Annotated in this window: 55 protein-coding genes (2 of these 55 only partly in view); 28 read left to right on the top strand and 27 right to left on the bottom strand. The window is 44.2% G+C overall.

The features are described from left to right. The 3 genes in view from GO620_RS04485 to GO620_RS04475 are tightly spaced (at most 39 nt apart) and all read left to right on the top strand, a layout consistent with a single transcriptional unit that may run on beyond the window. On the top strand, positions 1-978 hold the 3' portion of the coding sequence (locus GO620_RS04485) for a type IX secretion system plug protein (protein ID WP_157526771.1). It extends 255 nt beyond the left edge of the window; only the last 978 of its 1,233 coding nucleotides appear in the window; its start codon lies beyond the left edge, outside the window; the stop codon is at positions 976-978. A 39-nt stretch (positions 979-1,017) separates the two neighbouring features. Next, positions 1,018-1,545 (top strand): acyl-CoA thioesterase, encoded by a 528-nt coding sequence (locus GO620_RS04480; protein ID WP_157526772.1) that lies wholly within the window; start codon positions 1,018-1,020, stop codon positions 1,543-1,545. Between the two features lies 1 nt (position 1,546). After that, a complete protein-coding gene (locus tag GO620_RS04475) occupies positions 1,547-2,440 on the top strand; it encodes a cation diffusion facilitator family transporter (RefSeq protein WP_157526773.1) in 894 nt (297 codons plus the stop codon). A gap of 15 nt (positions 2,441-2,455) precedes the next feature. Here the strand turns inward: GO620_RS04475 and pyrF are convergent, their stop codons facing one another. After that, a complete protein-coding gene (gene pyrF / locus GO620_RS04470) occupies positions 2,456-3,286 on the bottom strand; it encodes an orotidine-5'-phosphate decarboxylase (protein ID WP_157526774.1) in 831 nt (276 codons plus the stop codon). Between the two features lie 274 nt (positions 3,287-3,560). On the opposite strand from pyrF, the gene rho reads away from it, so the two are divergent. The 3 genes from rho to purS all read left to right on the top strand — a co-directional run bounded on the left by rho (position 3,561) and on the right by purS (position 6,391). Beyond that, entirely contained in the window at positions 3,561-5,282 is a 1,722-nt protein-coding gene (gene rho / locus GO620_RS04465) for a transcription termination factor Rho (RefSeq protein WP_157526775.1), read from the top strand. A 147-nt stretch (positions 5,283-5,429) separates the two neighbouring features. Further along, complete coding sequence (locus tag GO620_RS04460) at positions 5,430-6,140, top strand: CDP-alcohol phosphatidyltransferase family protein (RefSeq protein ID WP_157526776.1); 711 nt, start codon at positions 5,430-5,432, stop codon at positions 6,138-6,140. Then, complete coding sequence (gene purS, locus GO620_RS04455; RefSeq protein WP_157526777.1) at positions 6,137-6,391, top strand: phosphoribosylformylglycinamidine synthase subunit PurS; 255 nt, start codon at positions 6,137-6,139, stop codon at positions 6,389-6,391. The genes GO620_RS04460 and purS overlap by 4 nt, the downstream gene beginning before the upstream one ends. Before the next feature lie 14 nt (positions 6,392-6,405). Here the strand turns inward: purS and GO620_RS04450 are convergent, their stop codons facing one another. Together GO620_RS04450 and folK are read right to left on the bottom strand one after the other, a co-directional pair. Beyond that, positions 6,406-6,774 carry an Hpt domain-containing protein gene (locus tag GO620_RS04450; protein ID WP_157526778.1) on the bottom strand — a complete coding sequence of 123 codons (369 nt, stop codon included), beginning with the start codon at positions 6,772-6,774 and terminating at the stop codon, positions 6,406-6,408. 24 nt (positions 6,775-6,798) lie between these two features. After that, positions 6,799-7,278 carry a 2-amino-4-hydroxy-6-hydroxymethyldihydropteridine diphosphokinase gene (gene folK, locus GO620_RS04445; protein WP_157526779.1) on the bottom strand — a complete coding sequence of 160 codons (480 nt, stop codon included), beginning with the start codon at positions 7,276-7,278 and terminating at the stop codon, positions 6,799-6,801. A gap of 83 nt (positions 7,279-7,361) precedes the next feature. Here folK and sppA point away from each other — a divergent pair, with 83 nt between their 5' ends. From sppA to GO620_RS04410, 7 genes are all read left to right on the top strand, one after another. Continuing rightward, positions 7,362-9,125: a signal peptide peptidase SppA gene (sppA, locus tag GO620_RS04440; protein WP_157526780.1), complete on the top strand. Its 1,764-nt coding sequence runs from the start codon at positions 7,362-7,364 to the stop codon at positions 9,123-9,125. Between the two features lie 122 nt (positions 9,126-9,247). Next, a complete protein-coding gene (locus tag GO620_RS04435) occupies positions 9,248-10,915 on the top strand; it encodes a DNA polymerase/3'-5' exonuclease PolX (protein WP_157526781.1) in 1,668 nt (555 codons plus the stop codon). A 7-nt stretch (positions 10,916-10,922) separates the two neighbouring features. Further along, the gene (rfaE1, locus tag GO620_RS04430; protein ID WP_157526782.1) at positions 10,923-11,900 is read left to right on the top strand and encodes a D-glycero-beta-D-manno-heptose-7-phosphate kinase; all 978 of its coding nucleotides are present in this window, start codon (positions 10,923-10,925) and stop codon (positions 11,898-11,900) included. Between the two features lies 1 nt (position 11,901). Further along, positions 11,902-12,402 carry a D-glycero-beta-D-manno-heptose 1-phosphate adenylyltransferase gene (gene rfaE2, locus GO620_RS04425; protein ID WP_157526783.1) on the top strand — a complete coding sequence of 167 codons (501 nt, stop codon included), beginning with the start codon at positions 11,902-11,904 and terminating at the stop codon, positions 12,400-12,402. Beyond that, a complete protein-coding gene (locus GO620_RS04420) occupies positions 12,402-13,373 on the top strand; it encodes a glycosyltransferase family 9 protein (RefSeq protein WP_157526784.1) in 972 nt (323 codons plus the stop codon). The genes rfaE2 and GO620_RS04420 overlap by 1 nt, the downstream gene beginning before the upstream one ends. 79 nt (positions 13,374-13,452) lie before the next feature. Then, complete coding sequence (locus GO620_RS04415; RefSeq protein ID WP_244139486.1) at positions 13,453-14,004, top strand: outer membrane beta-barrel protein; 552 nt, start codon at positions 13,453-13,455, stop codon at positions 14,002-14,004. A gap of 5 nt (positions 14,005-14,009) precedes the next feature. Next, entirely contained in the window at positions 14,010-14,480 is a 471-nt protein-coding gene (locus GO620_RS04410) for a SixA phosphatase family protein (RefSeq protein WP_157526786.1), read from the top strand. Here the strand turns inward: GO620_RS04410 and dprA are convergent. The 4 genes from dprA to GO620_RS04390 form a co-directional block, all read right to left on the bottom strand. Next, positions 14,477-15,523: a DNA-processing protein DprA gene (gene dprA, locus GO620_RS04405; RefSeq protein ID WP_244139459.1), complete on the bottom strand. Its 1,047-nt coding sequence runs from the start codon at positions 15,521-15,523 to the stop codon at positions 14,477-14,479. The genes GO620_RS04410 and dprA overlap by 4 nt on opposite strands. Positions 15,524-15,609: 86 nt before the next feature. Beyond that, positions 15,610-16,236 (bottom strand): 16S rRNA (guanine(527)-N(7))-methyltransferase RsmG, encoded by a 627-nt coding sequence (rsmG, locus tag GO620_RS04400; RefSeq protein ID WP_157526788.1) that lies wholly within the window; start codon positions 16,234-16,236, stop codon positions 15,610-15,612. Continuing rightward, positions 16,226-16,831: an RNA polymerase sigma factor gene (locus GO620_RS04395; RefSeq protein ID WP_157526789.1), complete on the bottom strand. Its 606-nt coding sequence runs from the start codon at positions 16,829-16,831 to the stop codon at positions 16,226-16,228. Before GO620_RS04395 ends, rsmG begins: the two co-directional genes overlap by 11 nt. After that, positions 16,822-17,943: a glycosyltransferase gene (locus GO620_RS04390; RefSeq protein ID WP_244139458.1), complete on the bottom strand. Its 1,122-nt coding sequence runs from the start codon at positions 17,941-17,943 to the stop codon at positions 16,822-16,824. The genes GO620_RS04395 and GO620_RS04390 overlap by 10 nt, the downstream gene beginning before the upstream one ends. A gap of 105 nt (positions 17,944-18,048) precedes the next feature. Between GO620_RS04390 and tgt the strand changes: the two genes are divergently transcribed. The 4 genes from tgt (at position 18,049) to GO620_RS04370 (ending at position 22,142) form a co-directional block, all read left to right on the top strand. Then, on the top strand, positions 18,049-19,179 hold the full coding sequence (gene tgt / locus GO620_RS04385; protein ID WP_157526790.1) for a tRNA guanosine(34) transglycosylase Tgt: 1,131 nt from the start codon (positions 18,049-18,051) through the stop codon (positions 19,177-19,179). A gap of 2 nt (positions 19,180-19,181) precedes the next feature. Continuing rightward, the gene (locus GO620_RS04380; RefSeq protein ID WP_157526791.1) at positions 19,182-20,279 is read left to right on the top strand and encodes an LptF/LptG family permease; all 1,098 of its coding nucleotides are present in this window, start codon (positions 19,182-19,184) and stop codon (positions 20,277-20,279) included. Continuing rightward, positions 20,280-21,188: a DMT family transporter gene (locus GO620_RS04375; protein ID WP_157526792.1), complete on the top strand. Its 909-nt coding sequence runs from the start codon at positions 20,280-20,282 to the stop codon at positions 21,186-21,188. Positions 21,189-21,860: 672 nt separating this feature from the next. Further along, positions 21,861-22,142, top strand: coding sequence for a LapA family protein (locus GO620_RS04370; protein WP_157526793.1), 282 nt, complete (start codon positions 21,861-21,863; stop codon positions 22,140-22,142). 9 nt (positions 22,143-22,151) lie between these two features. On the opposite strand, the gene ispE is transcribed toward GO620_RS04370, so the two are convergent. Next, entirely contained in the window at positions 22,152-22,955 is an 804-nt protein-coding gene (ispE, locus tag GO620_RS04365) for a 4-(cytidine 5'-diphospho)-2-C-methyl-D-erythritol kinase (RefSeq protein ID WP_157526794.1), read from the bottom strand. A gap of 158 nt (positions 22,956-23,113) precedes the next feature. On the opposite strand from ispE, the gene GO620_RS04360 reads away from it, so the two are divergent. From GO620_RS04360 to GO620_RS04340, 5 genes are all read left to right on the top strand, one after another. Further along, positions 23,114-23,908: a thymidylate synthase gene (locus tag GO620_RS04360; RefSeq protein ID WP_157526795.1), complete on the top strand. Its 795-nt coding sequence runs from the start codon at positions 23,114-23,116 to the stop codon at positions 23,906-23,908. Between the two features lie 207 nt (positions 23,909-24,115). Then, on the top strand, positions 24,116-24,484 hold the full coding sequence (locus GO620_RS04355) for a type II toxin-antitoxin system death-on-curing family toxin (RefSeq protein ID WP_198173618.1): 369 nt from the start codon (positions 24,116-24,118) through the stop codon (positions 24,482-24,484). Further along, a complete protein-coding gene (locus tag GO620_RS04350; protein WP_157526798.1) occupies positions 24,481-24,963 on the top strand; it encodes a dihydrofolate reductase in 483 nt (160 codons plus the stop codon). The genes GO620_RS04355 and GO620_RS04350 overlap by 4 nt, the downstream gene beginning before the upstream one ends. Positions 24,964-25,077: 114 nt before the next feature. After that, positions 25,078-28,071 carry a protein translocase subunit SecDF gene (gene secDF / locus GO620_RS04345; protein WP_157526799.1) on the top strand — a complete coding sequence of 998 codons (2,994 nt, stop codon included), beginning with the start codon at positions 25,078-25,080 and terminating at the stop codon, positions 28,069-28,071. Positions 28,072-28,155: 84 nt separating this feature from the next. Next, entirely contained in the window at positions 28,156-29,478 is a 1,323-nt protein-coding gene (locus GO620_RS04340; protein WP_157526800.1) for an NAD(P)/FAD-dependent oxidoreductase, read from the top strand. 324 nt (positions 29,479-29,802) lie between these two features. Here the strand turns inward: GO620_RS04340 and GO620_RS04335 are convergent, their stop codons facing one another. The 15 genes from GO620_RS04335 to GO620_RS04265 form a co-directional block, all read right to left on the bottom strand. Next, positions 29,803-30,675 (bottom strand): IS3 family transposase, encoded by an 873-nt coding sequence (locus GO620_RS04335; protein ID WP_157527017.1) that lies wholly within the window; start codon positions 30,673-30,675, stop codon positions 29,803-29,805. A 2-nt stretch (positions 30,676-30,677) separates the two neighbouring features. After that, complete coding sequence (locus tag GO620_RS04330) at positions 30,678-30,986, bottom strand: helix-turn-helix domain-containing protein (protein ID WP_200229806.1); 309 nt, start codon at positions 30,984-30,986, stop codon at positions 30,678-30,680. Between the two features lie 195 nt (positions 30,987-31,181). Further along, complete coding sequence (locus GO620_RS04325; protein WP_157526578.1) at positions 31,182-31,994, bottom strand: 3-keto-disaccharide hydrolase; 813 nt, start codon at positions 31,992-31,994, stop codon at positions 31,182-31,184. A 12-nt stretch (positions 31,995-32,006) separates the two neighbouring features. Beyond that, the gene (locus GO620_RS04320) at positions 32,007-32,873 is read right to left on the bottom strand and encodes a sugar phosphate isomerase/epimerase family protein (RefSeq protein WP_157526577.1); all 867 of its coding nucleotides are present in this window, start codon (positions 32,871-32,873) and stop codon (positions 32,007-32,009) included. Positions 32,874-33,010: 137 nt separating this feature from the next. Continuing rightward, positions 33,011-33,895, bottom strand: coding sequence for a hydroxypyruvate isomerase family protein (locus tag GO620_RS04315; RefSeq protein WP_157526576.1), 885 nt, complete (start codon positions 33,893-33,895; stop codon positions 33,011-33,013). Positions 33,896-33,904: 9 nt separating this feature from the next. Beyond that, complete coding sequence (locus GO620_RS04310) at positions 33,905-35,155, bottom strand: nucleoside permease (RefSeq protein ID WP_157526575.1); 1,251 nt, start codon at positions 35,153-35,155, stop codon at positions 33,905-33,907. Position 35,156: 1 nt separating this feature from the next. Beyond that, a complete protein-coding gene (locus GO620_RS04305) occupies positions 35,157-35,597 on the bottom strand; it encodes a c-type cytochrome (RefSeq protein ID WP_157526574.1) in 441 nt (146 codons plus the stop codon). 227 nt (positions 35,598-35,824) lie between these two features. Next, positions 35,825-36,877 carry a sugar phosphate isomerase/epimerase family protein gene (locus GO620_RS04300; RefSeq protein ID WP_157526573.1) on the bottom strand — a complete coding sequence of 351 codons (1,053 nt, stop codon included), beginning with the start codon at positions 36,875-36,877 and terminating at the stop codon, positions 35,825-35,827. A 134-nt stretch (positions 36,878-37,011) separates the two neighbouring features. Beyond that, a complete protein-coding gene (locus GO620_RS04295) occupies positions 37,012-37,584 on the bottom strand; it encodes a gluconate 2-dehydrogenase subunit 3 family protein (RefSeq protein ID WP_157526572.1) in 573 nt (190 codons plus the stop codon). Between the two features lie 38 nt (positions 37,585-37,622). Next, entirely contained in the window at positions 37,623-39,086 is a 1,464-nt protein-coding gene (locus tag GO620_RS04290; RefSeq protein ID WP_157526571.1) for a Gfo/Idh/MocA family protein, read from the bottom strand. A gap of 19 nt (positions 39,087-39,105) precedes the next feature. Beyond that, positions 39,106-40,791 (bottom strand): GMC oxidoreductase, encoded by a 1,686-nt coding sequence (locus GO620_RS04285; RefSeq protein ID WP_157526570.1) that lies wholly within the window; start codon positions 40,789-40,791, stop codon positions 39,106-39,108. A gap of 822 nt (positions 40,792-41,613) precedes the next feature. After that, positions 41,614-43,329 carry a GMC oxidoreductase gene (locus tag GO620_RS04280; RefSeq protein ID WP_157526569.1) on the bottom strand — a complete coding sequence of 572 codons (1,716 nt, stop codon included), beginning with the start codon at positions 43,327-43,329 and terminating at the stop codon, positions 41,614-41,616. Beyond that, positions 43,329-43,931, bottom strand: a complete 603-nt coding sequence (locus GO620_RS04275) for a gluconate 2-dehydrogenase subunit 3 family protein (protein ID WP_157526568.1) — start codon at positions 43,929-43,931, stop codon at positions 43,329-43,331. Before GO620_RS04275 ends, GO620_RS04280 begins: the two co-directional genes overlap by 1 nt. Positions 43,932-44,121: 190 nt before the next feature. Next, the gene (locus tag GO620_RS04270; protein ID WP_157526567.1) at positions 44,122-45,033 is read right to left on the bottom strand and encodes a sugar phosphate isomerase/epimerase family protein; all 912 of its coding nucleotides are present in this window, start codon (positions 45,031-45,033) and stop codon (positions 44,122-44,124) included. A gap of 1 nt (position 45,034) precedes the next feature. After that, a complete protein-coding gene (locus GO620_RS04265) occupies positions 45,035-46,564 on the bottom strand; it encodes a TolB family protein (protein WP_157526566.1) in 1,530 nt (509 codons plus the stop codon). 102 nt (positions 46,565-46,666) lie between these two features. Between GO620_RS04265 and glgX the strand changes: the two genes are divergently transcribed. Continuing rightward, positions 46,667-48,784 carry a glycogen debranching protein GlgX gene (gene glgX / locus GO620_RS04260; RefSeq protein ID WP_157526565.1) on the top strand — a complete coding sequence of 706 codons (2,118 nt, stop codon included), beginning with the start codon at positions 46,667-46,669 and terminating at the stop codon, positions 48,782-48,784. 80 nt (positions 48,785-48,864) lie between these two features. On the opposite strand, the gene GO620_RS17190 is transcribed toward glgX, so the two are convergent. After that, positions 48,865-49,071 (bottom strand): hypothetical protein, encoded by a 207-nt coding sequence (locus GO620_RS17190; protein WP_157526564.1) that lies wholly within the window; start codon positions 49,069-49,071, stop codon positions 48,865-48,867. Positions 49,072-49,135: 64 nt separating this feature from the next. Next, a complete protein-coding gene (locus GO620_RS04255; protein ID WP_157526563.1) occupies positions 49,136-50,176 on the bottom strand; it encodes a fatty acid desaturase in 1,041 nt (346 codons plus the stop codon). A gap of 445 nt (positions 50,177-50,621) precedes the next feature. Between GO620_RS04255 and GO620_RS04250 the strand changes: the two genes are divergently transcribed. Together GO620_RS04250 and GO620_RS04245 are read left to right on the top strand one after the other, a co-directional pair. Continuing rightward, positions 50,622-50,900: a PH domain-containing protein gene (locus GO620_RS04250; protein ID WP_200230654.1), complete on the top strand. Its 279-nt coding sequence runs from the start codon at positions 50,622-50,624 to the stop codon at positions 50,898-50,900. A 126-nt stretch (positions 50,901-51,026) separates the two neighbouring features. Beyond that, a complete protein-coding gene (locus tag GO620_RS04245; protein ID WP_157526561.1) occupies positions 51,027-51,626 on the top strand; it encodes a hypothetical protein in 600 nt (199 codons plus the stop codon). A 41-nt stretch (positions 51,627-51,667) separates the two neighbouring features. Here the strand turns inward: GO620_RS04245 and GO620_RS04240 are convergent, their stop codons facing one another. Together GO620_RS04240 and GO620_RS04235 are read right to left on the bottom strand one after the other, a co-directional pair. Next, positions 51,668-52,165 carry an FKBP-type peptidyl-prolyl cis-trans isomerase gene (locus tag GO620_RS04240; protein WP_157526560.1) on the bottom strand — a complete coding sequence of 166 codons (498 nt, stop codon included), beginning with the start codon at positions 52,163-52,165 and terminating at the stop codon, positions 51,668-51,670. 31 nt (positions 52,166-52,196) lie between these two features. Continuing rightward, on the bottom strand, positions 52,197-54,194 hold the full coding sequence (locus GO620_RS04235; protein ID WP_157526559.1) for a thioredoxin domain-containing protein: 1,998 nt from the start codon (positions 54,192-54,194) through the stop codon (positions 52,197-52,199). 387 nt (positions 54,195-54,581) lie between these two features. On the opposite strand from GO620_RS04235, the gene GO620_RS04230 reads away from it, so the two are divergent. The 3 genes from GO620_RS04230 to GO620_RS04220 form a co-directional block, all read left to right on the top strand. Further along, positions 54,582-56,855 carry an ATP-dependent helicase gene (locus GO620_RS04230; RefSeq protein WP_157526558.1) on the top strand — a complete coding sequence of 758 codons (2,274 nt, stop codon included), beginning with the start codon at positions 54,582-54,584 and terminating at the stop codon, positions 56,853-56,855. A 164-nt stretch (positions 56,856-57,019) separates the two neighbouring features. Next, complete coding sequence (locus tag GO620_RS04225) at positions 57,020-57,385, top strand: helix-turn-helix domain-containing protein (protein WP_157526557.1); 366 nt, start codon at positions 57,020-57,022, stop codon at positions 57,383-57,385. Positions 57,386-57,635: 250 nt separating this feature from the next. After that, positions 57,636-57,671, top strand: the start of a protein-coding gene (locus GO620_RS04220; RefSeq protein ID WP_157526556.1) for a hypothetical protein. The gene runs 267 nt beyond the window's last position; the window shows 36 of its 303 coding nt (coding positions 1-36); it begins with the start codon at positions 57,636-57,638; the stop codon falls past the right edge of the window.

The raw sequence follows: 57,671 nt of genomic DNA, 5'->3' as shown, positions 1-57,671 counted from the left end.
TTCACTGAGGATCGCATCCTCGATTACCGCAACTCTATAAGCACCATCCAAAAATACGTGCATTATCAGCTGGCACTGCCAAACGGCACTATAGCGCCTAAGATATCAGGCAATTATCTGTTAAAAGTTTATGAGGACGGCGATCAGAACAAACCGGTAATTACCCGGCGGTTTTATGTGATAAATCCGCATGCCAACTTGTTTCCGCAACTGATGGTATCACCAAACGTTGCGAATAGAACCACACATCAAAAGATCAACTTCCAGATAGATGTAAACGGTGTTAGTGTGCAAAACCCTTATAGCGACATTCGCACGGTGATCATGCAAAACGGCCGCCCAGAGACCGCGACAATAAACAGTCGCCCTACTTTTATCAATGGCCTATCGTTGATGTATAATGATGTTGCTATCAATGATTTTCCCGGCGGGAATGAATTTCGTCACATCGACACCCGTTCGCTACGATTAAATTCAGAGCGGGTGCAGCGTATTTTCAGGGATACTGCAAATACTGTACTTCTTCTTACAGATCAGAACCGTGACCAAATTTCTTATGTGTTTGGGTATGATCTGAATGGAGGCTTCAGAATAATAAACCAAGAAGGCCGCGATCCGCGTTACGACGGGGATTACGCGCAGACATATTTCAATCTGGCAGCATCGGGCGCTACTAACCACCAATCTGTATACATAGTGGGTAAATTCAACGACTGGCAAGTGAATGACGCCGGCAAGATGGATTTTGACGCACAACGAGGGAGGTATTATTTCAATACGTTGTTGAAACAAGGTGTTTATGATTATCAATACGTTTTAGTTGATGCAAGCGGCAAGCCTAACTATTCGTTCTTTGAAGGCGACCATTTCGAAACAGAGAATAACTACCAGTTTTTAGTTTACTATCGTCCGCCCGGCGCCCGCTGGGAAGAGTTGATAGGTTTTAGAGAGATCAATACTACCGGCACCCGCAAATAAGAGAAGAGGTTTTACGGCATTAACCCTATCTTCGCAGATATGATCGTTAAAAAGAAATCTGCAGAAAGTTACACGGTAATGAACGAATTGGTGCTGCCCAATGACACCAATACGCTTGGCAATTTGATGGGCGGCCGCTTGATGTACTGGATGGATATCTGCGCAGGTATGGCAGCTCAAAAACATTGCAACCGCATTGTGGTTACTGCATCTGTGGATAACGTTTCTTTTAAGCAACCTATTAAATTGGGTGATAGCGTAATGATCGAGGGCAAAGTCACTCGGGCCTTCAACACATCTGTAGAAGTACGGCTCGACGTTTGGGCGCAAAACCTGCCCGCCGGAACTAAGATAAAAAGTAACGAAGCATACTTTACTTTTGTGGCCCTGGAATCAAACGGTCAACCGGTGCCGGTTCCTGAATTGGTACCCGAATCTGAAAAGGAAGTTGCATTATATGATGGAGCGCTTCGCCGCAGGCAATTGCGTTTGATACTTGGTGGCAAGATGGAACCTGCAGATGCCCACGAATTGAAAGCACTGTTTATGGCAAGCCAGGAAGATTAATATGGCAGCATCAAAAACACCAATTTACACAGCCCTCGGGGCAAATTTGCTTATCGCGCTGACTAAACTGGCTGCAGCTTTCTTTACAGGCAGCTCTGCAATGGTGTCCGAAGGGATACACTCACTTGTTGATACAAGCAATGAAATATTGTTATTATTCGGCATAAGCCGAAGCCAAAAGCCTGCCGACGAAGAACGCCCGTTTGGTTATGGCCGCGAGTTATACTTCTGGTCGTTTGTAGTATCGCTGATGTTTTTTGCGTTGGGCGGCGGTTTTTCGATCTATGAAGGCATCGAACACCTCATTCATCCCGAAGAAGTGAAAAGTCCGGTTTGGAATTACGCGGTTTTAGGTATTGCATTCGTTTTTGATGGAATTTCATTCATCACCGCGATAAAAGAATTCAATAACCAGCGTGGCAAAACGCCGTTTTGGGAAGCAGTGCGGCAAAGTAAAGACCCATCGACCTTCGTTATCTTATTTGAAGATGCTGCTGATGTGATTGGTATCGTGATCGCCTTTGTGGGTATATTTTTAGGTCAATTGTTGAATAATCCTTACTGCGACGGCATCGCGTCGATCATGATTGGCGTATTGCTAACCTCTGTCGCCATATTGCTTGTGCGCGAAAGCCGAAGCCTTTTGATGGGTGAAACTCCACCGAAGGCGGAGTTAATTGATGTTGTTGCATTGACTGAAAGCCACTCAGGCGTACAAAAAGTGGTTCATTATTTGTCAACTTACCTGGCCCCGGAAGAAGTGATCCTGGTTTTAAAAATTAATTTTAAGAACGAACTTTCAAGCACCGAAATGGCTAATGTTATCAAAGAATTGCGTGATAATGTGCAATCCAAATATGGGCATTACAAGCAGGTATTTGTTGAACCGGTATAAGAGATATTCTATTTTTCAGATAATTCCCACCTTCTCTAATTCTGCCCGCATTTCTGATTGTAGCGTTTGGGCTTCAGCGCGAGCCGCGTCTGCAAAGTCTTTTCTGTTAGACGCGTAAATAATAGACCTTGAGGCGTTGACCAGCAACCCACAGTCTTTCGTCATTCCATATTTGCAAACATCTGCAAGGCTGCCACCTTGTGCGCCAACACCGGGAACTAACAAGAAATTATCTGGCGCGTGTTTGCGGATGGCTGTAAACTCTTCGCTTTTAGTTGCGCCTACAACAAACATCAGGTTGTTAGCATTGCCCCATGTATTTGCCTTTTGTATCACTTGCTCATATAAAGTGCCCTCTGCAACTTCCAGGTATTGAAAATCCCTACTACCGACCGATGACGTTAAAGCAAGCAGTATGACCCATTTACCATGCCCTAAAAAAGGCTTTACACTATCGTTACCCATATATGGTGCAACGGTTATCGCGTCGAAACTCATACCTGTAACCGCTTCGTCGAAAAATGCCCTGGCATATTGGTCAGATGTATTGCCTATGTCGCCACGTTTAGCGTCAATGATGCTTAACGTATCTTTTGGCAGATATTTCCACGTGTCAATGAGGCTTTGCCATCCCGCCACACCCCTGCATTCATAGAACGCCGAGTTAGGTTTATAAGCCACGCAAAGATCCCGGGTGGCATCAATGATCTGCTTGTTAAACTCCAGGACAGGGTCGGTTTTGTCTAATAAAAATTCGGGGATCTTTGTAATATCTGTATCGAGCCCAACACATAGAAAAGATTTTTTCTGTTTTATCTTATCAATTAGTTGTTGGCGCGAAAGCATAGTTTTATAGATTGATTTTGCTGCCAAAAAAACTAAAAATAAACCAAAACGTTAAGCCCAATAATTATTTTCCGAATTTTTGGATTATATAAATTTTATAATTACCATTGTGCTGTTTTCCCGACGAATAAAGTTTTCTTGCATCTGAGAAACAATTGCAAATCCCGGTTTACAGAGTGATTTTGATACAAATACTTAGTTTTTGTTGCTGAGCATTTATTACGGGCGAAACTTCCTTATAACATATTTTCTTTTTTGAATTATAATTCCTCGCATGTCTGAAACAATTGAATTGAATGACAAACTCGTGTCAGAGTTACGCCAAATGGCAAAAAGTATGGGTATTGAAGGGGCCGATGAACTGCGTAAACCGCAATTGATCAGCCGCATAAATGAACAAAATACCTTGATAGAACAGGCAAGACAACAACAAGATATATTGGCAAATAACTACGCCGAAACAAATACCAAAGCAGACAACAGCGCTATAGAAGCAACTGAAGAGTCTGCAACAGATAAACCTCGCGGTAAAAGATCACGTACGCTCAAAGGTAAAAAAGACGACGTACAGGATGCACCTGTAAAGTCTACTCTTTTTGACACGGAAGACAACGGCGAACAACCTTCGCAAGGCTATGACCAGTCGTCGCAAAGTAATGAGCAGCCTTCACAAGGTTACGAGCAGCAGCCGCAAGCGGCCGCAGAATCTCAACAAGCACCGGCACAGGCAGACCAGCCGGTAGTTGAAAGACCGATACAACAACAGCAAAATAATGAGAACCGACAGCAGCGTTTTGAAAAACGCAATCAAAATCAAAATAATGGTAATGGCAATCAAAACCGTCAACAGCAACAACAGCAGCCCGACATTAACCTCGATTTTGATAATGTGATTATTAACGAGGGCGTTTTAGAGATCATGCCGGATGGTTACGGTTTCCTGCGCTCATCTGACTATAATTATTTAACCTCTCCCGATGATATTTATGTATCGCAATCGCAGATCAAGTTATTTGGTTTAAAGACCGGCGATACGGTTCGTGGCAGCATACGCCCGCCAAAAGAAGGCGAAAAATACTTCCCATTGGTGCGCGTGGAGGCTATTAACGGCCGTATACCTGCAGAGGTGCGCGACCGTGTGCCGTTTGATCACCTGACACCTTTATTTCCACAAGAACGTTTAAACTTGTTTACAGATCCGGGTAATAATTCAACCCGTATTATGGACCTGTTCTCTCCTATTGGTAAGGGCCAGCGTGGGTTAATTGTGGCGCAACCAAAAACGGGTAAAACCATGTTATTAAAGGATGTGGCCAACGCCATCGCTAAAAACCATCCTGAAGTTTACCTGATCATCTTGTTAATAGACGAACGCCCGGAAGAGGTAACCGATATGGCCCGCAGCGTGCGCGCAGAAGTAGTATCATCTACTTTCGATGAACCTGCAGAGCGCCACGTAAAAATCGCTAATATAGTATTAGAAAAAGCAAAACGCATGGTAGAGTGCGGCCATGATGTAGTTATCCTGCTGGATTCTATTACCCGTTTGGCGCGTGCTTATAATACAGTGGCACCGGCATCTGGTAAAATATTATCAGGCGGTGTAGATGCCAATGCTTTACACAAACCAAAACGTTTCTTCGGCGCGGCGCGTAATATAGAAGACGGCGGCTCACTTACTATCATCGCAACCGCCCTTACAGAAACCGGCTCTAAAATGGATGAGGTGATATTTGAAGAGTTTAAAGGTACGGGTAACATGGAGTTACAGTTAGACCGTAAACTGTCTAACAAACGTATTTTCCCTGCTATTGACCTCACGGCATCTAGCACTCGCCGCGACGACTTGTTACTGGAACGCGACACCCTGCAACGCATCTGGATCTTGCGCAACCACCTAGCAGACATGAACTCGCAAGAGAGCATGGAATTCTTACAAGCCCAAATGCGCGGCACCAAAACCAACGAGGAGTTTTTGATTTCGATGAATTCGTAAAATAGATTGTCAGCGTACTTTTTAAGCCTCCGGATTTTCCGGGGGCTTTTTTTTATTGATGATGTCGAATGATATTAAGTCGTTAGTCATTATATTCTTTATTTCATAAATCCTTAATCTATACGTGCTATATTTACCACGCGTTTGATGAAGAAGCCTGTTAAATACCACGTTCCTAATGCTATAACCTGTGCTAACCTGTTTAGCGGCTGCGTGGGTATCGTTTTTGCTTTTCAAGAAAACCTAATTTTTGCGGCATACTGCATTTTTTTAGCGGCCATCTTCGATTTCTTTGATGGTTTGGCATCGCGTGTATTAAAGTCATTCTCCGGCATTGGTAAAGACCTTGATTCGCTTGCCGATATGGTAAGTTTTGGCGTGTTGCCCTCGGTTATGCTATACGAGTTATTTTTACAGGCACCTCAAATTTCGCATGTTAGCAATTATTTAAACTTTGTGGCTTTCTTGCTGCCCGTGTTCTCGGCGTTAAGGCTAGCTAAGTTCAATACAGACGAGCGCCAGTCAGAAAATTTCATCGGCTTGCCTACCCCGGCCAATGCTATACTGATAGCTTCGTTACCTATTATCCTTCACGATCATTATTCGCTGGTGGGCACATTTATTCTTAACCCTTATGTGCTTACTATTTTTACGCTAATCATGTGCGCGCTGCTTGTTGCAGAACTGCCGCTGATGTCATTAAAATTTAAAAGCCGCGACTTGGATAAAAATGTTTTTCGCTATGTGCTGCTTTTGTTTTCGGCCATACTCATACTATTTTTTAAATTTGCTGCTGTACCGGCGGTGATACTGATATACATCGCACTTTCTGTAATTCAATTTAAGATCGCAAAATGACCAGATTTAAGGCCGAGATAGACGTAATGCCAAAAAAAGAAATTCTTGACCCTCAAGGTAAAGCAGTTACCGGCAGCATGAAAAACTTGGGCCTGCAAGCGATAGAGAACGTACGCATTGGCAAGCACATAACTCTTGAACTGGAAGCAACAGATGAAACTGCTGCGCAGGAACAGGTAGAAAAAGCGTGCAAAAGCTTATTAGCCAACCTTATTATGGAAAGCTATAGCTTTGAAGTAAGCGCTATCTAATTACCCTCGAAATTTTAAAGATTTGCCTCAGCCTCGGCTTTTATACGGGCAAGCTCTGTCAAATTACCTTCAATAACAGACTTTACGGCATTAAACTTACTGGTAAGTAAGGCTACATCCGGCATGCCGCTTTTACCCATATGCTCAACTTCCTGCATTGCTGCCTGGCTGGCCGTCATTCCAAAAAAACCAAGGTTTGGTTTTATTTTGTGCGCGGTAGCGCCAACAATTGCCCAATCCTGAACGCTGATAGCAAAGTCGATCTCATTCAACATCTGCGGTGACTGCTGTAAAAACATATCGATAGATTCCACGATAAATTCATTACTGCCATCGGCTATTTCGTACAGGAAGGTTAGGTCAAGGTCTTGGTTACCAGACATAAGGGCGTTTTTTGAAACCCAAAGTTATAATTTTTTTATATTCAACGTATCTGCAAGGTCGTTTTTCAAATCCGTTACGGTCTTATTCAGCACCGGATGATGAAGGCGAGGTGCAATCTCAGCCAACGGTTCTAAAGTAAAACCCCGCTTGTGCAAATGAGGATGGGGTACAGTAAGGTCAGCTTCACAGATGATGTCATCGCCATAAAACAAAATGTCGATATCTATCGTGCGCGAGCCCCACTTTTCCAGTCTTTCGCGACCGAGTGCTTTTTCTATCGCTAGTATATCCGCCAATATTTTTTGTGCAGGCTTGTCTGTCGAAAGCATGATTACCTGGTTCAGATAATCGGGCTGATCACTTCTCCCCCATGATTGCGTTTTATAAACCGACGACTTCAAGATTACAGGAGCAATGTCCCGCTCGATATGATCTATCGCTTTACTCAAATAAGTTTGCCGGTCGCCAAGGTTACTGCCCAGCAGTAAAAAAACATTAATCATGTTGTAACAAATATCGGTGTTATTGCTCTTAACAATAGTTACCTTGTGTTAAGTTTGTTGTGCTTAAAGTTTTACACGTTTAAATGAAACAATTTTTCAAGTTTGTTTTGGCCACTATCGTTGGCTTGATCATCACTTCTGTAATATTATTTTTTGTATTGATAGGCATTATTGTATCTGCCGCTACTTCAAAACCGGCTAGTGTTGCTTCAAACTCCATCTTAACTATCACTATAGATCATCCTATATCAGAACGCACGCCAAAAAATCCTTTCGCCGGCATAAACTTCTGGGGCTTTAATAATAAATCTATCGGCCTCGATGATATTCTTGAAAACATAAAACGGGCAAAAACAGACAATAATATTCGCGGCATATTTCTCAACCAAAGCTATATGCTATCGGGCCAGGCAACTACGGAAGAAATTCGGAAGGCCCTGATAGATTTCAAGAAGTCGGGCAAGTTTGTGGTGGCTTATGGCGAGATCTACACACAAAGCTTTTACTATTTAGCCAGCGTTGCCGATAAAGTTTATCTGAACCCAAAAGGCATTTTTGATTTCGGCGGATTTGATTCACAGATCACTTTCCTGAAAGGCACGCTTGATAAACTAGGAGTGGAAGCACAGATCATTAAAGTAGGGACGTACAAAAGCGCGGTAGAGCCTTTCGTGCTTACAAAAATGAGCGATGCCAATCGCGAGCAGGTAACATCTTACCTCGGTTCGTTGTACGACTATTTTATAAACAACATCAGCATTAGCCGAAATATACCTACTGATACACTTCGCGATGTTGCTAACAACCTGCGCGTACAATATCCCGAAGATGCATTGAAATATCGCTTGGTAGACGGATTAAAATACAAGGACGAGGTATTGGATCTCTTAAAAGATCGCATCGGCGTTCAACATAAGAAAGATCTGAGCAGCGTTGACATAGAAGATTATACTAAAGGTGATGATGACAGGGCCGATAAAACATCAGGTTTGCAGAATATTGCAGTGATATACGCCTCGGGCGATATTGGCGGCGGTGATGGCGACGACAACGCTATAGGTTCTGAGAAGCTATCTGCCGCTTTGCGCAAAGTGCGTATGGACGATAAAGTTAAAGCGGTTGTATTAAGGGTAAATTCTCCGGGAGGAAGTTCGCTGGCATCAGCCGTTATATGGCGCGAAGTTGTGCTTACCAAAAAGGTGAAGCCGGTTATTGTTTCTATGGGCGATTATGCCGCATCGGGAGGTTACTACATCTCATGTGCAGCAGACTCTATCATTGCAGAGCCTAATACCATCACGGGGTCTATTGGCATATTTGCTATCCTTCCCAACATGCAAAAATTGTTCAATGATAAATTGGGTGTAACATTCGATGGTGTAAAAACAGGCAAGTTTTCTGATTTAGGCAACATAAGCCGCCCGCTTACGCCGGAAGAGCGGACAATTTTGCAAACACAAGTTAACCGGGGTTACGACGAATTTACTCAGGCAGTTGCGGAAGGGCGTCACAAAACCCAGGTGTACGTCAACAGCATTGGCCAAGGCCGTGTTTGGACAGGCACGCAAGCTTTAAAGATTGGCCTTGTTGATCGTTTGGGTAACATCAATGACGCCATTGAGTCGGCGGCGAAGAAAGCTAATCTGAAGGACTATAAACTTGTGTCCTACCCCGAGCAAAAAGGCATCTTTAGCAAATTGGGCAGCAGCATGTCAGAAGATGTGAAAGCAAATATGATAAAAAAAGAGCTTGGCGAAAACTACAGCTACTATGAACAAATTAAGTCGCTGCAAAGCATGATGCGCACGCCGCAAGCACGTTTAGCATATCAGGTGAACATTAAGTAGGCATCAGGGTACGTAACTCCGGCCTGCGGTTAATGTTAAAACAAATAACCTGGTTTTAAATTATAACAAAGCCATCTGCAAACTAACAGGTGGCTTTTGTACTTTTACGGTGCCGGTTATATATGGAGAATAAAAAAATTGCACGTACCCTTAGGTTGCTTTCGCACCTTATGGAGCTTCATGAAGAAAATCCCTTCAAGATAAAATCTATTGCTAACGCGGCTTTCAAAATTGATAAGCTGCCTTTTAAGATTGCCGGCAAGCCGGCTGGTGAAATAGAAAAAATTGAAGGTATTGGTAAAAGTACCGCTGCAAAGATTGAAGAACTAATAAAGACTGACTCCATTACAGACCTGGAAGCTCTGCTGCAATCCACGCCGGAAGGCGTTGTCGAGATGCTAGGCATTAAAGGACTCGGACCTAAAAAGATCGCCATCATTTGGCGGGATCTGCATATCGAAAATATTGGTGAACTCTTATATGCCTGTAACGAGAACCGTTTGGTCGAAGCAAAAGGTTTTGGTTTAAAAACTCAGGAAGAGATCAAAAAAATGATCGAATTCCGCATGGCGAGTAACGGCAGTTTCCTGTATGCGCAAGTAGAACCGGAAGCTGCTAAACTGTTTGATTCATTAAAGGCTGTCCTCCCCGATTCGCTGATGGATTTTAGTGGACAGTACCGTCGCAATTGCGAGATCATTAATGAACTGTCGATAGTAATCGGCACCCGTGATCCGTCGATAGGCATCAGCGCGATAACCGATGCTGAATTGCTAATGAATTTTAAAATTGATGAGTGCCATTTGACAGGTGAGTTGGAAAACGGCTTAATGGTGGAACTGATCTGTGTTGAAAAACGCTATTATTTTAAAGAATTGTTTAAACAAACCGGGTCGGAAGAACACGTTGACGAAGTGCTTAAGCGCATTGCCGACCAGGATATTGACCAACCGGAAAGCGAACAGCTCATTTATCTAAAGGCCGGCCTTCTATGGATACATCCTGAACTTCGCGAAGGCACGGATATACTGAACTCAGCAATCCCTACAGAACTCATCACCCCGGGCGACCTGGTTGGCACCCTGCATAACCACAGTGATTGGAGCGATGGTGTAAATAGCATCAAAGACATGGCGCTTTACTGCCGCAACGAACTTAAGCTGCAATATCTGGGTATTTGCGACCACAGTAAAAGTGCTATCTATGCCAAGGGTTTAAGTATAGAGCGGGTTTACGCTCAGCATAAAGAGATAGATGCATTAAATAAAGAGCTAGACAACTTTCATATTTTTAAAGGCACAGAGGCAGATATCTTAAATGACGGCTCGCTTGATTACCCTGACGAAGTATTAAAGACGTTCGACTTTGTAGTTGCATCGGTGCACTCCAATCTACGCATGGAGAAAAGCAAAGCTACTGCCAGGCTAATAAAAGCAATCGAGAATCCATACACTACTATCTTGGGCCACCCCACCGGGCGTCTTTTATTAACCCGTAAAGGATACGAAATTAATTACGAGAAGGTGATAGATGCCTGCGCTGCAAATAATGTGGTCATAGAGATAAATGCCAACCCGCTGAGACTGGATCTCGACTGGCGCTGGCAGGGATATGCCTTAACCAAAGGTGTGATGTTATCCATTAACCCCGATGCGCACCGGGTTGAAAGTTTTCACGACATGAAATATGGTGTATTGGTTGCAAGGAAAGCCGGCCTCACTAGAGAGCATTGTTTGAACGCACACGATCTTGCAGCTATCACAGAAATATTTAAAAAGAAAAAGCCGTAAGCCAATCATGTTAGCAGATAAACTACGCAAGTTAGATAAGACCAAACAACCAAATATTTTAGTGGTTGGCGACCTTATGCTCGACCGTTATGTTTGGGGATCGGCCAGCAGGATATCGCCGGAGGCACCTGTCCCAATTGTTCACGTAAATAAAGAGACTGCCACTGTTGGCGGCGCCGCAAACGTTGCGCAAAACTTAGTGTCCCTGGGGGCAAAGGTTACTTTGGTAGGAATCACTGGCAATGATGCTGCCTCAGACGAATTAAAGGTTCTTCTCGAAGCAAAAGGTATATCGGCACGAAATTTAAGCACAGATATTTCCCGCCCCACTACAGTTAAAACACGCTATCTATCGGGCAATTACCAAATGTTGCGCGTAGATGTTGAAAGTAACAAGCCATTGATTGCGGAAATAGAAAAAGACTTACTAATAAAACTTGATAGGTTGATAGCACAGGCAGACATTATATTGCTGTCAGATTACAACAAGGGCTTATTTACGCCAACGCTTACTCAGTATATTATCAATGCTGCAAACGAAGCAGGTAAAAAAGTTATCATAGATCCAAAGGGGCCAGATTACAGTAAATACGCCGGCGCGTTCATTATAAAGCCTAACAGGAAGGAATTGGCAGAGGCTGCAAAAATCACCGGGATCGGGGATGTAGCATCACTGCAAAAAGCGGGCGATATTATTCTTTCACAAACTGGCATTAAATATCTGGTGGTAACGCTCTCTGAAGAAGGAATGGCAATCATAAGCCTTGGTGGCACCACTATGCTGCCTGTAAAAGCCACGGAAGTGTTTGATGTTACCGGCGCGGGGGACACTGTACTGGCAGCAATAGCCTATTTTGTTGCCAGCGGATTTTCAGTTGAGGAGGCATGCGTATTGGCTAACCATGCGGCCGCCATTGTGATCAAACACGTTGGTAACGCGGTCACTACCGTAGATGATATCTTGAAACACATAACTAACAACTGATATGGCCGCCATCATCGATACCATTTCTAAGAAGATCAAACCCTTTGCTAAGGCAAAAGAACAGATTATCTTATGGCAAAATGACGGTGAAAAGGTTGTATTTACAAACGGGGTATTTGATTTAGTACACCCGGGGCATATCACTTACCTGGCTAAAGCCAAAGAACTGGGCGATAAATTAGTCATCGGCCTTAACGCTGATGTATCCGTAAAAAGAATTAAAGGTCCCGAGCGCCCGGTGAATCCTGAGGAAGCCCGCGCTTTATTATTAGCCGCTTTTTCGTTTATAGACCTTGTCGTTATGTTTGATGAAGACACCCCTGTCCGTCTTATCAGTGAATTGCTGCCCGATATCTTAGTAAAAGGAAGCGACTACGCCATCAATAACATTGTTGGTGCCAAAGAAGTGCTGGCAAACGGCGGTGAAGTTAAAACTATAGATTTCGTAGACGGATTTTCATCCACATCCATCATCGAGAGGATAAAAGCTGCCAACCGCTGATGAAGATATTGATTATGCGCTTTAGTGCCATGGGCGACATCATCTATACCACACCGGTAGTGAGATGTTTAAAACAACAATTGCCGGGCGCCGAAGTTCATTTTTTAACCAAACCGGCATTCAGGTATATTTATGATGGCAATCCGCATTTAGATAAGCTGCTATTATTAAAGCAAACCCTTAGCGAGACTATCGCTGATGTAAAAGCAGAGAATTATGATTACATTATAGACCTGCACAATAACCTGCGTACGTCAATCATAAAGCTCAGGACGGGAGTAAAATCTTCGACTTACAAAAAACAACGTTTGCGCAAATGGCTCAGCCTTAAATTCAACTTAAAATTGGTGCCATCAACGCATCTCGTTGACAGATACCTAAAAACCTTGAAATTTCTCGGTATAACCAATGATGGCAAACCGATAGATTACTATATAAAGCAGAATTACGACTTAAAAGATCTCCTTCCTTTAACTCATCATGGTGGATATGTTGCGTTTATAATCGGTGCCACGCATTTTACCAAGCGGATGCCCAATAGTAAGATCATTGATGTTTGCAGAGGAATAAACAAACCTATACTATTGCTTGGTGGCGAAGACGTTAAAGCCAATGGCGATAAAATCGCCGCCGCTGTGGGCGACAACATTTATAACGCTTGCGGCAGGACAACGCTTGACCAGTCAGTGTTTCTCGTTGCTAATGCTGTAAACGTTATTGGTTTTGATACCGGACTTACTCACATTGCAGAAGCTTTTAACCGTCCCATCGCTTCTATCTGGGGAGGCACCATTCCGGAGTTGTTAGGCGTACAGCCCTATCACGTTGAAAACGCCGAGGTTATTGGTATAGATCTCCCCTGCCGGCCATGTTCTAAATTTGGATTGCCTAAATGCCCCCTTGGTCATTTTAAATGCATGTATGACATTCCCGAAGAAACTATCATTAATTTTGCGAATCATGTTTCTTAATCGCTTAAGACTCGTCTTTCTTTTTTTAAGTTTTTGCGCCACCAGTCTTACTGTTCATGCACAGAAGATTAATTTGGCAGTGAAACTTGGCGGTGGTTTGGCTTATCAGCAAATTGACAATCCCGATGTTGTAGGTGTAAATACCGTTGGCTCATTTAGTTTTGGCGGTTTAGCCACTTATGCGTTACCGCAACATCTTGAGTTACAAGGTGGCGTGACGGTATCCCGTAAAGGGGCGATTATTGTGGAAGACGCGGTTACAACAACGCAACGCGTTACGTCGGTGGATCTTCCGTTGACCATTGTGCGAAACATAGATGCAGGTCGTTTAGGGTATGTCTATATTGGCCCCGGAATATACTACTCGAGGCATATTGGCGGAAACGTTTATTATCAAACCCCCAGCAGCGCCACATCAGACAAATTAGAATTTGGCCCGGACCTGGACCTTCGCCGCGACGATTTTGGTTTGGATTTCACCACCGGTATCAGGCTTAGAAACAATCTTCTTTTTGATGTAAGCTACCAATTTGGATTAAGAAATATCGCATCTACCCGTTTTACAGATACCGGTACAGACGCTATTAAAAGCCGCATGTTCACCGTTAGCCTGGGTTATTTTATCAGATAACGCCTATGAAACAGTTGCTGCTAGTAAGACATGGAAAGGCAGCGGACGATAGTCCGCAAGGCGATTTTGGCCGCGAATTAAAAAAGTCTGGCGTTGCAGATGTTGAGCAAGTAAGCACGCAACTCAAAGCTAAGAACCTAAACATAGAGACTATTATTACCAGCGATGCTGCGCGTGCAAAAGCAACAGCGCGTATCATTGCCGATCATCTGAATATTTCAAACACTGCGGAAGACCACCGCATTTATGAGGCTGGCGATAACACGCTTCTAAAAATCATAACATCAATTGACGAACAATATCATTCGGTGATGCTTGCCGGACACAATCCTGGCTTTAGTTCGATAGCCACTTACTTAAGTGGCCAGTTTATTAATCTGCATACTTCCGGAGCCGTGCTTCTGCAATTTGATTTCGATAGCTGGCAAGAAGTTTCCGCGAGTACAGGCCGTATCGTTTGGGAAAGCGAAAGCTAATTTATCGCGTAAGTTTTTCCTGGCATAGAGCGGATAAATCCCTGCATTTCGAGGTTCAAAATATTCATAGCCAGCAAGCTCATCGGCATACCGGTTTTGATGGTCAGGTCATCTATAGCTATACCTGCGTTCTGCCCCAATATTTCCATGATGAAGCGCTCATCAGTAGTTAGGTCCATTGCCAGCATTAACTGATTTTGCTTTACCGGTACCTGGTCATCTTGCTTTTGCCAGCCTAAAATGTAAGCCAGGTCTTCGGCGCAGGTAAGCAAGCCTGCTTTATTGTGTCTTATTAAAAAATTACAACCTTCAGAGTATTCATCACCTACCCTCCCGGGAAAGGCAAATACATCACGGTTGTAAGAATTGGCGATCTCAGCTGTGATTAAGGCACCGCCTTTTATACCGGCCTCGACCACTACTGTGGCGTCTGCCATACCCGCTACGATGCGATTACGCGCCGGGAAATTTTCGCGGTCGGCAATGGTGTTCGACGGATATTCGGTCAGCAATCCGCCATTCGCCATCATCTTATCTGCGGTGCCGCGGTGGCTTGCAGGATATAGCCTGTCCAAGCCATGCCCCAACACGCCAACAGTTTGTACGTCTTGCTTGATACACTCTTTATGCGCGGTAACGTCAATACCATAGGCCAAACCGCTAAGGATGGTAACACCATAACTTTTCAAATCAGTAACTAACTCCTGGCACAATAGCCGGCCATAATCTGTTGCTTTACGCGTACCCACAATGCTGATCACACGTTGTGTATTAAGGTCCATCTTACCTTTTGCATACAGTAAAATCGGGCTGTCATTGCAAAGCTTCAAGCGTTTAGGATATCTCGGGTCGTTGAAAAAGATTACGTCAATGTCATGCTTATCTACAAACGCAACCTCTTTTTCAGCAAGCTTTAAAGCAGAATTCAGGTCGAGTTGATCTATCGTTTTCTGCCCTATGCCCGGAGCGCGTAGAAATTTAGATGGTGGAATCTTAAAAACGTCTTCGGCGCTGCCGGCGTAAGCCAGCATTGATTTGGCCATAACCGGCCCTACGTTTTTTATAAAGCTTAAAGCGACTTGATGGATAAGGGACATTTCGGCATCAAAATAAATATTTGATGAGAAAATCAGGCTTTTATGTAGAGAACTTTTTTTGTCTCGAAAAAGTCTTCGTCAAAGTAGTCTTTCAAATCAAAACTTTGCACTTTAAGTTTAGACTCTTTGATCTCGTCAGTAAGGTCGCCGCCTTTTAGATACAGAATTCCGTTTGCTATCTGGTTATCATTGCGTTTCGAGAACTTGTCCTTAATCCACGGATAAAAATCGGCCAACCGCGTTACCGCTCTTGACACTACGAAATTAAATTTACCGCCAACCTGCTCGGCCCGTGTGTGGCTGGAAGTCACGTTTTTTAAACCTAAGCCGGATGCAACTTCATTTACAACCTTAATTTTTTTCCCGATAGAATCAACCAAATGGAAGTTGGTCTTCGGGAACAAGATAGCCAACGGAATACCCGGAAACCCGCCTCCGGTGCCGACATCTAAAACGCGCTCCTCAGGCAAAAACGACGCAACTTTGGCAATGCCCAATGAATGCAGCACGTGGCGTTCATACAACTCGGCGATATCTTTTCTCGATATTACATTGATCTGGCTATTCCAGTGTTCATAGAGCACCTGCAATTGATCTATCTGCTTTATTTGGATTTCAGACAGGTCCGTAAAGTATTTGGTTACAAGATCAGAGGTCATCTACATTCTTTTGATTATCCAATATCTTGCCTAGCAAGAACTTAGCCCTGTATAATTGGGCTTTCACTGTTCCCAAGGGCAAACTCAATTGCTGGGCTATTTCCTCATATGAAAGTTCGTCAAAATACCTCAGTATAATAAGATTGCGATGTCGCGATGGCAAACTATCTATCAGTACTTTAAGGTTGTTGTTTTGCTGCTTTTTTATCGAAACTTCCTCCGGGTCAAGGTCAGGGGTTTTGATCTGCATGGGCAAATTGTCTTCCACATCTATCATCTCATCTAAAGAAACCGTTTCCAGTTTTTTACGCCGAAGAAAATCAATACAGTTATTTGTTGCGATACGAAACAGCCATGTTGTAAAGGCAAATTGGGGCTGAAAATTACTTAACTTATCAAAGGCTTTCGCAAAGGTATCAACAGTAAGATCCATAGCATCTTCCTTGTTGTTTACCATTTTAATACATATCTGGTAAATGGAATCCTTATACCTTTTCATGAGCGCGGCATACGCTTTCTGATCTCCGCCTAATGCTTTTTGCACCATTTGGAAATCTTTCCTGGCATTTTCAGTAAAGTTGTGATTTACTTCCATTTCTTAGTTCTGCCAAAAGCGCCCATCAAGCCAAAAACGTTAATGCTCAAATAATAAAAGAGATCATAAAAAGGCATTAACCATAAAAGGTCTTTACCCCAAAAATGTTTAAAAGGTTTGATGTAGATGATCAATTGCAGCAGCCACCTCAATACCAACATTCCTAGTGCGCTATACAAAGTAATTGGATTACCTATACAAACAAATAAGGCTGCATAAAATAACAACCCCGTAAATGCATCTAACGTTAGCAAACGCTTATGACGCGTTTTATACATTTTGCCGGCACCCATATGCCGCCTTTTTTGCCTTATCCACTGACCAAAGGTCCTCTTAGGCTCACTTAAAGTAAAAGACTGATGATCTGTAATTATCGCAACGTTAGTTGATGTTGCATTCTGATTTACAAAGATATCGTCATCGCCGGACATGATGTGCATGTGCGATGCGAAGCCTTTATTGTCAAAAAACAATTGTTTGCGATAGCCCATGTTACGGCCAACGCCCATATAGGCATCACCTTTCACAGCGGCAGAAAGGTAGTTGATAGCCGTTTTGATTGTTTCAAAGCGGATCATCGCGTTTAACAGTCCGCCGGTTTTGTGATAGGGAGAGTACCCTAATACAATGTCATTCTCCGGGTTGCTAAACTCTGCTGCCATAAGGCTGATCCAATTCTCGGATGCAGGTTCGCAGTCCGCATCGGTAAACAAAAGGCAATCATATTTAGCGGCTTTGATGCCCATTGTTACGGCGAATTTCTTACCGGTCACAAAGTTGCGGCTCTCTGTAACGGTAACAATCTTAAGGTTGGAATATTCCTTTTCCATGGCCTCCAAAATCCATTTGGAATCGTCTACCGAGCAATCGTTTACCAAGACAACTTCAAAGACCGGATATTTTTGATTAAGAAACGCCGGAAGAAATCGCTGCAGGTTTTCTGCCTCATTCCGCGCGCATATCACTACAGAAACAGGGATGTTCACGTTTGCCGGTTCTTGTGTCGAAAGGTATTTATTGAGGCTGCTTTGCCTGATCAACAAATACAACACCTGGAATAAGAAACAAATGCCGGCTAAAGCCGCAAATGCATAGTAGATTAAAACGTTCAAAACCAGCTATAGAATAATTGACAAAAGTGTTAAAAAACAATGAATTTACTTAACAATGCAGCGTACAATTTAACCCCTTGAAAATGTTATTTTTGTAGCCCTACAATGAAATTTACTTTAACAGCGCAAGACCCACTTTCTAAAGCCCGCGCGGGCCAACTCACTACCGACCACGGCACTATTCAAACGCCAATTTTTATGCCTGTGGGCACCGCGGGAACAGTTAAAGCGGTGCATCAGCATGAGTTGCGGGATGATATTAAGGCGCAGATCATTTTAGGTAACACCTATCATCTATATTTACGCCCCGGTCTTAATGTGCTGGAGAAAGCTGGTGGTTTACATCGTTTTAATGGTTGGGACGGACCTATCCTTACCGATAGCGGCGGTTACCAGGTATACTCATTAACTGATGTACGCAAGATAAAAGAAGAAGGTGTGACCTTTCGCTCTCATATCGACGGGTCGAAACATTTATTTACGCCCGAAGGGGCGATGGATATTCAGCGTACCATAGGCGGTGATATCATCATGGCTTTTGATGAATGCACCCCTTACCCTTGCGAGTACAATTATGCCCGCCGCTCTATCGAAATGACGCATCGCTGGTTAAAGCGCTGCTGCGACAGGTTTGATTCTACTGAGCCCAAGTACGGCTACAGCCAAACCCTGTTTCCAATCGTGCAGGGATCTGTGTACAAAGATTTGAGGGTAAAATCGGCAGAAGTTATTGCGTCATTTGAACGAGAAGGTAATGCTATAGGAGGTCTTTCTGTAGGTGAGCCTGCCGAAGAAATGTATGCCATGACAGAGCTAGTGTGCGACATATTACCGCAGCAAAAGCCACGCTATTTGATGGGCGTAGGTACGCCGGTTAATATTTTAGAGAACATTGCGCTTGGCGTAGATATGTTCGATTGCGTGATGCCTACCCGCAACGCACGTAACGGTATGCTTTTCACTAAAGAAGGGATCATTAATATTCGTAATGAGAAATGGAAAGACGATTTTTCACCAATTGAAGCAAACAGTGACCTATGGGCTGATACGCAACACACCAAGGCATATTTAAGACACCTGATGGTAGCCGGAGAAATGCTGGGCGCACAGTTGGCCAGTTTGCATAACCTGCATTTCTATCTGTGGCTTGTACGACAGGCGCGGGAAAAGATTATTAGCGGCGAGTTTTACGACTGGAAAAATGTGATGGTTAAAAAATTAGGTCAGCGGTTATAAGGATGAAGCGGTTGTTTGATAAATATCTTAAAATAATCGATTGGTATATTATCCGTAAATACTTGGGCACCTTTAGTTTTACGGTGGCTTTATTTATGGTGATCATCGTTGTTTTTGATGTATCAGAACACCTCGACAACTTTTTAAAAGCCCATGCGCCCATCTCGGCCATTATATTTCAATACTACGCCGGTTATCTGCCGTTTTATACCAATATCCTTTTACCGCTAATCAATTTCCTGGCTGTAATATTTTTTACGGCTAAGATGGCCAACCAAACAGAAATTGTGCCTATCCTAAGTGGTAAAGCGAGTTTCAACAGGTTTTTGAGGCCGTATTTCTTTTCATCGTCTATTATTTTTATTGTTTTCTTTTTCGCCAACCTGTACTTAATCCCTTATACCAATAAGCTGGACGTGCAGTTTGAAAACACCTATTTTAACGAAACTGATCCAACAAAAAGTGAGGTACACATGCAACTGGATAAGCACACCTTTGTGTACCTACAGTCTTTTAACGCGGAAAGCCACACAGGTTTCGACTTTGTTTTAGAGAAATTTGACGGCGACCAGATGCGCGAAAAATTGACCTCTAATACTATTACCTACGACTCGCTTAAGCACACCTGGTCCATAACGAATTTTACCCGCAGGACTGTAAACGGGTTACATGAAACGCTTTACACGGGGCCCAAAATTGATACTGTTTTAGATATGCGCCCGGCCGATTTTGAGGTGCACGACAACATCTACCGGGCTATGGTAATGTCTGAGCTGAACAAGAATATTAAACGCGAAGAGATTCGCGGTACAGGTGCGCTTACAGATATGCTTTTTGAGAAATACCGGCGCTTTGTCTACCCGCTTTCGTCTTACGTGTTGATGATCATAGGCGTGGCTATATCCTCCCGTAAAGTGAGGGGTGGTGTGGGCCTTCCGCTGGGCATTGGCATTTTCCTTTGCTTCACTTACATAGTGGTAGACAGGTTTGCCTTCGTGTTCTCAGTTAAGGGTGGAATGCCTCCTATAGTGGCGGTCTTTATACCCAATGTTGCCTTCGGGTTGCTGGGTTATTACCTGCTCCGTAAGGCGCCAAAATAGATGCAACAAACCAACCATACTGGCGAAGCAGGCATTAATAAAAACCTGCTGATCCTTCATTTTACCGTTTTCATCTGGGGCTTTACCGGTGTACTTGGAAAGCTTATTTCCATATCAGCCATTAACCTTGTCTGGTACCGCGTCCTGATCGCATTTGCCACCCTTTTTCTTTATTTCAACATACGGAAGGTAGTCTTCAAAGTTGACCGGAAAACGTTTATAAAACTGTTTCTAACAGGCGCCCTAGTAGGCGGGCACTGGATATTATTCTTCGGTTCCATAAAGGCTTCCACCCTTTCGGTAGCCTTAGTTTGCCTTTCATCTATCACACTTTTTACCGCGATTTTCGAACCGTTGATCAATAAAAAAGCCATCTCGAAATTGGAAATCGCCGCGGGTATTTTAATTATTGCCGGAATCATTATCATCTTCAAATTTGAATCCCGATACACTAAGGGTATTATTATGGGCCTTTTTAGTGCAATTTTTGCCAGCCTGTTTTCCATTATAAATGCACGGCAGGTTAAGAAATTAGAAGCGCCTGTTATAGCGTTTTACGAATTAGCAGGCGCCCTAATCTGGATCTCACTATTCCTAGCAGCTACCGGAGGCTTTGCAAATTTTGCTGTCCCGGGTAGTCAAGACTTTGGTTACCTGCTACTATTAGGAACGGTGTGCACCTCCCTAGCCTACGTTGCAGGCGTGTCTGTTATGCGCGAGTTCTCTGCTTTTAAGGTGGCATTGATTACCAACCTTGAGCCGGTTTACGGCATCGTTATGTCTTTTCTTTTCTTTGGTGAACTGCGCCTATTGACGCTTGGATTTTGGATTGGGGCAATTCTTATTTTATCGACAGTGTTCTTATTTCCGTTCGCTCAAAAGCACATTAGCCGCCGCCGCGCAAAGTAGATCGAAGCTATTTGTATCAAAAATTACGTTTAACTATTTGTTAAATACTGGACATGTTTATGTCCCAGTGATTGAAATCACGTCGTTTCATTTCCACCGATACGTCCCGAAATACCATTTCTTGAAAATCAGGCTTAGTGTACGTTTTATATTTGCCTTTTAAAAACCAGAACATACCGCAGAGGTTTAAATTGGTCAATTATCTCCGCAGCGAATTCAATTAAATTTAAAATTTATTAATTATTTATAATTGATAATCAATTAATTGATTAAATTATATAAATAAGTAGTTTAAGATTTTTTCCACAAATGACTGTTTAATTACTAAATATATTAGTAAATGCATTTCCTTGAAAGTATGAAGATTGTTATTATGCTGATTTTCAGTAAATTGAGATATCTAACTTAAATAATAAATACTCCTAAGATATTTTAGAGCCGGATTTTAGTAAGTGTAAAGAAACTACACACGGACAGCAAAAAACCAGGGGAAGATTTTTGTTTTTGCATATTGTTAATGTACGGCGAGGAGTAACAGCGCAATCGGATTACAATTAACTAAAATGAAATATGCTATAACCGTGCCAAAGCATCAGGCGAAGGGTCACTCCTATCCCGTCACCCTTTTTTGTTGAGTTTAAATTTGCATATTGGCTTACCAAAATTTAAGACATGCGGCTGCCAACAATTTTTATTTTGATAGCAACTATTTTGCTCACCATCATTTTTATGCAGAACACAGGCGAGGTTAAGGTGACCATTCTATTCGGAGAGTTTTACATGCCCAAGCTTGTGATCTTTACTGGCATCTTTGTCGCCGCGTTTATCATGGGAGTTATAATGGGCAGGCCAAGAAAGTCGCGGCGGGTGTCTGACTTTGACCGGCATGAAGACACGGACGCTCCGCCTGCGGGTAAGACGATGAGCGACGAAGACCGCGATTACATTAGTTAAGAAATCTCGTTACACTTTGTAAAATATTCGGCAAGATTTTTCAAGGTGGCTGAGATTAGGCTGAACTTCAAATATCCCGAAGACAGCTGCACCGCTTCCGCTCATACTTGCATACAAAGCCCCTGCTTTGTAAAGCTCATTTTTCAAGTCTTCGATAACCGGGAATTTCTTGAATACGGATCTCTCAAAATCATTTTTGATTTCATGCTTCCACTCTGCTACAGGCAACTTAATCGAGTCACGCAAATCAGCAGTTCCGTCCTGTGCCACTACCCCGCTATAAGCATCTGCTGTGGACACGTGAACATCGGGCATCGCTACTACCAGATAGTATTTGGTGAGATCTAATTCGGCCTCTTTAAAGACATCTCCTTTTTGCGTAGCGTAAACAGGTTTGTTGCGGATAAAAAATGCGCAGTCGGCGCCAAGTTGACGTGCATAGTTTTCCAAATCATCATCACTTAAATTAAGATCACTTAGTGTATTGAGTTGCTTTAAAAAGAAGGCTGCGTCTGCAGACCCGCCGCCTAAGCCGGCGCCTATGGGGATGTGCTTATGCAGATGGATATTTACTCTCGGAAGCGGATGGTCGCGAGAAACGAGCTCATAAGCTTTTATACAAAGGTTTTTTTCGTCACCTCCCGGGATATTTATCCCCGAAGAAGCAAAATGCATTACAGGGGCTGTAATGGCTTCTAAGGCATCGTAAATTTTTACCGGATAAAAAATCGTTTCCAAATTATGATAACCATCGGCGCGTTTAGCAATTACGTTTAGGCCGATATTGATCTTGGCATTAGGGAAAACGATCATAAAACTTATTCTACAGTTATGCACAAATGTAGGATACGTTAGTGTTATTTTTTTTATTTGTCTTTTGGTTATCGAGCGGCTGTGTTACCAACTTTTTAGGTTTCACTCAATGATAAACTCGGGTACTAATACTTGATAAACCAGTAACTAAAACCACAATGAAACAATACCTCGACCTGATGCGCCACGTTTTAGAAAACGGCGCACAGAAACATGATAGGACCGGCACAGGTACTTTAAGCGTATTTGGCTACCAAATGCGTTTTAGCCTGCAGGATGGGTTTCCTTTAGTGACAACTAAAAAGTTGCACCTTAAATCTATCATCCATGAGTTGATTTGGTTCCTGAGCGGTGACACAAACATTAAATATTTAAAGGATAATGGTGTGCGCATTTGGGACGAGTGGGCCGATGCTGATGGAAACCTTGGCCCTGTTTATGGATACCAGTGGCGCTCATGGCCTACGCCGGATGGCCGCCATATTGATCAGATTAGCCAGGTAGTGAACACGATCAAAAATAACCCCGACTCGCGCCGTATAATGGTATCTGCCTGGAATGTTGCCGACATAGACGGCATGGCTTTGCCGCCCTGCCATAGCTTGTTCCAATTTTACGTAGCAGATGGCAAGCTTTCCTGTCAGCTTTATCAGCGCAGTGCGGATATCTTTCTAGGCGTACCGTTTAATATCGCTTCTTACGCCCTGCTTACCATGATGATGGCACAAGTGTGTGATCTGCAGCCAGGCGATTTCATTCACACTTTTGGCGACGCGCATTTGTATAACAATCACATAGAGCAGGCTCAACTGCAGTTAAGCCGCGAACCGAGGCCATTGCCAACCATGAAAATCAACCCGGAGGTAAAAAATATATTCGATTTTAAGTTCGACGACTTCACCTTAGAAAATTACGACCCGTGGCCGCATATTAAAGGCGCTGTAGCGGTATAAGGATTTATTCGTAAATTTGGGTATGACAGCGATCGAATTAAAAAATCGGATTGATGCCGAGTTGGAAAAACTATCTGAAGAGAAATTGGAGAACGTTTTGAAATACACCATAGAACAACAAATCTCTAATGATCTTGATAAACATCTACAGAGAATAATGGACGAAGATGATAATCTTTTGAGAAGATTGGCTCGATGATTAACTTGTTGGATGTCGAACGCATTCATAACGTCCTGATTGACGCTTATGGCGGAAGCAAAGGCATACGGGATATTGCCGGGTTGGAAGCTGCTATTAACCGCCCATTTGCAACATTCGATCAACAAGATTTATATCCTTCCGCATTTGAAAAGGCAGCAGCAATTTTTGAAAGTTTGATAATTAATCATCCTTTCATCGACGGCAATAAAAGGATTGCCTACGCTATGGCACGCGTAATTCTTCTAAAAGATAATCTGACATTAGAAGCTACAGAAGATGAAAAGTACAATTTCGTGATTGCTGCCAGTACAGGCGAATTACGCTATGAAGATATTCTTGCTTTGTTAAAATCTAACGTTGCGTCAATAAAATGACCCTTTCTGTTGTTGTCGCCACTGCTCCGGATAATGCCATAGGCAAGTACAACGCCTTATTATGGCGCATGCCCGCAGACTTAAAGCATTTTAAAGATATTACCAGCGGTCATGCCGTTATTATGGGCCGCAAAACTTTTGACTCTATAGGCAAACCTCTTCCTAACCGCCGGAACATTATTATCACCAGGCAGGCTATGCAAATTCCGGGCTGTGAAGTAACACATAACATTGATGAGGCCATTGATCTATGCAGGAACGAAGCAGAGGTATTCGTAATTGGCGGGGCAGAAATATATCGCCAGTCTTTGCCAATGGTATCTCGTGTTTATCTAACCCTGGTTCATCATTCTTTTGACGCCGATACTTTCTTCCCGGAGTTGGATAAGAATGACTGGAAAGAAATTAGCCGCGTGGACCATCCTTCCGACGAAAAAAATCCTTATCCATACTCCTTTATTACGCTGGAGCGCGCGTAACAGTAACACCCTATTTTTTGTTTCAATTTTAAATTACGGGCTAGCAAAAATTTGTTAGATTTGCCGACTTGTTTAAAATAGCAATAAACCGAATAATTACATATTTAAGAGAAAATGCAAGGTAAAGGGGTTGTAAAGTTTTTCGCCATTTTGTTGGCAATTGTTTGTTTATACCAGCTTTCGTTTACTTGGGTAACCCGCAAAGTAGAAAACGACGCTAAAGTTTATGCCAAAGGAAATGCAGAAAAAGAAAAGAGATATTTAGACTCGATATCTACCCAGCCTGTATACCCGTTACTTAAACATACCTACCAATATTGTAAAGACCGCGAGCTGGCCTTAGGTCTGGACCTTAAAGGTGGTATGAACGTTACCATGCAAATTTCTTTGGGCGAGTTGATCAAAACTTTGTCTGACAATAACCCCGACCCTGCTTTTAACCAGGCGCTTTCTAAAACAGAGATACTTTCGCATACAGACCCGGGTAACTACATTACCCTGTTCATGAACCAATACAAGCAAATTGCTCCTGAGGGTAAATTGGCGCCAATATTCGCGACAAAAGAAAACCAGGAAAAAATCAAGTTCAATTCTTCTAACGCAGAAGTTGAAAGCTTTTTGAAAGACCAGGCCAATGCAGCTGTTCAGCAGTCATTCCACATTTTAACTACACGTATAGACAAATTTGGTGTAACCGGTCCGAACATTCAATTACAATCGGGCACCAACCGCATTTTGGTTGAACTACCGGGCGTTACAGAAAAAGACCGCGTGCGTAAACTGTTGCAAGGTTCTGCGAAACTTGAGTTCTACGAAACCGGTGAGAATGCCGAAGTTGCCCCTCTTCTGGCAAATATCAACAGCCTTGTAGCAGCGAAAAGCAAATCGACTAAAAAGGATACGGTTAAAGCAGATACTGCTAAAGCTAAAGTGGCTGCTGCCGCACCGGCTAAGAAAGACTCTTCTAAACTGGGTTCTCTTTTAAACAAAGTTCAAAAAAGCACAGCTAAAGATACCAGTACAGATAAAACAAACGCGCTGGCTCAAAACCCGTTCTTTGCTGTTCTTAACCCTGCAATATTCCCTAATGCTAACGGTCAGCAGCAATATGGCCCGGGCCCTGTAGTTGGTTACTCACAAGTAATAGATACCGCCAAGGTTGACGCTTACCTGCGCATGCCAGAGGTTAAAGCCATTATTCCGCAAAATCTGCGTTTCTTATGGTCTGCCAAAGCAAATAAAAACACACAGGGTAAATCGATATTTGAATTATACGCTATCAAATTATCTGGCATCAACAACGGTCCTGTTCTTTCTGGTGAGGTAATCACTGACGCTAACTCTGACATTAACCAGGCTCAGGGTGGTTATGAAGTGACCATGGACATGAACTCTGAAGGTGCAGAGAAATGGCGCGAGGTTACAGCAGCGGCGGCCGGCAGCCCAACTAACGAGAATGACAACCGCTCAATCGCTATCGTCCTTGATGATAACGTCGTTTCCGCTCCGCGCGTAAGCAACGAGATCAGCGGCGGCCGTTCATCTATCTCGGGTAACTTTTCACAAGAAGAAACAAAAGACTTAGCAAACATTCTTAAAGCAGGCCGTTTGCCTGCTCCTGCCCGCATCGTGGCAGAAGATGTAGTTGGCCCTACATTAGGCCAGGAAGCTATTAACGATGGCTTAATGTCATCATTGATCGGTTTAGTGGTAGTATTGGTATTCACCATCGCATACTACAACCGCGCAGGTACGGTAGCGGTTGTTGCCGTGTTTATCAACGTTTTCTTCCTGATGGGGGTGTTGACCAACATTGGTGCTGTGTTGACACTTCCGGGCGTTGCGGGTATCGTGCTGATCCTGGGTATATCTGTAGATGCTAACGTGTTGATTTACGAACGTGTACGTGAGGAGATGGCTCTGGGCAAATCTTTACGCATCAGCATTGCAGACGGCTTTAAACATGCCTTGTCGTCTATCCTCGACTCGAACATCAGTACGTTCTTAACCGGTTTGATCCTGTTCATCTTCGGTACAGGTCCTGTACAAGGTTTCGCTACCACGTTGATGATCGGTATCGTAACTTCATTGTTCTGTTCATTGCTGATCTCCCGCCTAATTTTCGAGTGGATGCTTGATAAAGGCTGGGATATTAAATTTTCTAACCCGTGGAGCGCGCATACCTTTAAAAATGCGAACTACGCCTTCGTTAAAAACAGGTTTAAGTTCTACGCTTTCTCGGGTATATTCATTTTAGCAGGTATCATCTCTATGTTTACCCGCGGCTTTAGCTACGGTGTAGATTTCCGCGGAGGCCGCACGTATGTGGTTAGGTTTGATAAGGATGTGAATGTAGAAGACGTGCGTAAAAACCTGACCGCTACTTTCGGCGAGGGTAAAGCCATTGTTAAAACTTACGTAAATAACAATCAGCAGGTAAACATTACTACAGATTATCTGATAGATGACAACTCTACCGCTACTGATAATAAGGTTGAACAAACTTTACGTCAGAGTTTAAGCAAGGTAAATCCTAACTTTACCATACCAAGCCAACAAAAGGTAGGCCCCACAATTGCGGAAAGTATTAAAACATCCGCTATCTGGACGGTATTGTTCGCTATCGCGGTAATTTCGGTTTATATTCTGATTCGTTTCCGCAGATGGCAGTTTAGCTTGGGTGCGATGATCGCTACCGCGCACGATGCATTATTGGTATTGTCATTCTTCTCACTTTTCAATGGCTACCTACCATTTGCACTTGATATCGACCAAAACTTTATCGCGGCTATCCTGACAGTAATTGGTTACTCCATTAATGATACCGTTGTTGTATTCGACCGTATCCGTGAGTTCCTGAACCAAAACGTTGGCAAAAACGAAGACACTAAAGTGGTTATCAACCGCGCTATTAACAGCACGTTAAGCCGTACCATTATCACAGCATTGACGGTGATATTTGTGTTGATCGTGTTGTTCATCTTTGGTGGTGACGTTATCCGCGGCTTCTCATTCGCATTGCTGATCGGTGTGTGCTTCGGTACGTACTCATCTATTTGCGTAGCTACCCCGGTAATTGTCGACTTCGGCAAAAAAGACTTGAAATAAAGATTATCAAATTCATAATAATCAAAGCCCCGAAGAACATTCGGGGCTTTTTTTGTTATAGCATAAGCAGATAAACTGTAACGTATGGCCCTCACAGATCAATCTAAATTTCCACGTGTATTAATCATTGGCGGCGGCTTCGGCGGCATGCAGGTAGCAATGGGACTGGCTAATGCGCCCGTAGAGGTGCTGATGCTGGATAAGCACAACTATCACGTATTTCAGCCGCTTTTATACCAGGTAGCTACCGGTAGCCTCGAAGCTGAGGCTATAGCGTTTTCGCTGCGAAAGAACTTCGACGGGCAAAAGAATTTTACCTTCCGCATTGCCGAAGTGAACAATATCGACACTACCCAAAATAAGGTGAGCACCAACATTGGCGATTTTGATTACGACTATTTAGTTATAGCCACGGGCTCTACCACCAACTTCTTTGGCAATAAGGAGATAGAGCATTATGCCATGCCGATGAAAAGCATACCCGAAGCACTTAACCTGCGTTATCTATTACTGCAAAACATTGAGGAAGCTACCCGTGCAAAAACTGCTGAAGACCGTGCTCCATATCTGAATTTCGTGCTTGTTGGAGCCGGCCCTACCGGTGTGGAATTAGCTGGTGCATTGGCCGAGTTAAAAAACCATGTGCTATGCAAAGATTACCCCGAATTGAAAAAAGAGGAAATGCATGTCTACCTGGTCGACTTTCTGCCAAAGGTTTTGGGGCCGTTTTCTGAAAGCAGTTCAAAGGGTGCCGAGCGTTTCCTGAAAGACATGGGCGTAGAGGTGCTGCTGGGCGTTAAAGTGAACAGTTACGACGGCAACGTTATCAAGTTTGAGGGCGGCCAGGAAATAGCAACCAAGAATGTGATATGGAGTGCCGGTGTAATGGGCGTTATCCCCGATGGTATTTCAAAGGATATAATAGAACGCGGCAACAAAATAAAGGTTGACGAAACTTGCCTGGTAAACGGCACGACAAATGTTTACGCCATCGGCGACGTGGCGTCTATGATCACTACCGAGTATCCTAAAGGGCACCCGGGTGTTGCACAGGTGGCCATACAAATGGGTAAGCACGTTGCTAAGACGATAAGGAACATTATCGACAGCAAACCTACTAACTCATTCAAATACTTCGACAAAGGCTCGTTGGCGACCATTGGCCGTAATAAGGCCGTTGCCGATATCTGGAAGATACATACACAAGGTTTCATAGCTTGGATGATCTGGTGGTTTGTGCACATCGCCTTCTTGCTGGGATTCAGAAACAAGGTATCTGTATTCCTGAATTGGATATTTAACTACATCAGCAACAATGGCGGCAGCAGGTTGATCCTGACAAGCTACGTTCGTGAAACGCAGGAAGTTGACCAAGAAGCCAAAGAACCAAAAGCGGATAATTCTTAATGAAGTGGCGGCGCAATTCGTGCGTCTTAAATTTAGCAAAGGGGTGTTTCACTGTTTCATCTGAAACACTTGAAATAGTCGTTCTATTCTTTTAAGTATGTGACACAATCCTGCTCTTGGCTCTCTATCAGTCTGTTACAGCCTTTATTTACAAGCACTACTATGTCAGTGTTTCAGCGAAAAGTGACTTTTAAGTCATAAAAGTGTTTCAGGCATCAAGCGTTTTTAGCCTTGAAGTCTGTGACCTGTCCTAAAAAAAGTTGACACTTTTAATTGTTAATACTGAATTGAATTTACACTTTTTATTTTAGTCCTTAAAGGGGTTTACACTTGCTCTGTTATTTGTTGATGATTGGGATAATAGTTTCGCCATCGCCGCCTGAGGGGTCCGGATTCCCGGTGTGCTGCCTGTGGTGTCATCATATCTATACTGCTGTGCGGCCTTAAGTTGTTGTAAGTATTTATAGCGCTGCGTACCGCACGTGTTGCACCGCTCAGGTTTTTGTAAGCCTCATTTAACAGTTCAAGTTTAAGTATACCGTTTACACGTTCTGCAATGGCATTATCACGCGGGTTCCCGCTTTGGGTCATACTGATACCAATGCCTTCTTTGATCAAAAGTGCTGTATAGGTACCGCTGCAATATTGCGTGCCGCGATCCGAATGATGGATCAGCGGGGTGTCGGGTTGCTTTTGTGATAAGGCCATTTCAAGTGCTGTAAGGCAGCTGCCGGTAGAAAGATCATGGCTCAGACAGAAGCCAATGATCTTTCGGCTGTAAGCATCCGTGACCAGGCTCAGGTAAGCAAAGCCCTGCCCCACGCGGATGTAAGTGATATCGCTCACCCACAGCCGCCCCGGCGCTGCAGGCACCAGGCCGCCCGTCAGGTCGGGGTATTTCTTAAAGCGGTGGCAGGAAAAGGTGGTACGCGTACGGTATATTTTCCTGCGCACCAGCAAGCCGTTTTCTCTCAAAAGCTCAAAGAATGCATCCCGCCCTATGCCGGGCCGTATCAGTTCAAGCAGTTTCCTTGCACCCAGCCGCGGCTGGCGGCGACGGTGTGCCATTACTTGCTGAATGATTTCTTCTTGTTTAAAAGTCCGCATTTCTGTGGACCGGTGATGCTGGTAATAGGCTTGTGAACTGTAACCAAGCAGTCTGCATAACTCGCGCAGCCCGCGGCTGCGTTTTTGCATGCTTACTCCGACTGCCTGGTGCCAGACTTTTTTCTGATGTTGGTACCCAGCTCCTTATCTGCTATATCTATGATGTTATTCAGCAGCTCATTCTTTAGCTGCTCTGTCCGTAACATCGCTTTCAATAAAGACACATCATCGGGAAGAACTGTCTTCTTCGAACTTCTCAATGCCTTTTCGTTTAACTTGTCCTTGTTCACTATGCGGGAAATAGTTGTGGGTGATACGCCGTACTTTTTTGCTAAGGTACGCAAACTCTTACCCATGATCTCACGCTCATGTATGATACGCTCCGCTTTCCATTTGTCCATCTTGTTCCTCTACTTTTCTGTAAACTTATTTCAGGACAAGTCACTGCTTAAAGTTTCGGTTCCGTGAAATGCTTTGAATACCACGTTCATAAAAAAAGCGGCGCACTATTGTACGCCGCTTTTTTTTATGCATGCGATAAGCAATTGGGAACCTGCTCAGTAGGAGATCCCCCGCAATGACGGGAAGGAGATCGATTACATCTTTTTAGCTTCTACAGTTGGTGTTTGCAAAGACACTTCACGCACCCAGATGTTACGGAAGCTGATGGGTTCGCTCTTATCACCGTGTGCCTGCAATTTTATAGGCGCGGCACCATGTGCGGTGGTGTAGGATGGCTTGCCAACGTATTGCGTTGGGCCTAATAGCTCCACATTATTTTCTACCAGTACACCATTAAATAAAACAGTCACACGCGCAGGGGTAGCCATTTTGCCATCGGCAGAAAAAGTTGGCGCTGTCCAAACCACATCATAAGTTTGCCATTCGCCGGGTTTACGTGCCGCGTTTGCCAGCGGAATAAACTGTTTGTAAATACTGCCCGCCATACCGTTAGAGTAGGTAGGGTTGTTATAAGAATCAAGTACTTGAAGCTCGTAACCAAGATCGCCCTTGCCTAAAGAAGCCAGGAAGATCCCACTGTTACCGCGAAGCTGACCGCTGCCGGTAATATTAGCCGGTACACGCCACTCTATATGCAGCTGGTAGTTAGTGAACTTCTGCTTTGTTTCTATGTTGCCACCTGTCTTATCAACGGTCAATAACCCGTCCTTAACGGTCCAGGTGGCGGGGCTACCGTCAATAACTTTAACCCATTGGTCAAGGTTCTTACCATCAAATAATACGATAGCGTCGGAAGGAGCACCCTCTGACATCAATTTACCCGGTGTTACCACCTTCGGTACCGGTTCATACACTTCGGTATCCTCGTGCTTAGCGGTTGTTTGCGCTTGTGCCATATAAAGGCCGCCGGCCAATAGTGCAGTGAAAACAAATTTTATCTTTTTCATAATCTGTTATAATTAAGCGAACAGGGTATTCTTTATATACTTAGCGCTTTCTGTGATGCTAATGTAAGGGTCTATTTTGAAGTTCTCCTGCTCAACAACGTAATGCTGTATGCCGGCCAATTTGGCCTCTGCAACAATCTTTTTAAAATCTATGCTGCCTTTGCCAATCTCGGTATTCAATTCCGGCTGGCCTTTGTCCATGTCCTTAACATGTACCAACTGGAAACGGCCCGGATATTTTTTGATCCACTGGATAGGGTCTTGTCCGCTGCGTACAACCCAATAAATGTCCATCTCAAAGCTAAAATTTGCTTTGCTGGTACCCTTTAACAATTCGTCTGCAAGCGTAGTACCGCCAACATTGGTAAACTCGAAATTGTGGTTATGGTATCCCAATTTTACGCCCGCGTTTTTCGCGTGTTCAGCAGCTTTGTTTACCTTTTCTACAAATGATTTAATGTCAGACGCGGTTTTACGGTATTGGTCGCCCAGGTATGGAATGATCACGTATTCCTGACCGGTTACCTTTGCGGCTTCAATACACTCATCAAGCATAGCCATGTTACCGGTCTCTACGCCTGTACCATAGTGGCCGCTGCAGGTGGTCAAGCCATTAGCCTTTAATGTCTGGCTAAATTCTGACGCGCTTAAACCCCAGAAACCGTTTGCCTTTGAGTAGCCGAAGGTTTCCACCTCTTTGTAGCCCGCTTGCGCTACTTTCGCGATAACGCCTTTCGGATCTTTTGGTAATTGCTCACGCAGGGTGTAAAGTTGTATACCTGCTTTCGCGTTGATCTTTGCCGATGCCATGTGCGGGGCTAAGAACGCGCCTGCTGTCAATAACCCGGCGTTGCTTAAAAACTGTCTTCTTGTAGTCATAGGTACTATAATTGGTTTTACTTCTTAAAATTTGCATTGTCATTGCGACAAACGAAGCAGTCTAGAGGACGGTAATTGCATCCGGATATGCTAGGATTGCCGCGCCGCGTTTTGCGGCTCGCAATGACACTTTTGTTTTATACATCACAGATATGCACACATTTCTTTAACGCGGCAAACTTATCAGGGTTTAACGGCGAAAATTCTTGCGCTACGTATCCTTTAAATCCTGTCTTTACAATGGCTTTCATAATAGCAGGATAATACAGTTCCTGCGTGTCATCTATTTCATGCCTGCCCGGTACGCCGCCTGTGTGGTAATGCGCTATGTAATGATGGTATTGCTCAATGTTGCGGATGACATCACCCTCATCTATCTGCATATGATAGATATCAAACAACAACTTAAAATTTTCTGAACCCAGACGTTTGCCCAATTCAGCGCCCCACCATGCGCGGTCGCATTGATAATCCTTGTGGTCTATTTTGCTGTTCAGTAATTCCATCACCAGGGTAACGCCGTGTTTCTCTGCAAGCGGAAGCAATTTTTGCAGGCCGGTTACACAGTTGCTCCAACCCTCTTCGTCGCTCATGCCACGGCGCGAGCCGCTGAAACAGATAAGGTTTTTATACCCTGCCTTGCCCACAAGCGGGATCATCTCACTGTAGTTGGCTATCAGCTTATCGTGGTACTTTTTATCGTTAAAACCCTCGGTAAGGCTTATCTCCGCCCCATTGCACATCGGCGAATCAATGCCGTACTTTTTAAGCGTTGGCCATTCTTTAGGGCCAACCAAGTCGAGGCCTTTTAAGCCCATTTGCTTAAAAGTGCTGCATACTTTATCCAAACCGTATTCGTGATAGATCCACCAGCAAGCCGAGTGGTTGATATTCCCTTTCAGCGGTTTGTTGACTTCCACATCGAATTTGACGTCTTTGAAAGATGACAGCATTCCCCCTGCCGATACAGCAGCTGTACCGGTAAGAATATTTTTTATTGCTGATCTGCGGTTTTGTGACATGCCTGTTGATTAAACGTCTAAACGCATATCTTTTTGCTCGTCCAGGTTCAAAGACGGATCTGTATTCATGCTTGTTTTATCCTTAAACAGTAACAGAAATATCACCAATACTACTGCCGCAATACCCGCAGGGATCAACCAGATCTGAGTCCAGTTGTGCGTTTCGCCTGTTTTGTAAGAATCCACTATCGGGCCCGAGATCAAGAAGCCGATTAGCATACCTACGCCATAAGTAGCAAGGGTAATAAAGCCTTGTGCCGCACTTTTGAAGCGCTCGCCTGCCAAATTATCGGTGTAGATCTGTCCGGTCACGAAGAAGAAATCATAACACATACCGTGCATTACAATACCTGCTATCAGCATCCAGTAATTGGTGTCGATGTTTCCGTACGCAAAGAAGATGTAACGCAATACCCAGGCTATCATACCGAAAGCAAGCATCTTTTTAACGCCTAAGCGTACAAAGAAGAAAGGCATAGCCACCATGAACAATAGCTCTGACACCTGGCCGAAAGCCTGTTTGCCTGCCGCACCCTGCATGCCTACCTCGTTAAGGAATGGATTAGTAAAGTTGTAATAGAAAGCCAGCGGTACGCATATTGCTACCGATGCTAAAAAGAACACAAGGAATGAGCGATTCTTCAATAAACCGATAGCATCCAAACCAAGAATGTCGCCAATTGAAGTCGTTTGACCCGCTTTTGCCGGCGGAGTTGCAGGCAAAGTAAAGCTGAATAAACCTAAAATAAGTGAGGCCGCAGCTGCGGTTTTAAATGTAAGATCAAGCGTACCGTGCTGCTCCCAGCCTAACCAACCGATAGTAAAGCCGGCAACTATCCAGCCCAAAGTACCCAATACCCTTATCGGCGGAAATTCTTTGCTTGGGTTGGTCATCTGACGGAAAGATATAGAGTTAACCAGCGCCAGCGTTGGCATGTAAATGATCATATAGATCAATACATATGGATAAAACGCTTTAAAATCGGGCGCGGTTGAGCACATCCACATCAGAATGGCGCCGGCAATATGTAAAACCCCTAAGATCTTTTGCGCTGAAAAGAATTTATCAGCTATCAATCCGATAATAAACGGTGCCACAATGGCCCCGATAGACTGCGTGAGAAATGCTACGCCAACTTCTGTACCTGTAGTATGCAGGTTCTTTAGCAGATAAGTTCCTAAGGTTACAAACCATGCGCCCCAGATAAAAAACTCCAGGAACATCATGACAGACAGCCTGATCTTTACAGATGTATTCATCTTACTTAACGGTTAAAATATATTTAACCATCTCTTTAGCATCATCAACAGAAAGCGATGGGTGCGGTGTCATTGGTACGTCGCCCCAGCTGCCCGATCCGCCTTTGATTACTTTATCGGCTAGTTTATCTACATCGCCAGAGCTGTATTTCTTAGCTACATCGGCATAAGCAGGGCCAACAAGTTTTTCATGCTCCTTATGGCAGGTAAGGCAGTCATTTTTGGCTAAAAGCTGCGCGCCTTTAGACGAGCTTGCAACCGCAGTTGTAGTGTTCTCTGTACCTATGTTTTTATTGGCGGTATCCATTGCCGCGTCTGAGTTGTGCGCAACAGCAGATTGGTTGGCCGCAACTGTTGTATCTGTGCTTAACTTGTCATCCTTAGAACCACCGCAGGCGGCAAGTATAGATGCAAATGATAAAATGATCAATGTCTTCTTCATGGTGTTATTGGTGTAGTATTTAGTTTTTGTTAGCTACTATACTTAATAGCATAGCTTTTATATTTTTTTATTTAGAGTTGTTGGTTATTAAGGTGTCGTCTTCTAATTTTAATCATTTCGGCGTTACCCGCATTAAGCGGGTCGGGCTATTCGTTTCAACTCCTCGCGCCGCTTAAGCGGCACTGCGGGATTTTACACTTCTATCCCTAACGCATTTCCTTTTTCTTTTATATTCCTAAAGTCTTCTTATTCATCTCACTGTTGATGCCTGATGCGGCAAAATCGTCAAAAACACGGTCTGTAACGTGTATAATATGATCGGCTATAAACTTAGCACCTTCTCTTGCGCCGTCTTCGGGATGTTTTAAAGCACACTCCCATTCAAGTACTGCCCATCCCGGAAAATCGTACTGAGCCAATTTACTAAAAATCGACTTAAAGTCAACCTGCCCATCGCCCAGTGACCGGAAGCGGCCGGCACGGTCTATCCAGTTTTGGTAACCGCCGTATACACCCTGCCTGCCCGTCGAATTAAATTCGGCGTCTTTTACGTGCATCATTTTGATGCGCTCGTGATAGATGTCTATATATTCCAGGTAATCAAGGCACTGCAAAACAAAATGCGAAGGATCATAAAGCAGGTTTGCGCGCTTGTGATTGTTTACCTTCTCCAGGAACATTTCAAACGTCACGCCATCATGCAGATCTTCACCGGGATGTATCTCGTAGCAAAGGTCAATGCCCTGTTCATCGTAGTAGTTAAGGATCGGCGTCCAGCGTTTAGCCAGTTCGGTAAAAGCTTCATCAACCATTCCGGCCGGCCGCTGAGGCCATGGGTATACAAATGGCCATGCAAACGCGCCGCTAAAGGTCACGCTTGCCTGCAAACCCAGGTTTTGTGATGCCTTGGCAGCGTACTTAACCTGCTGTACGGCCCATTCCTGGCGCGCCTTAGGGTTATTGCGGTAAGCCTCGGGAGCAAAGCCATCAAACAGGTGATCGTAAACCGGGTTCACGGCCACCAGCTGGCCTTGTATGTGTGTAGAAAGTTCTGTGATCTCTAATCCGGCAGCGTTGACAATGCCTTTAACTTCGTCGGCATAGGTCTTGCTTTCGGCGGCTTTTTGCAGGTCGATGAAACGGGCATCGCCTGTGGGCAACTGTAACCCTTTATAACCCAAACCGGCCGCCCACTCACTTATGGATTTAAGGTCGTTAAACGGGGCCTTATCACCAATAAACTGTGCTATAAATAATGCCGGTCCTTTGATAGTAACCATGTATTAGGTATTAATGTAGTCGCTTTATGTCATTGCGAGGAACGAAGCAATCCGGGCATAAGATCATCCTATGAGATTGCTTCGTTCCTCGCAATGACAAATTAAGATTGCCCCATCGGGGCAATAGCTTCTTGTTATGCCAGCGCCCAGGCCTTATCCCCTTTTTTGTAAGGATAATTACCATCAAACTTACCCGGTATAGGTAAATAACGCAGCGCTTTGGTACAGCCTTCTTCAGAAGTGAAGTAGCCCAACAGGGTTAACTGTTTAACCATGGTATAAAAATGGTTAGGGTCTTCTTTCTTTTTGCTTTTGTTGTAAGCTGCTGCTTCTTTGTCAAGATCTGCTAACACGGCCGCGCGCTGTTTAGCATCGGCTTTTATAAATTTAACGCTGTATTTTCTCTCAGTAGCGTCATCGATCTTGCCTAGGCCTTCGGTAAATACCTTTTGATCTTCCGGCGCGTAGCAATCGCGTACCATTACATTCATAAAGGCGCCTACTTTTGCGTCTTTAGCTCCCGGAGTGCTGGTGCGTGGTAAAATAGTCTCGGCTACTTCATCCATGTAAGCAATGGTTTCCGGTTTTGCCAGGTCTTTAACGTCACCTGCAACAGGCGATTTACAACCTGACACAAAAAACTCCGCGCCTATAACCGCGCCGCCCATTAACAAGGCTACTCTTCCAATGGCGTCTCTTCTGTTCATATCTTAGTAAATAAGTTATTCGTAATTAAGTTAATTGGTTATGCTCCCAATGTCCAGCCGCTGCGGTATTCGCGCTTTACAAACTGGTTTACCTCGTCGAAATTAGTTACGCGCATGTTGGCGTTATCCCACAGCAATTTCTTGCTGTGGCCCGGTACGTACTGGAACCTGCCATTATTCATGGTGCCCAATTCGTGGCCGCGTACTGCAAGATTGGCCATCAATAATGCCTCTGTCAACGGACCGGCGATCTCGAATGGTGAGCTTACTTCTTTTTTACCGTAACCAGCTATACAAGCTTCTACCCATTGGCCGTAGTGGCCTTCCTGCTGACCAGGTACACGCTCGTACTCTTGTTTTACATTGGCATCCTTGGTGCGCGATGTTGGCAGCAACTGCGGGTTTAATCCATAAGTACTGGCTATCATTTTGCCTTTGGTACCGATGAACAATGTACCGTTGCCATCATCACCAAACCTTTCGTCAGCGCCTAACTCTTCAGGGCGTTCGGGCTGTATGCCGCCGTCCATCCAGTGCAGGGTAATGTCGCCTTTGGTTTTATTGGTTTTAGGGAAAGTTAGCGTAATGTGGCTTGATGGAGGGCAGCTGTCAGGGAAGTGACCTTGTTTAAATTCATCAACATAAACACTGCCTACACTCGCCTGTACATCTTTCGCGTAGCGGATACCTAACACACGGAAAGGTGCCTCTACCAGGTGGCAGCCCATATCGCCTAAAGCCCCGGTACCGTAATCCCACCAGCCACGCCAGTTGAACGGAACAAGCTTATCTACGTAATCTTTCTGCGGGGCTGTACCCAGCCAAAGGTTCCAATCCAGTTCTTTAGGGATATCTGCCTTGGTTGTTGGCCATGGAATACCTTGCGGCCACACCGGGCGGTTTGTCCAGCAATAAACGGTATGCACATCGCCTATAAGGCCTGCATCGTACCATTCTGCCAGCTGACGGGTACCATCATTAGAGGCTCCCTGGTTGCCCATTTGGGTTACCACTTTGTATTTTTTTGCCGCTTCTGTAAGCAGGCGTGCCTCATAAATATCATGTGTCAACGGCTTTTGCACGTACACGTGCTTGCCCAGTTGCATGGCATGGTAAGTAATGATGGCATGGTTATGATCGGGCGTTGAAACAGATACGGCATCGAAGTTTTTATGCTCCTTGTCGTACATCTCACGCCAATCTTTGTAATATTTTGCTTTAGGGAACTTCTTTACGGTGTTAGCCGCGCGGCGGTCGTCAACATCACACAGGAAAGCTATCTCCGCTTTACCACTTTTGTAAAAGTTAGCAATATCGCTTTCGCCTTTACCACCAACGCCCACGCTGGCAATAACTAAACGGTCGCTTGGCGCAATGAAGCCTTTACCGCCTAAAACGTGCCTAGGCACAATCATAAACGCTGCAGCGGCAACACTACCCGTGCGGATAAAATCGCGGCGGGTTACCTGACCGGTTTTCTTCTCTTCTGGTTTATCGCTCATTGGTTTTTGTTGGTTGATGTTATGCTAAATTGCCTTTTTTCAACTGCTCTACTGCGTAGTTGGCTGCACGTGCAGTCAATGCCATATATGTCAATGACGGGTTTTGGCAGGCAGAAGAAGCCATTGCAGCACCATCTGTCACAAATACGTTCTGCGCATCCCAAACCTGATTCCATCCGTTAAGAACAGAAGATTTTGGATCGCGGCCCATACGTGCAGTGCCCATCTCATGGATACCTTTACCCAACACAGCGTCTTGTACAAAAGGAGTTACATGTTTTAACCCTGCTGCTTCTAACATCTCAACCGCGTCTGCCTGCATGTCTACACGCATTTTCTTTTCGTTATCGCGAATAACAGCGTCAATAACAGGAATAGGTAAGCCCCATGCATCTTTTTTGTCTTTGCTCAGGGTCATTTTGTTTTCGTGGTATGGTAGTGTTTCACCAAAACCGCTCATACCAAATGTCCATTGGCCCGGTTCTGATAACGCGTCTTTGAAGTCGCCGCCAACATTCAATTCCGGAATATCACGGCTCCAGCGCTCTCGGCCTGCGCTACCCTGGTAACCAAACCCGCGAATATAATCGCGTTTTTCGCCATTAAGGTTGCGGTAACGAGGAATATAGATACCGTTTGCACGGCGACCGAATGTATATTTATCTTCATAACCTTCCGCAACACCGCCGGCACCTACATTAAGGTGGTGGTCCATAATATTGTGACCCAACTGATCGCTGCTGCTGCCCAAACCTCCCGGCCAGATATCAGTTGCAGAGTTCATCAGGATCCACGCAGAGTTGATAGCCGAAGCGTTTACGAATACGATCTTTGCGTAGTACTCATAGGTTTGTTTGGTTTGCGCGTCTAAAACTTCAACGCCCTTTGCCTTTTTAGTGTCCTTGTCATAAAGGATACGTGTTACTATGCTCCATGGACGTAAGGTAAGGTTACCTGTCTTCTGGGCTGCCGGTAATGTAGCCGATTGCGTGCTGAAGTAAGCACCGAACGGACAGCCTAACCAGCATTTGTTACGGTATTGGCAATTAGTACGCCCCTCGTGCGGAACTGTAATATTTGCGGTACGACCGATAATGAAGTGGCGCTGCTCATTGTAGTGCTCTACAAAGCGTTTCTTCATATCCTTCTCCACAATGTTCATTTCCATTGCAGGCATAAAATCGCCATCCGGAAGTATCGGCACGCCATCGCGGTTACCGGATATACCTGCAAATTTCTCTGCATAGCTATACCATGGTGCAAGGTCGGCGTAACGGATAGGCCAGTCGGTACCTACGCCGTCTTTTAAATTCGCTTCAAAATCTGTGTCGTGCCAGCGGTATGATTGCCTGCCCCACATCAAAGATCGGCCGCCAACGTGGTATCCGCGGAACCAGTCAAAAGGTTTAACCTCTTCGTAAGGGCTTTCTTTTTCATTTACCCAATAATCGAGGTTGGTTTCGTTTAAAGGATAATCGCGGTTCAACACCGGATAATCTTTAACCATCTCCTGGGTTTTGCCACCGCGGTGCGGAAACTCCCATGGTGCTTTGTTGGCGTTTACGTAATCTTTAATGTGTACGATGTCGCGGCCGCGTTCAAGCATAATGGTTTTAAGACCTTTCTCTGTAAGTTCTTTTGCTGCCCATCCGCCCGAAATACCGGACCCAATAACTATGGCATCGTACGTGTTCGTTGCTGACATAATGAAGGAATAATTTGGTTTTAGCGGGCTTTTAGATAAAACCCTCGCCTAATGTATGAAAATTTTTATTTGAGAAAAAAGCGCCTATTGTGTTTTTCACACACAATAGACTTATTTATAATAATTCTAAGTAAGGGGCTGCCTATTGCATCAGGTATGTTACAATGAAGCATCATTTTGAGGATTTAGCGGGGGATTTTAATTCGAATAGACAAACTTCATTAGGTTAATTACAGAATAGTTCACCGGCAAAATAAACGTATAAGCCTGAGTCAAAAAGATCTTTCGTTAATGACGCTTAACAATAAGCAGCAGGGTGCATTTCTGGCGTTGCCGCTTCCCAGCCCGCGCTTTACGTTATACGCCTGCAGGCCTTATGCACAGGCCGGTAACCGCTTCAATCGCTAACGCGTAACTTCTTTTAAAGTTGTTGACACTGAATTAACGACACCGAAAAATGCGGCATCAGTCTGCGCTGTAATCCCAAGCCGTGAAACCAGCAGAAACATTGTAGCGCAGAGTGCAGCCGCGAGTTTTCTTGGTTAATTCTTTTGACGGCCAAAAGAAGTGTCGAGCCTTAGCGGCGAATGAGCGTAAAAGATATTGTCCTTTGAGATATCGACGATCCCTGATGCTATCGGGACAGCTTGATTTTGAAAAACATCTCACAATTCGTCATTGCGAAGAATGAAATGACGAAGCAATCCTCGATTATCTAAAAGACTGTCATCCCGAACGCAGAGAGGGATCTTCTGCGGTTTTTATGAAGCAGAAGATTTCTCGCTCCGCTCGAAATGACAATTGTAGATTATAAATTGAGGCCTATATATTCCCCTTTTTCATTTCACTCACCGCGTAATCAACTGCGCGGGCAGTAAATGCCATATAAGTTAATGACGGATTTTGTGTTGACGTTGAAGTCATGCTGGCCCCGTCAGTTACAAACACGTTATTTACCGCGTGCATCTGGTGCCATTTGTTAAGCATAGATGTTTTTGGATCGTTACCCATGCGGCAGCCACCCATCTCGTGTATATCTAAACCCGGCGCCTGCTTGCTGTCCATGACATTTACGTTTTTGAACCCTGCCTTTGTAAACATCTCGGTCATTTGTTCCTGGTAGTCTTTGATCATCTTCTCATCATTATCATCATAAGAGATGTTGATCTTTAATTGCGGAACACCCCATTCGTCTTTTTTGGACTCGTCAAGGCTCACCGTATTGGTTTCTTTCGGGATGGTTTCCCCCATCATGTGTGAGCCAACTTTCCAGCCACTCAATTTAGGGTTCATTAAGTTACGCTTTAATGACTCGCCAACACCATTTTCATCTGTTTGCATCTGGCGGTATGCACTAAAACCTGCCGCATAACCGCGAAGGAAATTGGTTTCCTGTTTTTTAACGTTCCTGAAACGTGGAAGGTAGCCACCACCTGCAGGGTTGCGGCCGTCTGTGGTCCATTCCATTTCGCCATCGTATTCGCCCCAGGCACGTGCACGGTAATTATGGAAGGCAACGTATTTACCCAATACACCGCTATCGTTACCTAATCCGTTAGGGAAGCGTTTAGATTTTGAATTTAGTAACACCAGATTGGTGTTTATTGCGGCGGCATTAACAAAGATCACCTTGGCATAAAACTCCATTACCTGCTTGGTATTGGTATCAATGATGCGCACACCGGTCGCTTTATTCTTTGCATCATCATAAATGATCTCTTGAACCACTGAGAACGGCCGAAGAGTAAGTTTCCCGGTCTTAAGCGCCCAGGGGATGGTTGATGAGTTGGCACTAAAATATCCGCCAAACGGGCAGCCTCGTTGGCATAGCACCCGGTTCTGGCATTTGGCACGGCCCTGATCCAAATGTATTTGATTTGGCTTGCTTAAATGTGCGCAGCGTGCGCTGATCACGTGGCGTCCGGGGTAGTTCTTAGCTACGAAATTGCTGAAATATTGTTCCACAACATTAAGCGGGAAGCCTGGTAAAAACTCACCATCGGGTAGGTTGTCCAAACCATCCCTGTTGCCAGCAATGCCTGCAAACTTTTCCACATAGCTATACCATGGCGCAATATCTTTATAACGTATTGGCCAGTCTACAGCGAAACCGTCGCGGGCAGGGCCTTCAAAGTCGTAGTCGCTCCAGCGTTGGGTTTGGCGTGCCCAAAGCAAAGATTTACCACCTACCTGGTAACCGCGTATCCAGTCAAAAGGCTTTTCTTGTACGTAAGGGTGCTGGGCGTCCTTCACGCAAAAATGTTCTGCATCTTCATGAAAAATGTAGCAGCGGTTCATTACCGGGTTGGCTTGCTGCACGTCGTACGGGATCTGCCCGCGGTGCGCAAATTCATAGGGATACATATTGGTTGTAGGATAATCAACCAAATGCTTAACATCGCGGCCCCGTTCCAGCATTAAGGTGTTCAAGCCTTTCTCTGTAAACTCTTTGGCTGCCCAGCCCCCGCTCATGCCAGAGCCTATTACGATAGCATCGAACGTATGTTGTTTTATTGCCTCTGTATTTAAATTTGCCATTACGATACGCGCTTTAATTGTGACACCGGCAATTTTGGATTGTACCTGCCTGGCACCAACTCATAAACAATTTGCTTGGTCATAAAGTACTTTGAGTAGGTATAACCAAAAATGGTCTCGCCTTTTACCATGCTATAAAATGCCAGTACATCATCCTGTGGGGTAGCATTGCCGCTTTTGCCTTTTACCTGACTGTCTTTTTTCTGTTGGATCTTTTTATTGTCTATCTCTGTAAGAAACGCTTCGCGCTGTTGTTGCGTAGCCTGGCCGAACGGCTTGCCCAATTTATCTTTGGCTTGCTTTGCCATCTTGTCCAAGCCATCAACAAAGGCTTTTTGATCATCCGGACTAAAGCAATCATCTACCATTTTCATCACAAATAAATGCACCTTTAAGTCTTTAGCACCTGGTGTGTCTGTTTTAGGTATGATGGTTTCAGCTACGTCAGCAATAAATTGCTCCTGATCTGCATCTATGCTGATCTTCTTTAACGCGATCGAAGCCTTGCCGGCTGGTTTATCGCATGCGGGGAGCAAGGCCGCTCCGCCGATGATCAGCGCCAGGTTTGTTAAGGCTGTTCGCCTGTCAATAGGTTTAAACATTTTTGATCCTTCTAACCCTCCTTCAAAAGTCGGGCTTTTGATTTTTTAAATTTACCTAACGCAATATATAATTTATAAGATGCTGCATAGGTGGTTATCGTCAATTTTACAAGTAACCCCTCCCAACCCTCCCCTGAAGGGGCGGGCTTTTATTTAGAGTCTCCCCCTTCAGGGGGAGATTAGTGGGGGTTTAGTAGCCCCACTTCTTCATGATCTTTAGATCTTTTATGCAACAGTCTACCGGGTCTTTGCCCTGATAACTTTCCTGCTCTATCATGTAATGTGTGGTGCCACCTATCTTAGTGGCTAAAGCCAGGTTCTCTTTAACCGGTAAAATGCCCTCCCCTAAAATGCAGCTATCGTAGCCATCACTCATTTCGCCTTTGCCGTCGCTTTTAATTTCGTCCTTTACGTGCAGCAACTGGAACCTGCCGGGATACTTTTTAATGTAGTCCATTGCTTTTGCACCAGGGCCTACCATATTACCAAAGTCCATTTGCTGGGCAACCAATGATGGCTCGGTATTTTGAAGGATGTAATCATATAGGTTACCATCACCCATTTTTACCGTAAACTCAAAATTGTGATTGTGATAACCGAATTTCATTCCGTGGGCCTTACACAGCTCTCCGCTTTTGTTGTACAAATGCATTAACTTTTTAAGCGTTTCTGTATCGCCGCGAAGGTTTTCATCAAGCCAGGGATTGATCACAAATTGTTGGCCTACCAAAGCGCTATCGGCAACTGTTTGCTTCCATACGTCAGTGAAATCATTTTTTGCGCTATCCCACTCAGTAACTGAGAAACGGCTGTGGCCGCTAAGCATTTTCAAACCCAGATCATCCAATAATTTCTTGAAATCTTTTGGCGCATAACCGTAAAACCTACCATCATCGTATCCCGCATGTTCTACATATTTATAGCCGCCTGCAGAAAGTTTTTTAAGCGTATCGGCAGGGTTTTTTTGCATAGCATCCCTTACAGAATAGAGTTGCAGGCCGGTGTATTTCATTGGTGCTGCAAATGCATCTTTATTGATCAACGCCGCCCCGGCCACTGCCAGCGATGTAGATTTTATAAATTGTCTGCGTGTTGTATTCATCTTATTTTTCGATTGGGAAAGTTGGGAATAACAATGAGCTGTTGCTTACAAAGGCGAGGTGGCGGCTATCCGGCGCCCATGATGGTGTGTTAATAGTTCCCTGGCCGCCATATAAGTAGGCTACCACTTTGGGTTCGCCGCCGTTTATCGGCATCATGCGCAAATAAACGTGTTTGTAAAACGGATGGTCGCCGGCGGCAACCTCATTTTTAAGAAAGGTTACAAATACAATGTTCTTCCCATCAGGTGATATATGCGGAAACCAATTATTGAATTCATCGTGGGTGATCTGCGTTTGCTCGCTGCCGTCAGGCTTCATTCGCCATATTTGCATTAAACCCGTGCGTACGGAGTTGAAATAAATGTACTTGCCATCAGGTGTATACTCGGGACCATCGTCGAGACCTTTTGTATCTGTTAGACGCACCTCTTCGCCGCCCGCGACAGGTACGCGATAGACATCAAAATCCTTATTACGCATCCCTGTAAAGACAAGATATTTACCATCGGGCGACCAGCCATGCATATAGCTTGGACCGATAGGTGTTATGCGACGAGGTTCTCCCCCATTAATTGGTACAACCCAGCCAATGGAACCATCAGAGCCTGCAGTAGAACTGCTAATTGTGAGCCATTTGTTGTCAAAAGAAATAACGTGGTCGTTATTGTTTTGGTTAACCGTCCCGGTGTTTAATACTGCAGGTACATTAGTCGCCAGGTTATATTTATAAAGCAGGCCGTCCTTATTGTAGATCAAAGATTTGTTGTCGGCGGTCCAGTTTGGTGCCTGAATAGATTTATCAGACTGATAAATAATACGGCTGGTTTTGTTCCAGGTGTCTAATATTTCAATATCGCTGCCGATGTATTTCTGATAACCGGTCATGTTCTTATTGGCCGGCACAACTATCCGCACGTTGTTAAACTCTGCGGTCTCTACGTTCGCTGCGTTATGGGCACAAACAAAAAGGCCGGCGTACACATCATCGTTCAAACTAACGCTACGCAGGGTATCTGTCGTAAACGTTTCGCCGTTGCGGGCAACAGACATTATAAACACGCCGCCAATGCGTTCTAATTGAATTACATCTGCACCGTTGATCTTTGATTGCATTTCTTCGGTAACAGCACCTGCGGTTTTGCGGTACTGCATTGAAGTTAAGCCATTGGCATGCGCAACGGCAGACACATGGGCCGAGGCTTTATCGAGGCTTGTGCGGATCATCCATCCCCACTTGCTGTGCTCTTCCTTTGTTTTATTGACAAAAGCACCTGTCATACGCAATAGAAAGTCGCCGTGCATTTTCTTCCATACAAAATGGAACTCGTCTGCGTTGGCCCAAACATTAGCGCCCGAGCCGGCGATAACATAATTTTGTTCCCTTGGATGATAAACTACTGTGCCGGGATGTTTAACGGCGCCGATGTCGCTTTGCCCGTCAAAGATACCCGGTCCCTGGGCAAAGGACCGCGTTTGAAAAGAAGCCACAGCGACAATGCCGGCAGCAAGGCAACGGAAGATAGTTGTCATAAAGAAATTGAATGGTTTAATTGGTGAGGTCAATTTACATATTCCGTACAATAAAAAGCCTTTAGGCAAACATTTTATATGTTAGTGCCTTTTCAACCTACAATGGATATCAAAACCTACCCCGGTGACCCCTATCCGCTAGGCGCTACATTTAAAGAAGATGGTGTAAATTTCGCCCTGTTTGCACGCAATGCAACAGGCGTTTTAGTTTGCCTCTTTAATTCCGTAGACGATAAACAAGAATATGCCCGCATACCGCTTACTGAACGTACACACCAGATATGGCACGGCTTTGTGCCGGGCTTAAAAGCGTCGCAGTTGTATGGCTTTCGTGTCGAAGGCCCTTATGACCCGGCTAACGGTCAGCGCTTTAACGCCAACAAATTATTGATTGACCCATACGCGAAAGCTATTGCGGGCCCAATTGAATGGCACGACTCATTATTTGGCTATGAAGTTGGCCACCCGGATGAAGACCTTAGTTTTAATGATCTCGACAGTGCTCCTTACCTCCCCAAAAGCGTAGTCATTGACTGTAATTTTGACTGGGAAGGCGACAAGCACCTAAAGATCCCGATGACGGATACCATTATTTACGAGGCTCACGTCCGCGGTTTTACCAAATTGTGCCCGGATATTCCCGAAAATGAACGCGGTACCTACAAAGGTTTGGCCAACCCGTTCACCATCAAATACCTAAAAGACTTGGGTACAACAGCCATTGAACTGATGCCGGTGCACCATTTCCTGGCTGATGGATTTTTGAAGGCTAAAGGCTTAACCAACTATTGGGGATATAATACAATAGGCTACTTTGCGCCGGAGGTTTTGTACTGCTGCAACGGCGTGATGGGCGAGCAAGTGAATGAGTTTAAGCAAATGGTAAAGGACCTGCATAAAGCAGGTATAGAGGTAATATTAGATGTTGTATACAACCACACTGCCGAAGGAAATCAGTTAGGGCCGACGATTTGTTTTAGGGGAATCGATAATGAAGCCTATTACCGTTTGGTGGATGATAACAAGCGCTACTACATGGATTACACCGGGACGGGCAATACCTTGAATGCTAACCTGTCTTCAGTTTTACGATTGATCATGGACAGCCTGCGCTACTGGATCACAGAGATGCACGTAGATGGCTTTAGGTTCGACCTCGCGTCGGCACTCGCACGCGAGTTGCACGAGGTTAATCAGTTAAGCTCTTTCTTTGAGATCATTTACCAGGATCCTGTGATATCTCAAGTAAAACTGATCGCGGAGCCTTGGGACGTAGGCGAAGGTGGTTACCAGGTTGGAAAGTTTCCGTCGGGATGGCGCGAGTGGAATGGCAAATACCGGGATACGATACGCGATTTTTGGCGCGGCGAAGACGGTATGCTGGCCGAGTTTGCACAGCGCATTACCGGCAGCCCTGACCTTTATCAAAATGATATGCGCCACCCTGCAGCAAGCGTAAATTTCATAACCGCTCATGACGGTTTTACCCTTAATGACCTTGTAACCTATAACGAAAAGCATAACGAAGCCAACGGCGATAACAACACAGATGGCGGAGATCATAACCGCTCATGTAATTATGGTGCAGAAGGCCCAACGGATGATCACGGAATAAATACTACTCGCGAACGGCAAAAACGAAATTTTTTAACAACGATGTTTCTGTCTCAAGGGATACCGATGCTGGTGGCCGGCGATGAAATAAGCCGCACGCAGCTGGGCAACAACAATGCTTACTGCCAGGATAATGAGATATCGTGGCTTAACTGGAATACTGCCGACAAAAACCTGCTTAAATTTACGCAGCAACTAATAAAAATCAGGCAAGATCACCCCGCATTCAGGCGCAAACAATGGTTTTGCGGCCGGGACGTGGGCGAAGGCGGCATCAAAGACATTGAATGGTTTTTGCCTGACGGTAATGTTATGAGCGAGGAAAGTTGGCAGCAAGGTGCGGCTAAAGCTGTTGCGGTATTTTTAAACGGCGATGGCTTACAGGCACGCGATGTAAACGGCGAACAGTTGAAAGACGACGATTTTTACCTGATCTTCAACGCGGGTGCAGATCCCGTTGACTTTAAACTGCCGCCTTTGGCATATAGCAATCAGTGGCGTGAGTTGATCAATACCGCTAAAGAGCTGAATGACAATGAGGTCTATCAGCCTGAAGATGTTATTAATATCGCCGGCAGAAGTGTCGTATTATTATCGGCAAATTAGGGTTATCTGTTCGCGTACATTTAATATCCTGAAACAATTCCGGGCAACAAAAAAAGGGAGCGGTTACCGCTCCCTTTTTATTACATCTTTTTATAAGTTGTTTTGTGTTTTACGCGGTAACCCGAGTAGTGTTTGTGTTTAGGATGGAAGATATTGTGCACGCGCATACCTACAGTGGCCGTTCTGCGTACTACAACTTTGTTTTCTGTTTGATGTTCTGTTTTTTGTGCGAATGACATCGTCATTACACAGATCAAAACGGTTAGGGTTAAAATAAGTCTCTTCATGTTAATATGTTTTGCAATGCTAACATGCTCAATTACAAAATGTTTGTTAGCCTTAAAGGCAATATCAAACGGTTGACGCGCATTCAACTTTATGTTGATTTATATATTCGTCATAAAACTGCTTCTTCGCATCGTTATACTTGCTAACCGCCCCTATCGTATGTAAGAATTTGATATAATACCAGGCAGAATCTACCTGGTGTGGCTTAAAACCAGACCTAGCACTTTTAGGGTATAGATGATGGTTATTATGCCACTCGCCTGCTACAATACCGGGCCACAATTGATTGATAGACATATCACTGCGGTTATGGTCAATACCGTCACGGCGCCTATCCTCACCCTTACCATGCCCTTCATAATTAAAAGTGCGCACCCCAACGGCCCAAAATCCGGCTGCCGCGAATAACGCTACTGCTAAGGAAATGCCACCGATGAGGTAAAAAGCTGTAAACCAAAACGCCCAACTCAGCACCACTCCTACAACTGTGTTCAGCGGCTTTGCCAACGAACCATATTTTTGGTATTGCTCGTAACTATTTACTTTGACGCCGGTATGCTTCATCATATTAACGCATTTGGCGTAATCCTTTTCGCATAAACTTTTGCTTATGGGCTGATGGTTAACATCGGCCAGGAAACAATAAAAGAAACCGCCTTGGGCGTTGTATGGATCGCCGGGTTGGTCGGACTTGGCATGGTGCACATGATGCGAAACCACATAAATCTCTTCGGGAATGATCTTCAACGTCAGATTTTGCGTCACGAAACGCCAAAATTTATTGCGAAATGTGTAAGCATTATGTGTACAATACCTATGATGCCAAATAGTACCATGCGTACCCATTATGATCATACTGTAAACAAATGCTGCTATGAAGGTTGTAACACTTAGGTATTTAATTAAAAAAAGCACAAAGAATGGGACCAACATGGCAATTGTGAGCCAGCAAAAAAAGGAGAGCCAATTCTTCTTGTTCTGAAAAACGTTTAATCTGGAAAAAAACTCGCCTATCATTTGCTTCAGGGAAGGCTTGATCAGCTGTCCATAAGCATCTTGCCAACCATACGCAGGCGGCTCTAACACGGTGTCTAAAAATGACATCTGTAATTGGTTAAATCAGTAAATTAATTAGGGAATTAGGCTTAATCTTTGGAAAGGTAACTATAATAATCAGCATTGAAGGTCTGTCGCAGATATGATACAATTATATAATATACTGTTCACATCGCAAACTCAAAATTAACTGCTATACAAAACAATTTCTTTTTGTTTAATTTACGCTCTTTTAAAGACAATGGTTTTACGTTTTGTGATTTATTTATCATCAAATGAAAACGTTGCCTTTTTGAAGAGGGGTTCTCTCTTGAAGGATATTTCTTACGGTTAAGAAAATGTGTTACCTTACATTGTGACCCGGAAAATTATATATCCTTCAAAACTCGGTGGATCTACTATCATACCACTCGCAATGGTTGTTGGCTTCCTTATGTATCAATTTATTGCGGCTCCAATGCCAATATATGCTATTGTGCTATCGTTAGTATTCATGGTCATAACCTTATCAATGATTGGGTTCACACGTTACACCATTGACGGTATGAACTTAAATGTCAGGTGCGGTATCCTCATCAACAAAAACATCGACATTAATACTATTACCAGGATAACTGAAAACAACGGTTTTTTAAGTGCGCCGGCCTTATCGTCAGACCGGATAGAAGTATTTTATAATCGTTATGACAGCGTGGTTATCTCGCCAAAAAACAAAAAATTATTTGCAGAGCATCTTAAGCAAATCAATCCGATTATTGTTGTAGAATCATAATCATTATTTCGTTCTCATAATTAAGGTCAATTGAAGCATCTATTCCTATTCTGCACCGTTCTGTTTTTAGTCTGCAATGTTTTCGCACAGGAAAGGGTTACAGTAAAAAATAAATTGTCGGGTTCTGTGAGTGAACGTTATGAAGCCCTAAAAAGCGACAAAACAATTAAAGAGGGATTGTACATCGCGTTTTTAACGCATACCACAAACGCGCTTGCCAGGGGCCGCTACAAAAACAATATGAAAACGGGTTGGTGGGACTTTTATGACACCAAAAATAAGTTGCTGCAGCGTTACGACTTTACAAAGAACGCGTTACTGTTCGAAGCGCCGGAAGACACTGCATCGAACGCTCGCTACATTGTGGATGATAGCCTTAAGAACAGTCCGGTAACCACCAAGCCGATACGCATTGGCGACCGTTATTTTGGCTTCATCAACTACTTGAAGATCTTTAAACTGCCACAGGAATTGCGCGGTGCAGACAATGACGAAATTAATGTAGTATTAGAGATTTTGGTAAGCCCTTACGGCCGCCTGGCGGATTACAAAGTGCATTTAACAGGCTACAATTACAACCGTACACTAACTTTTAACCTTGATCTGTTAAGTGAAGAGGACAAGACTTTTTTACCCGCAACTATCAATAGCCAACCTGCAGCTTGCCGGATATTTTTAAAGGTATTTCTGACACCTAACGGCGACCTTGCCTTCGAAGAGAAATAATCAAATAAAAAGCCCCTCATGAAAGAGGAGCTGCTAAAATCTTAATGGCTGTGATGACCGTCCGCGCCGTGTGCGTGACCGTGAGAAAGTTCTTCGTCATTCGCAGGGCGTACATTTAATATCTGCCCTTTAAAATGCAACTCCTGCCCCGCCATCGGGTGGTTAAGATCGACCAATACCGCGTCCTCCGCTATCGATACTACCTGACCTTGAAAGCGGTGGCCGTTTTGATCTTGTAACGGAATGACCGCGCCAATGGCAGGAAGGCCCGCTTCTGTAAACATTTCTTTCGGCAGGTTGGCAATGGCTTCTTCGTCATGCTCACCGTAAGCGTCCGCGGCAGACAAGCGGAAATCGAAGCTATCACCTGTCGATAGTGAAGAAAGCTCCTCTTCGAATTTTGGCAGCATCTGGCCTGCGCCATATAAAAAGGTTAATGGCTGCTCTTCGGTCGTTTTTTCAACCAGTTCTTCGTTGCCATCTTTGTCAACATATAAATTGTAGGTCAGTGACACTACGTACTGTGGTACAATTTTCATTTTAAGTTTTAATGATTGTTTAGTTAAGGGATTACCCGCCTATTTGTTTTAGCGCATCAGAAACACCGGTTGCCGGCAGGCCGCAAGTTTTGTCTTTGCAGATGAAAATACGGTCGGTATTATTGACCCTGTTTTCCAGCAAAGGTAGATTTTCTTCCATGCCACCCAACATTATTTTATTTGGGATATAACGTCCCTGCATTTCCATGGCTACGGCTTTAAAACCCGGACCGGTTATGGCAATTTCATATGTACCGAAGACCTCTTCGAGCAAAAGCATGCACCAGTTTGAGTACACCGATCCGTACTTGCCCATATACGGCATCAGGTTGCGCAATAATTGCGAGGCAATTTCCCCGTAGTTGGCTGCCTCATAAAAAAGGTGCAGCTTTCTTAAGCACCTTGCCATAACTGAGTTTGATGCAGGTATTACACCGTCCATGATCTCACATTTACGTGCGATTAGATTCTCATCGCTTGAAGATGTATAGAAGAACATACCCTCGTTCTCATCATAAAAATCTGCTATTGCAGTATCTGCCAAACTTTTTGCTAAACCAAGCCATCTGATATCAAATGTCGACTCATACAAAGAGATGAAACCATCTATTACGTTAGCATAGTCATCCAGAAAAGCGATGGCGTTTTCAGAATTATATATGCGCTTCAGTTGGCCATTAGCAGTGATCAGATTGTCTTTTATGAAGCCGGCATTGTTAATTGCGAGCGACAGATAATGTTCATCGCCGAAAGCATTGTAAGCATCGCAGAGACCTTTTAACATCAAACCATTCCACGAGGCAATGATTTTGTGGTCAAGTCCGGGGCTTATCCGTTTAGCGCGTTCACTGAACAATTTTTGCTTAGCACGCGCTATCTTTTCAATCAGGTCATTCGCGTTCAGGCCAAACTTTGCTGCAAGTTGCGCATCGCTGTCTTTACGGTAGAAAACATTGGTATGTTCTTCATGCCAGTTACCGTCGGCAGTAACATTATAATAAATGTTAAAAAGTTCTGCATGTTCCCCAAGTACGCCGTTGATTTCTTGTTTGGTGAAGGTGTAGAATTTGCCCTCAACACCCTCGCTGTCTGCATCGAGGGCCGAGTAAAATCCACCTGTCGAAGATGTCAACTCCTTTTCCACAAAGGTTATTGTTTCGGCCACAACTTGTTTGTACAAGTCATCGCGCCGCCAGGTATAAGCTTCGGCATATAATGAAACTAGCTGTGCATTGTCATACAGCATTTTTTCGAAATGCGGTACATGCCAGCGGGCATCGACGGAGTAACGCGCAAACCCGCCGCCAATGTGATCGTAGATTCCGCCGTAAGCCATTTTTTTAAGGGTAAGTTTTACCGCATCGGCAACAGCTTCATCCTTCATCAAAAATGCGTAACGCATTAAAAACTGCCAGTTATTTGGCATCGGGAACTTGGGCGCGCCCATCGATCCGCCCTCCTTCATGTCGAAACGTTTACGCCAATTGGTAACTATAGTCTCAAGATCAGCTTTGGTATATTCAGGTTGTTGAGTAATCAGGTCTACCGACTCATACTGTTGTATGCCTTCAGTTAGCTTAACCGCGTATTCTTCTGCCTCGGCAGGTTTTTCGCGGTAAAATTCCGCGAGGTTTAACAGCAAGTTCGCCCAGTCATTTTTAGGGAAATAAGTTCCGCCGTAAATGGGCCGCTGGTCGGGCAAACAAATGCAGTTAAGCGGCCAGCCTCCCCTGCCGGTCATAAGCTGCACCGCGCTCATGTATATCTGGTCAATATCAGGGCGCTCCTCGCGGTCTACCTTGATACACACAAAATGGTCGTTCATTATTGTCGCTATCTGGGCATCCTCAAAGCTTTCGTGCTCCATTACATGGCACCAGTGGCATGCCGAGTAGCCGATGCTGACCAGGATAAGTTTATTCTCGTTCTGAGCTTTTTGTAATGCCTCCGGCCCCCAGGGAAACCAGTCGACAGGGTTATTGGCATGTTGTAACAGATATGGCGAGGCAGAGTTGGCAAGGCGGTTCATGCCGCAAAGTTAGCCTTATTGCTTAACAAACAGGCAGGCATGGCGATGGCCAGGGGGGCGGGATAAATAATACAATTTTTAAACAGACAATTTTTGGCAATAACCTGTACATCAACGTTTTGTTTAAATTACAACTGACATTAACCTGTCATCAATCATATTAAAAGTTATAAAGTCGCCTGTAATCGCCATAGCATCGCCATGCTTATCGCCAGGGGGTAAAAAGGAAAAAAGACTTCTATTACAGTTTGTCACGCCCTGCATAGATATTACAGCAACGCTGGTACAAGCCATTGGCGCAACTTTTTGTTGGCAATTTTTAACCGCGTGTATGCCCCAAGGTGCTAAGTAAAATAGTAATTTTGTTCCCTTAATTAAGGAGCAGAATTGGATTATTTAGAGGGTTTAAACCCTGAACAAAAGGGCGCGGTATTACAAACTAAAGGTCCGGTAATGATCATTGCCGGTGCGGGATCGGGTAAAACGCGGGTAATTACTTATCGCGTGGCGCACCTTATAAAACAAGGTGTGGATTCTTTTAACATACTGGTATTAACCTTTACCAATAAGGCAGCCCGCGAAATGCGCGACCGTATCACCCAAGTGGTGGGCCCGGAAGCTAAAAACCTTTGGATGGGTACTTTCCACTCAGTTTTTGCAAAGCTGCTGCGGGTAGAGGCCGCCAAGATCGGCTATCCAAGCAACTTTACCATTTACGATACTGATGACAGTAAAAGCGTTTTAAGGGCCATTTTAAAAGAGATGAACCTTGACGACAAGCTCTACAATGCCAACTTTGTTTACAACCGTATATCGGCGGCGAAAAATAATCTTGTTGGCCCGGCAGAATATAGCAGCAATGAACAGATCCAGGCCGACGATTTTTCACAAGGGCGCGGGCATTTAGGCAAGGTTTATGAAACTTATGCGGCCCGTTGCTACCGTGCCGGCGCTATGGATTTTGATGATCTATTGTACAAAACTAACGAGCTTTTAAAAGATCACCCCGAAACACTGTATAAGTACCAGAACAAGTTTAAATACCTGATGGTGGATGAGTACCAGGATACCAACTTTTCGCAGTACCTCATCGTAAAAAAACTGGCTGCCATTAACGAGAATATTTGTGTAGTGGGCGATGATGCGCAAAGTATCTACGCCTTCCGCGGCGCCAACATTCAAAACATCCTGAACTTCGAGAAGGATTACCCCGATCTGAAGATATTTAAACTGGAGCAAAATTACCGGTCTACGCAGAACATTGTAAACGTTGCCAACAGCATTATTGCCAATAACAAAGAACAGCTTAAAAAGAATGTTTTCTCCCAAAAAGAAAGCGGCGATAAGATAAAGGTGATGCGCGCCTTTAGCGATAACGAAGAAGGCAAAATGGTTGCCGAAGGTATTTGGGCCGATCAAACCGGCCGCGGACTAAAGTGGAACGACTTTGCCATTTTGTACCGCACCAATGCGCAGTCGCGGTCTATGGAAGAGGCCTTGCGCAAGCTGAACATTCCGTATAAGATTTATGGTGGCTTGTCATTCTACCAGCGCAAAGAGATTAAAGACCTGATCGCTTATTTCAGGTTAACCTTTAACCCAAATGATGAGGAAGCCCTAAAACGTGTGATCAATTACCCGCGGCGCGGTATTGGCGATACCACTGTTGACCGCATCATACTGAGCGCTGACCAGAATGGCATTACCCCTTTCGAGGTAGTTATTAATCCGTCGAGATATCTCGATGGCCGCAGTTCTACAGCGGTTGGCAACTTTGGTACCATGATCCAGAGCTTCCAGGTGATCACCAAAACGTTATCGGCTTATGACGCTGCTTTGCACATCGCGCAGCACTCGGGCTTATTAAAAGACCTGTACGAAGATAAATCTGTTGAAGGCCTAAACCGCTATGAGAACATTCAGGAATTGCTCAACGGTATCAAAGAGTTTTCTGAACGTGAGGATATCGAGGAAAAAGGACTGGATGTATTTATGCAGGATGTAGCCCTGCTTACTAATGACGACAATGATAAAAACAAGGATGCCGATACAGTATCATTAATGACCATACATAGCAGCAAGGGCCTGGAATTTAAGCAAGTAAATGTTGTTGGTTTAGAAGAAAACCTTTTTCCATCGCAAATGTCGCTCAATTCGCGCAGCGACCTTGAAGAAGAGCGCCGGCTATTTTATGTGGCTGTAACCCGGGCGGAAAGCAAGCTCACCATCAGCTATGCTACTTCCCGTTTTAAATTCGGCACGTTGATCAGCTGCGAACCGAGCCGATTTTTGGATGAAATAGATGCCCAATACCTCGAGCTGGATTTCACAGCCAAGCCGGCGCCAACTGCAAATCCATTTTTTGATGACGACCGTAAAGCCTGGAGCCGCAACACCGATAGCTTCTCCAAGCCTAAACCTGCGGCGGTAAAAACTACGTCTATCTTAGCTAAGGCACACGTTCCGTCTGAAGGCTTTGCACCTTCCGACACATCAAAACTGCAAGTTGGTATGGAAGTGGAGCATGAACGTTTTGGCTATGGTAAAGTGCAGGTATTAGAAGGCTACAAACCCGACGTAAAAGCAACCATCTTCTTTAAAGAAATAGGCCAAAAGCAACTGCTGCTTAAGTTTGCCAAGCTGCGGATTGTGGAAGACTAATTGGGGAATTCTCAAAAAATTCCCCACTCATTTGCAGGGCATTGGGAAAGCAAATACCCACTTTAAATTAGTTAAACCCTGTTTTTGAAGCAATTACGCTGTTTTTAGCACTGGCACTCAGTTTGGTTAGTAGAACATACCCTTTCTACTAATAAACTAAACTAATGAGCACTCCTAAAGAAAACACTAACAAAGCGATAGGCAAAAACATTCGCGTTTTACGTCGCAACCGCAACTGGAGCCAGGACGATGTAGCGTCGAGACTTGGCATTTCTGTGCCTGCTTTTTCTAAAATAGAAACAGGTGTTACAGATATCAACTTGTCAAGGCTTGAGCAAATTGCACAGATCTTTGAAGTTGGCGTTCCTCATTTAATTACGTTACAGGAAGAGCGCGCAGAACCGCAATTGATACAGTTAAACTTTGTACAAAAACGTTTGCAAGACCGCGAGTCTGAGATTGCTAAGCTGCGCCGCAAAGTAATTGAGCTTTACGAAGAAGTATATATCATCCCGGCCATGGCCGTATAAATAACCGCTCCTAAAAAGGTTATCTTATTGTACTTATAAAGTGTCAGGTTTTTGCAACACTTTGTAAGTACATTTTTTTTGCACCGGTCTGGTCACCCTCGTTTAAATATTTCGTTTCGATTAAATTTTACTACTCAAGATAAAATTTTCGTTCTAAAAATTAACAGATTGCTTCCGCCGGCGTTAGTTGTGTAAACACCTATTAGTGGTTTGATAATTGTGTCTTATCTGAGAGACTAAAACCGACCATATGTCTAACTACATGATATCGCTTCCTGCAAGCACT

The organism is Mucilaginibacter ginkgonis, assembly GCF_009754905.2.
In the GTDB taxonomy this organism is placed as follows: domain Bacteria; phylum Bacteroidota; class Bacteroidia; order Sphingobacteriales; family Sphingobacteriaceae; genus Mucilaginibacter; species Mucilaginibacter ginkgonis.
Note: the sequence above shows the minus strand (reverse complement) of the source record. Positions and strands in the feature narration are given on the sequence as shown.

Bases quoted from the DNA above. Each gene is read 5' to 3' on its own strand.
- GO620_RS04480 (WP_157526772.1), top strand. From the start codon at position 1,018: ATGATCGTTAAAAAGAAATCTGCAGAAAGTTACACGGTAATGAACGAA.
- GO620_RS04475 (WP_157526773.1), top strand. From the start codon at position 1,547: ATGGCAGCATCAAAAACACCAATTTACACAGCCCTCGGGGCAAATTTG.
- pyrF (WP_157526774.1), bottom strand. From the start codon at position 3,286: ATGCTTTCGCGCCAACAACTAATTGATAAGATAAAACAGAAAAAATCT.
- rho (WP_157526775.1), top strand. From the start codon at position 3,561: ATGTCTGAAACAATTGAATTGAATGACAAACTCGTGTCAGAGTTACGC.
- GO620_RS04460 (WP_157526776.1), top strand. From the start codon at position 5,430: ATGAAGAAGCCTGTTAAATACCACGTTCCTAATGCTATAACCTGTGCT.
- purS (WP_157526777.1), top strand. From the start codon at position 6,137: ATGACCAGATTTAAGGCCGAGATAGACGTAATGCCAAAAAAAGAAATT.
- GO620_RS04450 (WP_157526778.1), bottom strand. From the start codon at position 6,774: ATGTCTGGTAACCAAGACCTTGACCTAACCTTCCTGTACGAAATAGCC.
- folK (WP_157526779.1), bottom strand. From the start codon at position 7,278: ATGATTAATGTTTTTTTACTGCTGGGCAGTAACCTTGGCGACCGGCAA.
- sppA (WP_157526780.1), top strand. From the start codon at position 7,362: ATGAAACAATTTTTCAAGTTTGTTTTGGCCACTATCGTTGGCTTGATC.
- GO620_RS04435 (WP_157526781.1), top strand. From the start codon at position 9,248: ATGGAGAATAAAAAAATTGCACGTACCCTTAGGTTGCTTTCGCACCTT.
- rfaE1 (WP_157526782.1), top strand. From the start codon at position 10,923: ATGTTAGCAGATAAACTACGCAAGTTAGATAAGACCAAACAACCAAAT.
- rfaE2 (WP_157526783.1), top strand. From the start codon at position 11,902: ATGGCCGCCATCATCGATACCATTTCTAAGAAGATCAAACCCTTTGCT.
- GO620_RS04420 (WP_157526784.1), top strand. From the start codon at position 12,402: ATGAAGATATTGATTATGCGCTTTAGTGCCATGGGCGACATCATCTAT.
- GO620_RS04410 (WP_157526786.1), top strand. From the start codon at position 14,010: ATGAAACAGTTGCTGCTAGTAAGACATGGAAAGGCAGCGGACGATAGT.
- dprA (WP_244139459.1), bottom strand. From the start codon at position 15,523: ATGGCCAAATCAATGCTGGCTTACGCCGGCAGCGCCGAAGACGTTTTT.
- rsmG (WP_157526788.1), bottom strand. From the start codon at position 16,236: ATGACCTCTGATCTTGTAACCAAATACTTTACGGACCTGTCTGAAATC.
- GO620_RS04395 (WP_157526789.1), bottom strand. From the start codon at position 16,831: ATGGAAGTAAATCACAACTTTACTGAAAATGCCAGGAAAGATTTCCAA.
- tgt (WP_157526790.1), top strand. From the start codon at position 18,049: ATGAAATTTACTTTAACAGCGCAAGACCCACTTTCTAAAGCCCGCGCG.
- GO620_RS04380 (WP_157526791.1), top strand. From the start codon at position 19,182: ATGAAGCGGTTGTTTGATAAATATCTTAAAATAATCGATTGGTATATT.
- GO620_RS04375 (WP_157526792.1), top strand. From the start codon at position 20,280: ATGCAACAAACCAACCATACTGGCGAAGCAGGCATTAATAAAAACCTG.
- GO620_RS04370 (WP_157526793.1), top strand. From the start codon at position 21,861: ATGCGGCTGCCAACAATTTTTATTTTGATAGCAACTATTTTGCTCACC.
- ispE (WP_157526794.1), bottom strand. From the start codon at position 22,955: ATGATCGTTTTCCCTAATGCCAAGATCAATATCGGCCTAAACGTAATT.
- GO620_RS04360 (WP_157526795.1), top strand. From the start codon at position 23,114: ATGAAACAATACCTCGACCTGATGCGCCACGTTTTAGAAAACGGCGCA.
- GO620_RS04350 (WP_157526798.1), top strand. From the start codon at position 24,481: ATGACCCTTTCTGTTGTTGTCGCCACTGCTCCGGATAATGCCATAGGC.
- secDF (WP_157526799.1), top strand. From the start codon at position 25,078: ATGCAAGGTAAAGGGGTTGTAAAGTTTTTCGCCATTTTGTTGGCAATT.
- GO620_RS04340 (WP_157526800.1), top strand. From the start codon at position 28,156: ATGGCCCTCACAGATCAATCTAAATTTCCACGTGTATTAATCATTGGC.
- GO620_RS04335 (WP_157527017.1), bottom strand. From the start codon at position 30,675: ATGCAAAAACGCAGCCGCGGGCTGCGCGAGTTATGCAGACTGCTTGGT.
- GO620_RS04330 (WP_200229806.1), bottom strand. From the start codon at position 30,986: ATGGACAAATGGAAAGCGGAGCGTATCATACATGAGCGTGAGATCATG.
- GO620_RS04325 (WP_157526578.1), bottom strand. From the start codon at position 31,994: ATGAAAAAGATAAAATTTGTTTTCACTGCACTATTGGCCGGCGGCCTT.
- GO620_RS04320 (WP_157526577.1), bottom strand. From the start codon at position 32,873: ATGACTACAAGAAGACAGTTTTTAAGCAACGCCGGGTTATTGACAGCA.
- GO620_RS04315 (WP_157526576.1), bottom strand. From the start codon at position 33,895: ATGTCACAAAACCGCAGATCAGCAATAAAAAATATTCTTACCGGTACA.
- GO620_RS04310 (WP_157526575.1), bottom strand. From the start codon at position 35,155: ATGAATACATCTGTAAAGATCAGGCTGTCTGTCATGATGTTCCTGGAG.
- GO620_RS04305 (WP_157526574.1), bottom strand. From the start codon at position 35,597: ATGAAGAAGACATTGATCATTTTATCATTTGCATCTATACTTGCCGCC.
- GO620_RS04300 (WP_157526573.1), bottom strand. From the start codon at position 36,877: ATGGTTACTATCAAAGGACCGGCATTATTTATAGCACAGTTTATTGGT.
- GO620_RS04295 (WP_157526572.1), bottom strand. From the start codon at position 37,584: ATGAACAGAAGAGACGCCATTGGAAGAGTAGCCTTGTTAATGGGCGGC.
- GO620_RS04290 (WP_157526571.1), bottom strand. From the start codon at position 39,086: ATGAGCGATAAACCAGAAGAGAAGAAAACCGGTCAGGTAACCCGCCGC.
- GO620_RS04285 (WP_157526570.1), bottom strand. From the start codon at position 40,791: ATGTCAGCAACGAACACGTACGATGCCATAGTTATTGGGTCCGGTATT.
- GO620_RS04280 (WP_157526569.1), bottom strand. From the start codon at position 43,329: ATGGCAAATTTAAATACAGAGGCAATAAAACAACATACGTTCGATGCT.
- GO620_RS04275 (WP_157526568.1), bottom strand. From the start codon at position 43,931: ATGTTTAAACCTATTGACAGGCGAACAGCCTTAACAAACCTGGCGCTG.
- GO620_RS04270 (WP_157526567.1), bottom strand. From the start codon at position 45,033: ATGAATACAACACGCAGACAATTTATAAAATCTACATCGCTGGCAGTG.
- GO620_RS04265 (WP_157526566.1), bottom strand. From the start codon at position 46,564: ATGACAACTATCTTCCGTTGCCTTGCTGCCGGCATTGTCGCTGTGGCT.
- glgX (WP_157526565.1), top strand. From the start codon at position 46,667: ATGGATATCAAAACCTACCCCGGTGACCCCTATCCGCTAGGCGCTACA.
- GO620_RS17190 (WP_157526564.1), bottom strand. From the start codon at position 49,071: ATGAAGAGACTTATTTTAACCCTAACCGTTTTGATCTGTGTAATGACG.
- GO620_RS04255 (WP_157526563.1), bottom strand. From the start codon at position 50,176: ATGTCATTTTTAGACACCGTGTTAGAGCCGCCTGCGTATGGTTGGCAA.
- GO620_RS04250 (WP_200230654.1), top strand. From the start codon at position 50,622: ATGGTCATAACCTTATCAATGATTGGGTTCACACGTTACACCATTGAC.
- GO620_RS04240 (WP_157526560.1), bottom strand. From the start codon at position 52,165: ATGAAAATTGTACCACAGTACGTAGTGTCACTGACCTACAATTTATAT.
- GO620_RS04235 (WP_157526559.1), bottom strand. From the start codon at position 54,194: ATGAACCGCCTTGCCAACTCTGCCTCGCCATATCTGTTACAACATGCC.
- GO620_RS04225 (WP_157526557.1), top strand. From the start codon at position 57,020: ATGAGCACTCCTAAAGAAAACACTAACAAAGCGATAGGCAAAAACATT.